Here is a 47358-nt window from a genome sequence, read left to right as displayed (position 1 = left end):
ATGTTGTTTTACTTTGTTCCTGAACGTTTGTAGGTTGCTTATTGTTTACTAATTGTTGTTCCTCTGCAAACGATACCAATGGTGAAGATAATACCGTTAATCCTGCCGTGAATGCTACTACTTTTTTATTAAATTTAATGTTCATTTTTAATTTGGTATACCTCACTATTTTAATAGATATACCTTCCTCCTTGTACTTCTTTTAGTGTGAATATTAGTTTAAATAATGGTAGCCTGCCCTCTCAAAATAACAGGTTGATTTTACATTTCATATGTCAAACCGGCATCTATAAGTCCTACATGAAATGTTAGTACTTTAGAATTATAACACAGCACTTTTGCAATACTTCCAAGACTCTTGCAAGCAATCTCCTAATCTTGGATATACTGATAGTATGACTCTAAAAAAACTTTTAATATATAGCAACTTTCTCCACTTATCTTATGAGCCTCTACAACAGAATCTTTTGTTACAATAATATCTAAAAACCCAGAATGTTCATTGGTCTTCATAAAAATAGTGATAAAAGCTAAATGAGATTTCCCTAATTTCATCTCATCTAATAAAATTGTATAGGCCCTTATAATTCCCTCTTCCTCCTGTTTTCTAATCCTATTCCCTACAGCTTGCCCAGTTATATGTATTTTTTTACCAATATCTCTCCACTGTACCCTCGAATTTTCTTTTAATAAATTCAGCATCTTAATATCTATATAATCAATCATACATAAAAAAGAGCGGTAGATATTCATTCAATACATAAAAAAAGACTATTCATTCTGTATTGATATACAAAAGAATAGCCCCCATAGTTATCGAACTACATATGCTTTGTCATTAGACCTAGTTTTTAGGATGCATTAAGCCTAGAATACTTTGATCTTGAATGTTCCACCATGATAATAATTTTTACCTACTTTTAATAGGGCAGTATACGTTCCTGGAGTATACGTAGGATTAATTTTTGTAGTAAATGTCCCTATACCTCTAGTAGAATTTGTATCCTTGATTTCATCAATAATTTGTAAATTATTGTTGTCATCGATACGATAAATTCTAAGAATACCATAATCAATATGGCTATTTCTTATTGTCACACTAAACGTTTGTCCATTTCTTAAATCACTTACTGCTAACTCTGGCATATATATTGCATTATGATGGATGTATCCATAATCCGGAAAACCCCAATCTGTTGCTGCTGCTACTTGATTCGTAGGTTTAATCATTTCTACTGTAGTCAACCCTCCAAATGCTAAAGCTCCTGTAAGTACTAATGTGCTAAATTTTTTCATTGTTCATTACCTCCTATATATTTCTTTTATTCCTGTATAATACAAATCTATCTTGTAATATATATATCAGGAGTTTGATAAGTATATTTTCCATTATTCAAAATATTAAAACTAATAAACTTTTCCTTTAAAGGGGAAATTTATACTATTTTTTTATTTAACTCGACCATATCCTGCAATATATTTACTCCAATAAGAACTATTTAAGCTAGCTTCACCAACCCCGGAATTACTAGCATTATAAAACTTGTTATCACCAATATACATACCAACGTGAGTAATGCCTGATTTGCCTGGAACCGTTCCTTTAAAGAAAACTAAATCTCCTTTTTGAAGAGCCTTTCTATCGACACGGGTAGTTTTATTATATTGATCTTGTGCTGTACGTGGTAATTTAATTCCTTGTGTTCCATATCCCCATTGCATTAATCCCGAACAATCAAATCCAGTTTTAGGACTATTTCCGCCATATTTATATGGTTTACCTTCATATTTTTTCATCTCTGCATAAACTTTGCTAAATTGGCTCGCAGTTATTGATTTTGTGGTGGAAACTGATATAGATTGTATTGTGTTTTCATTTTGAGAAACACTATCAAGTTCATCTGCAGAAACAAAACTACTCCCCGATCCTAGCATGACACCTAACGTTAATGTCCCAATTAAAATTTTCTTCATAAATTTCTCCTCCTGTAATCTTTTGTAAGGTTTTATCCTTCTCACCTAATAGATTAATCCAGATATAAAGAGGAATAAATACACAGAATTAGACATTATTCTACATTTTTTTAATATTTTGTATTTTTATTAACGTTTTATTTTACTATCTTTGTTTAAATTCAATAAATTTAGGGATTAGATTAATGATTTATGCAACACAAGCATAAAAATGCATTATTAAAACATTCAGATATTAATTGAGAAATAAATATAACTATTTAATGTATAGGTAATTATTAATTTCTTTTACAAAATATGAGGTGGTTCAAGTCGGAGGAAGGCACCTTAGGGTGTCTTTTTTATTATGGATTTTTTTAGAAATAATTTGAAATATTATACAGTTTATTATGTTATTATGTTTGTAGGATTTCTGGTTTTAAAAATTACAAGAATTAATAGGGGGAAACAATAATGAAGTTAGGAAAATTAGCATTAATTGGGGCGTTAACTTTTAGCGGTTTTACTGCAATAGAAATGAGTAAACCTACCTCACAAGCAGCTGCAGCTTACTCAGATCCACTTAATGATGATTGGGGATTTAAAACCATTGTAGATTTACAAAATCTAGAGGAAAGTACATATCAACCAGATTGGAAAATTGGGAATTTAATAACTGGTGATACATTTTACTTAACACAGCACTTTGGTAGAGAACATTTTGGTGCACAAATGAAAATTTTTAAAATCCACACAAATGGTACCCTAGAACGATTCCAAACAATAGAACCAGAATTTATTCCTGGAACAGAAATTTGGCAAACCCCTATCACAGATAGCTATACAAGCGGTACTTATGTCGCTGCAATTAAATATCGTGGTGAATTCACGTATTCAAATCAATTTACAATCAATTAGGGATATAACGTGATCATTTATTTTTTACGAAACCCACCCTTTTGCTTCCGACGGCGACGCGGAGTGGGTTTTTTGTTATCTTTTTCTAAAATTTGTTTCCTAAAAACATACACAGACACTTCACGTACAATGGCTTTCACAAATTCTTTTAGAAGCTCAAACAAAAACTCCATAGGTATATCATCCCCTTTCCTTCCAAATGGAAAGAAGGGATAACCAATCACCCTCACAATAAACAGTTAATCCTATTTTATTATACTAGTACAATCTCACCAATATAAAAAAGACCACCATTACTGGCAGTCCTTTTTTGGTAGTTTTAGAAATTAAATTATAACATAATAATATACAAATTAAAAATATACCTTTACAAAAGATACTATAAGTTTTTTATAATTCTTGATTTCTCAATTTTCATTGCATAATGAATTTTTCTATGGGTATTAACAACTAACATTAAAATTATCAATTCACTAGATTATTAGAAAAAACTGGTTATCTATATAATTATTTAGTAAAATATAGATATAATTTAAGAGGGTAAAGTTAATATAGTTCAACTAAGTAATGCTAAGAAAATGTTTTATTGCATAAAAAAAAAGCTCCATTGCTGGAGCACTCAAAATAAAATAAATAAACGAATTAAAACAAGAAACAGACAATTTAACTATATACTTTAAATATAAATAAATCCATATATATGCAATAATGCATATAAAAAATTCTATTTATTGATTCTATAATAGACTTACTCGATAATTGTTATATTTTTTTATGTTTTTTAAGCAATACAATACCTTCTTAACACCAAGTGTACAAGAAAAAGAAGACATCTTAATCGATTTCTTCTTTTCTTATATAATAACACAATAAAAGATTGCATTGTATCAAATAGAAAATAGAGGAATTTTAATAGGTATGTAAAAATACATAATAAATGAACCGAATATTATGATATACTCCTAAAGAGCTGATACAAAACTTCTTTAGATTGGAAAACTAAAGTCTTATCTACCCAATTGTGGGGGCGCCTTATGGCGTCTTTTTTTTATAAGAAACCCCCAAGCATTCATACACTTGAGGGGGTACCGGCAGCATTTCGAAAAAAAACCACGCTAAGAGCATACAAGATTTTATACAGTTTTTCGGCTAATCCAGTAACAAACGAGAACCCTAAAACCCGCGCCACAATAGAAATGTATAAAAAGATATATAGAATGATAGAAAAAGAAAAAGACGGATTTCTTGTGAGAGTAAGGGTCCACCTTTTTCCTTGCTACCGAAAATAGGACGTTATGTTAACCGAGCATGAATACAATATACATATTGCATTTTATCTATATTAGATAAGAGTAACTGTATATAATAAAGATATCATTGTGAATAATATGGGGGATAGAAATGAAAAAATTTATAGTTAGTTACTTAGTATGTCTTATATTTTTTTCTATATTTACATCTAATTTGGAATTTATAAATAACTCTGAAGGTATGAAAGCATCATTTGGTTCCCCCTGGTCGATGACTCTTCTTTACATTATGTATGGGAGCATACCTGTACTTATAGGCTGTTTACTAGGAGAATTTTCTTATAGAAAAATAAAAATAAGTTATAAATTAAGTATTGGGATTCCCCTGTTTATATTATTAGGTGTTTCCTATACATATTTAATATACATTGGATTATCTGGAGCATATGTATCTTATTCTATAATGGATTTTATTAAATTTAGTCTTCCTATTACTTTGTCCTCCTTAGTTTTCTATTTTATAAGACGAATAAACTGATGTTGATCAACTTCTGATAACGAAAATTATGTAAATAAGCTGTCTATATGGACAGCTTATTTTATTTTTTGCTTAGCGTAGTTTTTTTCAAAAATGCTGGCGATACCCCATTGCTATCAAGTTGTTCTCCAAAACGATAAAAATAAACTTTGGTGCTATACAAACACAAAATTTCCATTTAGGGGGGGTACTTTAAAATCTTAGCTTAATAGGCATGGGGCGGTACCTCTACTACATCAGTGTTTTAACTCATTATCACCAACCAATGGTTTATTATTTTTTTAGCAATCCTAAACTTAGCAAAAGTATAATTTTGCTAAGTTTTCTTATATCATGCCACCTTTAGATTTCTTGTAATATTTTCATTGGCATTATGCAACTGATTATGATAAAAGACTTATAGAAGAACATAAAAAATGGAGTCCCTAATCGGACTCCATTTTTACCTACCCTACTCTTTTGTATCAAAGATTAGTTATGAAGGATATTTTATTATTTATCTACAAGTTCCATTCTTTTTTTTAGAAATATTTTACGTGCCTCTTCATCTAGAAGGTCTTTGAATGAATCGTGGTAACTATAATATTTCATCCTTTCCTCCTCACTAAAAACTTCTAATATGGAGGTTTTACTACTGAGATTTCCCTTTGCTTTTTCAAGTGCTTTAATCTCTAAATCTAAAATCTTAACATACTCTTTATGTACTCCCTTAAATTCGGAAGGGGCATTGAGTTTTTTTGTTCAGTACAACTTTGTATTAAACCTACACAAATGAAAATACACCTATAATTATGGTTTGGTGATAACCTTGCCGGCCAATCCCGCTAGTATAATTGCTTCGGTTATCTTTGTTCCATTTGTTGCATCCACTCCATAAAAAGCGTTTAATGCATCAACAAACCAATCGGCGTTCTCTAAAACTGTATATCCATTACTTTTTAGTGAAGTAAGAATAGTAGTAACAGTACTATATTTTTGAGAATCACCCATTTCCAACCAATCATTACCGTCTTTTGTAGAAGAATTTGCTTTAGTTGTACTAGAGTTAATACTATTATCTTTTCTATCGATAACCAAAATCCCCTTAGAATTGAATTCAAATCTATCTCCAACCACTAGGGTCCGTTCCTCCCCATTCATATTATTGATGTTCGGATCCTCATAAAACATCCTATATTTTTCTTTGCTTGTAGAGAATTCAACATACCAGATATCACAAAGAAAAAGTCTACCACAGCTTAGATCACCATTATTCTCCTTATTAACTTCATGTATTTTATCTATTGAATGTGAAATAAAGGCGAATTGTTCCGCTTCCTTTAATTCTTCAAAAGAATCATTCAAAGTACCTAGAATATTATAGTGTAGATTGGTATCATCAGAATCTACATCCTTCTCATATTTAACATTCGTTAAATATTTTGTAAGTACCTCATCAGATTTGAGTGATTCGATAGATTTCTGTACTTGTTTTTCTAATGATGCTTCTGTCTCCTTTTTTTCCTCCGCCGTTACACCACAAGATGTAAGTAGAATTAAGCTAATAAAAGTTAAAATAAAATAGAATAAATTCCTCAAGTAACATGGCTCCTTTTACATAAATACTTTCAAAAACAGATAAAAAACGTAACCTTCTAAAATATTTACATTATTATAAGCATAGTAAGTTTATAATAAATCGTTTTATCTTTATATTAATTATATATTGATATTAAAGCTTTTGAAAAGCTAATTAGTTATAACTTTGAAATAAAGCTACTTTTTATTCAAAATGATTAAACTTTTTTTGTAATCTGCACCCGCTGTATATTTCGAATGAAGTTTGATTAAAAATACCTCATAAACCCTTAATTTATGATAAATAAAAAGAAACCATTTTGAAAAATTTTTGATCTAAACAGCTTCTTTGTTTATTAATTAGTATAATAATTTTATAAAAAAAGTTTAAATACAATCGAGACATTAGCTGCCATAATCGGAGTTATAATAGCAATTGTACTTGGTGCTTATTTCTTATATCGTATTGCTCTTGGATTTCTTGCGCTATTTACAACTTTCATGGGTATTATTTTAGTGATCTGCTTAATTACATATGCTGCAACTAATTTATTCTAAAATGTAAAAAGACAACCCCTTGGTAAGCAAAGGATTGAGTTTTTTCTAAAAACATAAGTAAAATTAAATCCCGGCTTAAAATAATAGAACTTATAATGTTCTCATACTTCCCAGTGATTCCATTTATCAGCCACAGCCGTTGTTCTTTCTACAATATCATATATAGGTCTTACCTTATCGTCATATAATTGAGTTTTGAATCTTTCACATCTACCTTTTGCTAATTCAGTAAATTCAGTATCAATAGTTAATATATAAGGTGATTCTCCCTCAGTATGAGAAAAAAATTTATTCTCATTTCCATATTTTAAAACTACAGTATTCACATCTGCACTGTCTGTAGGCAGAGGGTTACCAGTTAACATATAGTAACGCTGTGCGAGATCAGGAGAGGAAGCGGTCGGATAACGCATAATTTCACACTCCCCAGGTTCCAATGATTTTGCAGTATTGTTTAAACCCGAATTTAACTCGTTTCCTATTTCATAATATCTTCTTGTTAATTCCTTCAATGTTCCTGTATAGGAATTATCAATGATACTTAGAGAACGCAAGCTAATTAAGTGGAAGTTTGAAGCCAAGAAAAATCCCCCAGCGGCTTTTTGACCTAAATCAGATAATCTCATAGCAAGTCTTGAAGACTCAATTTGTACATTTTCAATAACAGTTTTGTCTTGTGTTTGTCCATAAACATACAATTGATTTGAAATATGCGAACAGTCAGAAAGGTATTGTCTTAAAAGGTTATCTTCTACGATTTCATTCACACGTTGACACACTTCTTCTATAGCATTTTTAAACATCAATTCCATATTGCTTTGTTGAGGATTGAATTGATTACTTATTAATCCTGTTATTACATCTCCAGCAACAGGAAGAGCATAGTCAATTGCCATTTGAACTATTAACTCTTTCCAGTCAGTATTTTCATCTTGTGGAGGCATCTAATCAGTCCTTTCACTTAGAATACTCTTCAAATAGTATCTAGTTACTATTTGAAGAGTATTCACAAGAGAATATTATTAAATAGCAAGAAAAAAAGAAATTATTATAAAAGGAGAATCCCTGACAAAAGGGATTCTCCTTCACTTATTTCTTCACTTCAGTCCACTTATAGTTGAATTCTCCACCGAAATCATTTGTCACTATACCTTTTACTGAAGAACGTTGCAAGTATGACCTTCCCTGTTGATAGAAAGGTGCTACCGCTCCATCTTCTAATAAGATTTTCTCAGCTTGTTTCATTGCTTCCCAACGTGCTGCTTCATCACCAGCTAAGTTCGTTTTCACTTGATGAATTAGTTCATCATATTGTTTGTTTGAATACTTATCAAAGTTATATGTACTATCGGTCGTGAACAAATCTAAAAATGTAATTGGATCAGGAATATCAGGACCCCATACATCAACCCCTAATTCGTAATCACTATTTAGAAGTAATTGTATTTGTTGTTTACGTGGTTGCGGCTTCACATTGACTGTTAACCCCTCTAAATTCTTTTCTAACTCACCTTTTAAATACTCTGCATTTTTCTTAGCAAACACATTATCACTTGTAAGCAGTTCTAATGTTACTTGCTCTTTCCCAAGTTCTTGCTTTGCATTCTTCCAGTATTCTTTCGCTGCCTTCACATCATCTTTTACTAATGTTCCATTTTCCTTACGGAAGTCTTTTCCGTCTGAACTTTTAGCGAAATCGGCTGGTATAAAACCGTCTGCAGGAAGAGAACCATTATTTAAAAATGTATCTACAAAGGCTTTCTTATTCATTGCCTGACTGATTGCCAAGCGAGCATTTTTATTTTTTAACACTTCATTCTTTTGATTCATACGTAAGAATTGCACTGTAACTTCAGAACGTTCCTTGAAGTCAGGATTCTTTCTATATTTATCTACAAACTCACCTGTTAGTCCTACACGGTCAAGCTGACCTGATTCATATAGATTTATTTCTGTTGATTTATCTTTCACGATATCGAAGTTAATCTCATCTAATTTCACTGTTTTGGCATCCCAATAGTTCGGATTCTTTTTCAGCTGAAATCCTTGTTCATGCTTCCAATTATCTAATGTGAATGCTCCGTTATAAACCAATTGATCTGCTTCTAAACCATATTTCTGCCCTTTGGCTTCGAAATATTTCTCGTTAATCGGTAAGAACGTTGCAAACGTTGTCAAATCTATAAAGTAAGGAACAGGCTGTTCTAATTGTATTTCTAATGTTTTATCATCTATTGCTTTTATCCCTAACTGATCTACAGACAATTCTTTACTATTAATTTTCTTTGCATTCTTTATATCAAAGAATAAAAAAGCATATTCCGCAGCTGTATCAGGATTAACGGCTCTTTTCCAAGAAAATACGAAGTCTTCAGCTGTTACAGGTGTACCATTTGACCATTTTGTATCTCTTAGATGAAATGTGTATGTTTTTTTATCTTCACTCACATCATACGATTTCGCTACAGCTGGGATTAACTTGTTCCCTTCTCCCAATGTATATAAACCCTCAAACACGTTTTTCATCACGTTCATGGATTCACCGTCAGTTGCCTTTGTGACATCCATCGTTGGAATTTCCGCTATATACGGTAAATGAATGGATTGTGTTTTCGATTCTTTATTATTTGCCTTTGCTGTATCTTCTTTCTTTTCACTACTACACGCTGTTAGTAAAAAGCTAGCTCCTAAAACAGCAGCTACAATAGGCATTACTTTTTTTAACATGTTTCTTTTCTTCCTCTCTACGTACGGTCATAGCATTAGATTATCTAGTTGTATATCGCCTAGAAAAAGAAGCAATCTTTGCCCCCTAAGTAATAAACCTCGTAAATCTGTCGCCAGTTTAAAACGTAGCACCCAAAGATAGGCATGTCAATTGTACAAATTATAAATTTTAATATAAAAATACTAAATTATAAAGATATTCACTATACATTGTTGTGTAATGATTTTTTTAAGCACTCTTCTGAAAAAATGGCTCTTTATTTTTGCTTTTAACGCTATTTACCACTTCTATTAATACAATTAATTGCACCAAAAAGAGCAAAAATCAAAAAACCGACTTAATAGACCCCTTAAATAAACTTCTTATAATATTCTTTTAAATTGTTTTTTTGATCCTCTTTTTAAGTCTTTTATTCCATTTATCTACCTTTTACGGTATGTGAAATTATATAAATTAAGAGCAAAAGTAGCAATTTCCTTAAACAAAAATAAACACCTCTTCTTACCTTTCTTACTTCATCTTGTTTTTTTATATGTTTAATTTGAAAAATGTCATTATCCGTAATATCAAGCACCCTCATTTCTTCTTTAAAAGAGCGCCAGGGTCAACCTTAATGGATTTAGTGCCTTTATCTCTTAACCTGTATTCTCTTATATAATATGATTTCTGTTCCTTATGTTCTTTCATTGTGAAGCCTCCATTGTGATAATAGGAAGGAGAGGAAAGCACTTTAAATAAGTGCTTTCCTTTTTTGACATGTACCTTAACATATCAGGTCAGAACGATAAGTAATCAAGTCATTCAACAATCTGTTTATATAAGTTTCTTTTATGAATAAATAATATGATTGTATTCTTACAAAATAATTCAAAAAGAGAAGGTGAGTACTCACCTTCTCTTTTTTGAAACTTATTCTAAATACCTTTATATCCTATAAGTTTCTTTTTATAAACCCTATTTTGTTTAAAACCTTTATATCCTTATAAGTTTCTTGCTATAAACTCTATTTTATTAAATACCTTTATATCCTATAAGTTTCTTTTTATAAACCCTATTTTGTTTAACATCTTTATATCCTTATAAGTTTCTTGCTATAAACTCTATTTTATTAAATACCTTTATACCCTATAAGTTTCTCTCTATAAACCCTATTTTATTTAACATCTTTATACCCTATAAGTTTCTCTCTATAAACCCTATTTTATCTAGAAAATATTCACTATACCATTGCATATAGAGGTGATGATAATGTTGCGGCATTCTCATCCTCAACAAGCATTATTTTCATCCCTAATGCTCTTATAACCTTTTCAAGAGTATCTAATCTAGGTATAGCTCCTTCGATAGACTCCATCCTAGCAATAGCTGACTGTTTAAGACCAGATCTTTTCGCAAGTTCTGTTTGAGTAAGCCCTAATTCTATGCGCCTGTTCACTAATTGTGAAATAAGATTAATTTGCTCCATTTCGCTTTTATCTAAGGCTGTTATACTCTTTTCATATTCTTCCCAATTCATTTCGTTTCCCTCCTTCTAAATAAAATTATCTGCTAATCTAAGGGTGTATAAAATTCTCTACCTAATCTTTTAATTATGAGGGGATAAAATCCCCTCACCTTGGAAACTGTGGTCCCTATGTATCAATTTTCTCTTTGAGTTCCATTTGCAAGCCAATCATTTTTTTCATCCATCGCTTTTTCGATTTCTCTTTTAGGCGTTTTTTTCGTCTTCTTCCTAAAAGAATGTAACAATACAATTCGATTGTTTTCCCACATAAAAAAGAAAATGCGATGATTCCCAGGGCGAAGTTCCCATATTCCATCCCCTATAAATTTCGTGAATGGTTCACCTGAGCGTGTTCCGCTCCCTCGGAGTACATTAAAATAATGTACTGTCTGTTTGAGAAGCTGACTAGATTGCTTGTCTTTTGCGGCTTGCTGTTGCAAATCATCGAGAAATTGTTTAATAGGGCGCTCACCACGAGCATCCTTATAAAAGATTAAGTCGTAGTTCATATTATGCACCTCATATAGATTTTTATAACATATTCGTTATAAAAATATTATAACATATTCGTTATAAATTTCCACTAAAAAAATTTTATATATAAAAATCCTATATATCCCGTATAAAGATAACCTAGTGTAAATCCTGGCGCACTGACTAGAATAACACCACTACCCATTACAGTTCGTTAATCGCTTTTCAACCGATATAAAATAGATTTATCCAATTCACCACTATACAACGATAAAATTCTCGAAATGTTTTTCCACTCTTTTAAATTCTGATGGCGTAGGTCGATAGAATATACATAAAAATTTATATTCACCTCTTCATAAAGGAACACAAGTTCGTGTATAATAAGAACATACGTTCTTTTATGGAGAGGAGGAATCACAGTGTATGACTATTCAATCCTATCGAATAGGATCATCTTATGTGTTGATTTACGCAGTTTTTACGCTTCAGTAAGTTGCATTAAAATGGGACTTGATCCAATGCATACAAAGTTGGCTGTAGTCGGCGATGTAAATAGAAATGGTTCAATCGTTCTTGCTGCCACACCACCCTTAAAAGCCCTGGGCGTAAAGAAGATGGCAAGGCTCTATGAGATTCCTCGAAGAAAAGATATTCTTGTTGTGAATCCGATTATGGGAACATATATAAAATGCTCCAACTACATAACAAAACTAGCTTTACAGTACGTTCCTTATGAGGATTTTCACCAATATTCCTGCGATGAATTTCTGTTGGACGTTACTGATAGCATTCATTTATTTGCTAACGACCCATACGAATTCGCTTTGAAATTTAAACGTGAAATATATGAACATACACGCATTGAATGTACGATCGGAATTGGTCCGAACCCTTTAATGAGTAAGGTTGCTTTAGATATTGAAGCAAAAAAGAACCAAGAAGGGATTGCTCATTGGAAGTATGAAGATATCCCAACAAAATTATGGAGCATACGACCACTCAATAAGTTTTGGGGCATTTCATACAAAACAGAAGAAAAGTTGAATCGAAAAGGAATACACTCAATTGAAGATTTAGCCAAATACCCTCTTACATACTTAAAACAAAGTTTCGGCAAGATTGGGGAAGAATTGCACTTACATAGCAATGGTATTGACTTCAGCCGTATTTCGGAGAAATATGTTCCTGCTACAACTTCAATAGGAAAAAGCCAAATTTTAATGCGTGACTATACGATAGAAGAATTTCCGATTGTGCTACTGGAACATATTGAAGAAGTTTGTTATCGCCTTAGAAGAGAAAACAAACTTGCTCAGACCGTTCATTTTTCTGTTGGTTATAGCAAGAGTTATAACGGTAGTATTAGAAAAACACATACTTTAAGCCGTCCGACTAACTTAACAATGGATATTTATAAAATTTGTACATACTTTCTGCATCAACAATATACTGGCGAACCCATCCGCAGCATAAACATATCCTTAACAAATTTGCTTCAAGAAGGAGAGGAACAAATTTCTCTTTTCGATAATGTCATGCAACGGGAACAAGAAGTAAAGCTTACAAAAGTAATGGATGAAATACGCACAAGGTTTGGGAAGAACAGCATTTTACGGGGGATTTCCTACACGCATAGCGCTACAACTAGATACAGAAACACACTAATAGGGGGACACAAATCATGAACAACGCTAATATGCCAAAAGGGCGCGGAATGGTAAAATGGGCACCGTTCGCCGCATTGACTTCTCAATTTGACGGGATACGTGAAATCATTAAAGAGCAAAACAAAGTAACACGTCCAATTTTAACAACTGAAGAAAAGGAACGAATCGAAAACACGATAGTATGTTCCTTGTTATCTGAAGAAGAAATACTAATTACATATTACGAAGACGGACATTTACTCTCAGGTTATATGACTGTTGTTGATATTGACCCACCGACTAGTGCTGTTATATGTACAGATGCCTTTTATAATACGATGAAACTGCAATTTTCTAATATAATAGATGTAAAATAGAATCATTAAAAGGAGTGTAAAAAATGCAAGCGGAACAGACAAGAAAGAATGCAGCAGGGGCAATTATCCATAATGATATTAATAACCATCCACATTTAAATATACCTATGATTATTAATGAACAGGATGGACAGATTTACGAAGTTTTTAATGTTGGTTTTCATTCTAATGATGCAATAGCAATGGTAACAACGGACGGTTTTTCTACAACTAGGGTACATATACCAATTGTAACAGTAAAAAATGGTGATGGTAGTTTTCAAGCATATCGCTTACCCTTAGAACTCGAATATTGGGTATTTTCTTGTTTGCAAGCTGCTTCAGTAGGGAAAAATCCATTTCCATGTAAAGTTTCTTTTGGAATTGTTGGCACAAAATATTATGTAGAATTCAAATGAAAAAGGAGCAAATTATCTTCTTATAAAGTACTGATAAAGTGGTTTGCTTTTCACTTAATCTATAAGAACCTTGCTATATTTCTGTAGTAAGAATCTTATAGTTTAAGTTCAGTCCTTTAATACATCTTCACTCAATAAAACATTTCATTTCTTATTAAACTCAAGCATCTTAAAAGATAAAAAAATCTAAATTACCATACAGAATAAACCCTAATAAATAAGAATACTAGTTAACTTAACATTTTTGAATTAAAATTAGGGGGATAAAAATGACGGTAGTATTAGATTTTTTTAAGAATTATGGACCTATCATTACTTTTCTTATAGGTATAACAGGGCTTGGGTTAGGTTTGTTTTACTTTTTAAAGAATAAAAAACAAAAAAAGTTAGAGTACGTTATTTCTAATAAAACTCCATTATTTAATCAATTACATAGCAAAATGAAAATATTCTTTAATGATCAACAAATCAAAGAAGATACAGAATACCATGAAAGAGTATTAAATATTATACAAGAAAGATTTTAAGCGTTCACTATCTGGATGTTTTTTTCTGGGCATATAATAAATATATAATAAGCGTGAAGGCAAACAAGAGGGAGGGAATGAAGACGTACTCTACTGTTATATTTTGTTCAACAAATTCATAATATTAATTTAATGAAACCCAGTAATAGTATACATATGTACTGATATCACTGGGTTTTTGAGTTTAACATTTTGTATCTCTTGTAAAATTTGTTTAATGGATTATTAAATTGAAAATGCAACAAAACTTTTAATCTGTATTTTGGGATAGAAACCTTTTATACTAGATTTTTATTACCTATATTGAATTATTCTTTTTTTTATATTATTATATCTTTCTTCCATTTTGTCGCGATTTCGTTCAAATATTCTCCCTTGTAGCTCTGGATTATTGAATATTTTTAAAAATCTATCCTCTACACTTCGGATTTTTTCAATATCTGATAATAAAGCTATATGACAGTCCATAGTTATTAATAAAGCATCTAAATATAATATAGATGCAGTAGTATCACCACTAACATAGTACATACTATAATTGTCAAGTAACCCTAAAGCCGCTGCGGGATCTTTTTTATGAATAACTTTTGCTTTATATAACTTGTAACGCCCTTGGTTTTTAGAGCTAATATCCAATGGATATCTTTTTAAAATTGTATCGCACTCTGCAATTATGCGATCGAGCTTCTTAGAAGATTTTACATTTTTGTTTAAAGATTTAATGAACATAAGAAATCTTTCGTTAATTAATTCAGGGATACCTTTAGTCCATTCTTCAACAAGTTCATACTCTTGAAGGTTATTTAATAATTTGCACAGATTTTTCCTATCACGTAAGGGTATTTCTTTTTTCTGCACAATAGGAACGCAATTTTCTAATTGTTTAAAATATTTAACTAAATCACTTTGAAATAACTTATTTGCTCTTTTTTGAACAATGTCATTATACGTTATTTGCAAGGCATTAATACAAATTGAAACTATCTTCTCTTGATCTTTTTTAAAATAGGGATTAGATAACTCACTTTTGTTCTTTTCCATCAAATTGAATTTTTTTATAAGCTCTTTATGATCCAAAGAACTATACAGTCTTATTAACTTTGATAAACTAGGCAAACAAAAATATGATTTAGTTAAATACATATTTTTATTTGTCTTTCTAAATTTAGACATATATAGTTCTGACAAAAGCGTATTTATAGTTACTTCATCTTCAAATTGCATTTCATTAATAAAATTTATTAAATCATCAATCATTGGTTTCCATTCTAAATCTTTAACTTGATATACATTGAATATATTTTCCGAATTATTACGATCCAGGAAAATCATTAAGAGTTCGTTTACAAGAAACTTATCTGATGACGGTAATGGCTGTAAAAAACCAATATTAGAAAAAATTTGCGAACGAAGATTTTCTTCACCTAAAGTTTTTAACCCTATTTCTTCCTTTAAATAGGTTAAAAATTCTTCACTTATTTCACCTAGATTAGATTCCGAACATATATAGCACAAAATAGCCAAGAACTTCTGTGAATATATGTTCATACCATCAATAGTATTTTCAAAACAAAAATTAATAAATTCATCATGCTGATTATGTAATACTTTTGATTCCTCCGTATACTGTGAATCAAATTCTATTCTAATATCCGAGATCTTCTTTTCAGTAGATTTCAAAAAATTCCCTAATGCAATAATAAGTCCTGGGTTTCCGCCAGTATAAGTTTGAATCCATTGCCAATCTAATTCGTTAATATTTTTTTTGTTAAAAATTTCTTCTCCTAAATTACTCTTGATAAGCGCTTTAGTATCATCAAGATTAAACTGATGTAATGGTGTTTTTGCTTCTCTGTCTCCTAAACCAAAACGGCTTGTAATAATTAATCTTGATTTTGAAGAAAAGGACATGATAAACCTTTCAGCTATTTGAGTAAATTCATCAAGGTTACTTTTAACAATTTCTGTTTCTAAATTATCTAAAATTAAAAGAGAGTTTTTCTTGAAAAAATTATCCCAAACCTTATTTTGTATCTCTTCAAAATCTAATGAACTAATATCAATCTTCATAAAAGTAGCTAAACGATGAATCAAATCTTCATGATTATTAATGGATTTTTCAAATCTAGTGATTTTTCCATTTTCAAAGGCACTATCCTTAAAACTCATAAAGTATATATTTTCAAAAGGTTGATTTGGATCATGTAAAAAATCCTCAACTAGTTGCAGTATTAAAGCCGTTTTTCCTAATCCACCCTGACCTGTAATCGATCGTGGGATAATAGCACCAAGGTCGTATTTAAGCTTTCTCAGTTCATCTTGCCTACCAACTAGTTTGTCAAAGTTTTTTCCAATAGGATAAACCATATGTAAAATAGGAATTCTATACTCCTCTATTTCATCATTAATAAATTTATTCCAATGATTTCTATAATCGGATTCATTCAAAGCATCTATTATTGCTTCACAATTAGATTGGATTTTTTCCAATTCTTCGTTTGATATAGATCTTGAATGCATAATATCATTACGATGCTTTATTAAAAATGATGGATTAACCGTATTAACCCTATTTGATTTATTATGTTTAAATTTTTTACTTTTGATAATATCCAACAATTCACCTAGATGAGTAAAGTTTAAAACCTCTCTAAATGATAAGCTTTCCTGAATAGAACTCCCTAACGCAGCGCTTTCTAACTCACTGTAAAACTTTTCGTCCATAAGTTCTTTACTACTATATTCGTTACAAAAATCTCTGAGTAAATTTTCTAAGTAGAAGATCATTTTATAACCGTTTATATTTATAATCATATAATTCCTTCTTTCCGTAAATATCGATATTATAATTTAAAATTTTCAATACGTTATTTTTGTTTGAAAAAATATAGATAGCACTGTAAGGATGAGCCATTATAGGCTTCATCATATACACTATCTTATCATACTTGTTCATTATCCTTAACCTATTTCAATTCATATCAAGAAATGATTATAGTCAAATTAAAAATCGATTCATAAAAGTCCATGAGGTTGTTAAAAGGTTCTTGGGCTTTTACACTTCAAAAGGTACACCTTTTGGGAATATCATAAAACTCTTAAAACAACTACTTCAAAAGGTCAAAAAACAACTTTTGAAGCATCCCAAAAAGCACATACACCTTTTGGCGTATTTTTGATATAATTTAAGTTAACTAGATTGAATAATACTAAGATTCTTACTTTGAAAGAGGTTGTTGTTTTTGAACACAAAAAAATTCGGATACGTTCGTGTTTCTAGTAAAGATCAAAACGAAGAACGACAAATTGTGAATTTGAGAAATATTGGAATTGACGAACGAGATATCTTTATTGATAAACAAAGTGGAAAAACCATGGATAGAGAAAATTATCAATATATGAAAAAATACGCCCGTACAGGCGATACAATTGTTTTTGATTCTCTGACAAGGTTAGGAAGAACTATGATTGATATTTTAGAGGAGTTTAGATATTACGAAGAACATAAAATAAATTTACAATTCCTAAAAGAACCTTTTATAAATGTAACCTACAATGGGGATGCCACAAATGATGTGATTCAAAGTGCTATTCAAAAAGCAACCGCAACCATACTATCGGCATTCGCTGAAAAAGAAAGAGTTGACACTAAAAAGCGGCAAGCTGAAGGAATTGCTGTAGCTCAGGCACAAGGAAAGCATTTAGGAAGACCTCGAACTCAAATTACCCAGGAGTTTATTGATGCTTATAACGAATGGAAAGAGGGAAGGATCACAGCGACAGCTGCCATGAAAAAGAGTAATATTACTAGTAGTTCTACATTCTACAGAGTAGTTAAAAGATATGAAGTTAAAGAATGAATTTTTAGCATTAATTATAGTTGGCTTCATTCTATTAATAAACATTTTAAAATGCTATTAAATATTAAAAGTAGAGGAGACTGTTATCTATGGAAGAAATCCAGGACACAATACAAGGCTTCTCTTCTTATTTATTAAGTAAGGGAAGAAAGCCCTCAACAATTAGGCGCTATATATATGATGTAGAAAGTTTCATTCAATGGCTGCACCCATCAAAAAAAATTACTAAAAATAATATTTTTGAATCACTTCATAAAAAGGATTTTGAAGTCTTTTTCAAATATTTAAAGGAAGAACGGCATTACTCCGATAAAACTATACACCGCATATATATTGTCTTAAATAGGTTGTACGAATACTTAGATTTACCAAGCCCAATTGAAGGGGTTATTCAGATAGATCCACCTGATCGGGCATTGCGTAAGGAGGATTTCGTTTCTTTCCAGGAAGGGAAACGCTTAAAAGAAGTCATTTCTTCACTTGATGACCTTACAGAAAAACAACGATCGACACGCCCAATGATCTTAGAGCGGAATATTTCTATTGTTACATTACTCCTGGATTATGGACTATCTTTAAAAGAGCTTGTTTCTTTACGAATGGCACACGTTCATTTCGAAAATAACTCCTTATCGATTTCTGAAGACTCAATAGTAAATAGAACCATTCATTTAAACGAAGAAGATAAACTACACTTATACAATTACTATAAAACTATCCCTGAACCTGTACGCCCTAAATATCACAGCAGTGATCCACTATTTATTGCTTTTGATTTTACACGTGGGACATATCATTGGAGTTATGATAATGATGCGCCAAAGTTTCTAACTGAAATATCAATACAAAAAAATGATTCGTTTAGAAGTAAAACGTGCTAATCTCCGAAAGGGGATTTCTGCCCAACATTTTCGAAACACCTTTATTTTAAGGAGAATTCAAGGGAATACTACATCCGAACAAGTCATGCAGCACATGGGCTTTAAATCTAACTTATCCTTAAAAAGATATTACGATTACTATAAACGATCCATAGAAAATACAGACTCACACCCATCACTTAATATATAATTTTTACACACCTACGGTATTTTAATAAATTAAATGAAAACAGAGGATTAGCAATGAGAAAAAATGAGGAATCATATTATGTTCACCAATACACTTTACTGGATAGAACTACTAAATCTATCAAAATTGAATCCTGGCGCTCACTAAAAGAAGAAATGCGAGTCCTGGGTATAAAAGACAGTGACATCTTTCAAATTCAAATGATAGAGATAGATCCAAACAAAAAGTAACATGCAGTTTTAGAAAACATAAGTTTATAATTGCAATTACTAAAGTTAGGGGTATAAAAGATGGCAAGCGAAAATAAAATAAAATTTACTGAAAAAGAAATACAAAATTATATTTGGAAACAAGGTAAATTGTCTCATTTAATAATCGGTGATACTCCCAAAATTGATGTTGAACTTACAGCAGAAATAGAACCTGATAAAATTTTTCAAAAAATAGTTTTTGAAAGGTTAGATGAAACGCTTAGTTATACGAAGAGTATGGATTTAATAGGAGTCGAAGTTCCCTTACAAAAGACGAATGACTCAACCATCAGAGCAGATTTTTTAGGAGTACACAGTGAACGTGTAGGAATAAGTATAATCGAATTAAAGAAATCTCAGCAGACTGAAAGACAAGCATTCACAGAACTTTTAGCATATAGTAACCATTTGGTTTCTCTTTTTCCAACTATGAGTAAGGAAGACGTTGTCTTTATTTTGATTTCACCAATGAAAGAAAGAATAGTAAGAGAAGCTTTTCTGCATGCACTCTTATTTGATAACAAACGTGTAATTGCATTCGTTCCAACTTTTGAAGATGAAACTCAAATTGATAGTTTAAAGTTACGTCTTTGGATACCTGAAGAAGATGATATCAGCAATTTTAAAAATCACTATTTTTCTAAAAATAATTTTGAAGTATTCAAATTGACATGGAGCGATATTCCATATTCTCAAAACCCTCAGAAAAATCCAAGTGACAAGGAAAAGTTGTTTATGAATTCTATATCAAGTTTCGTTGCACAGACAATGGAAGAAAAAAATATTCATGGTTTTTGTTTCACTTCACAATGTTGGCCAGAAGATGAGATGGATCTTCCAAATTCCTTAATAATTGTTGGGATGAATCCATATGAAATTGCTTTTAAAAATCTATTCGTTAATGATGTTTGTAATGGAGAACTTAGTAATGAAGATCTTAGTTCCCTAAGTTATAGTTCTACTTTAGCAAAGTTAGATGATATTATTACAGGTTTAAAATTGGAAAAAGACGATCCAGATGATCCAGACGTTCCAGATTATCTGGAATGGTTGTATTATCAATGGAAAGAAAATCTTGTGAAAATTGGATTTGACTCTTTGAACTTATTATTCAAGAATACTAATGGGGGGATTTTTTCATGTAGCTGGAACTCCTTTAGTTGGGATGAATACATTTCTCTAGATGAGCATAATTCTAGTTTTAAATACAACGTGTTTCCAACTGGTGCTCTAAAAAGTTTGAATAGTTATCTCCTTAGCTTGGACTATGATTTCATAGAAAAGAATAATTTAGAAAAACACCCTATCCATGACGACATTTTTCACTACTTAATTGAATCCTATTATAGTCATTATGTTTTCAATGTTTTTTTAGAAAGGATGCTAGGCTTTGATAAAGTTGTAGAATAAAGGAATACTCTACAAAATAGATTCTTTATCGAGCTTTACTTTAAATCAACATAACATACCGTTCTAAGAATTAACTTTTATACCACATAAAAAAGCAACAACATGTTCAGTGACAATAAAGTTGTTTAATTTTAGTCTAAGAAATGTAATAACCACCTACTAAAATTAACTTGTAGGTGGTTTTAAAGTTATTTAAAACTAAATTTAATTGTTGTAGCCTGTAATTTATAAAAATAATAAAATTGGTTAATTCTTCTTCAACTAATGCCCCTTATTGAAAAAAGTAGCTTGCTCCATTTACTAAATTTTCATCCTATTTTACATGGCTTAATCTGCCTCAACATCTTTTTCACCTAAATTTTGAACAAATCTTAATAGATAACCATCAGGGTCCATAATTAAAAATTCTTTTTGTCCCTTTAATTTAGTATCAGCTCTATACCAATTCTCTTGAATATCAAATTTAATTGGATACTCGTTCTTTTTCAAACTATCATATAGTGGATCAATATCATTTATGATAATTTGAAAATTAATTCCTCTTCCGTAGGGATAAGATAACTCCCCAGTACTCCAATGACCATTTACTTCTTCAATCATAATCTGGCAGCCATTTAAAGACAGTAAAGCAAACTTATCCTCTGGTCTTTGATATTCAATCTTAAACAGGAGAATTTCCGAATAGAAATTTAAACTTTGCTCTATATCTGAAACTGATAGCTCTGGTATTAATGCATTGAGTTTGTGCAAAAATGCTTCCCCCTTTGTTTAAGTTATTGATTATTATAACACTTACTATAAATTCTTCTTCCATTAAACTACTTCGTTAGTCCTAAAAGAAGTAAACAACTTAATTATTTTTTAAAGGACTTTATTATAAATTAAACAACTTTATTATCTCTACACATATTGGACAGAAACGTCGCAACTTTTTTCAAAGCATTGTGATTTTATTTCAAATGTACACCACCAATAAAATTTATCAATTTATAGTAGAATAGTAAAGAACACCCATATAGATAAAATTCAATCATGTATTTTGGGCCTGTCATTGTTTGAAAAGAGAATAACTGCGATAATTAGTATTGGATTAAGTAGAATCTTAATGAGAAACACAAAAGAGGGATGTAAATTCAGTGATTTTGTAATATGCGAAAGTGAGGGAAATAAACTGGGAAAAATTCAAAGTTTCAATTATAAAATGCATAAAATGAAAAAAGCTTGGAAAAAAAAATATTATGAAATTGAAGGAAAGATGAAGTATCCACTAATCTATTTTTTTAATAGCTTTATTAAATTAATAGAAGTAGGAATTGTTTTCTTTATATCTTTAGCATTATTACAGCAATTGAAAATTTTAAATTTGGAATGGATGGGAAATATTTTAGATCGATTACCTAAGATAAATCAAGAGTTAAATCGACAATTTTTATTTTCACAAATCAGTGTTACATTTATGATTTTGTCTTTATTTTCATTAATAATAAATCTAAAAAAAGAAAAAATTCTCGGAACATCCATTTACCAAATTGTATTTGCTAGATCTATCTTAGGGAATATTAAATTCATAAGTCTCTCTGTCTTCTTCTTCCTATTCATAAACATTACACTATATATTAATGACAGTTCTTCTCATGCAATTTTATATGTATTTTTAATTACTTTATCTTTGTTAACTTTATTAATTATAAAAATCATTTTTTATTCTAATAGTCAAAGATTAAGCGCCAATAAGATTATTAGCATATATAATCGAGAAAATACAAAGTTAGTACGTAAACCTAGAATAGTGTGGAAATCTGGGGTGCGTTTTTCAGAATACCTATATAATTTAAATGAAGACACCTTAGAAAAAATTCTTCGTGGAGATGTAGAATATAAAAGGAATCTTTATGTATATGAGAAAATAACCCACTTATCACTTGTAAAGTATAAAAATAAGGTTCAAGAAAATCATACTGAAACTATATATGAATCAGATATTATCCTGATGTGGGCCAGTGCCATTGAAGAATTAATAAAAAAAGAATTATATACAGATTCAATTAATCAATATAATAAAATGATAGGTTTGTTTAATTATTACGAAGTGTATTTATCTTCATTCCAGATCAACCAACTTTTAAGACAAATATTCATTAGTATTTCTGCTGCGGAAAGTAAAGTAGTTTTTGAACAAAATAAAGATATATTAAAACATTCCATAAAGCTTACAATGAATTATGGGTATTATAAATCTAATAACGATTTTTCTTACACCCGCTTAGGAAAACTAAAAAATTCGTTATATTTACAACCTTTATATGGGAACTTTATGGTTGATTATTATAATTTAATTGATAAAAACACAAAATTTAATGACTTAGAAAAATCAGAAAGAGTTTATCAGTATTTTGAGGCTCTTAGAATGATGTCATTTGATATACGGGATTATTTTACAATGGATATAAAATTTTATGAAGTAGGTCGGGAAATTAAAAAATATAATGAAGAAGATATAGCTTTGGTAGGGATACCTCTTAGTAATTTATTGCTATTAGTAATGCAGGAAGATAAGAAAGAAAGAACATTGTACTTCTTAAATCACTATAATGATAATTCAATTTACTTTGCCTGTTTAATTGTTGCTTCTAAGTTGGCTACCTTATATTTGCATATAAAAGATACTGATAACAGTAATAGAAAAATTGTTGAAGGTTATCTATTACTTGTATTATCAAAATTAGTCGAATTAGATGCCGAAAAAATAAAATATTATTGTTACGTTATAAAACTTACAATGATAGATCATAGGATATATGGAGAAATTTACTTTACGTTTGAAGAAATGAAGCTTTTAAATGTTATTAAGCAAACCGTTATGATTATAAAGAATAGAGTTGACATTAAGAAGACATCTTTTTCTGATTGGAGATTAAGTGAACTAGTAAATCTTTTTTCTACTAGCTACAATAGTGACCTTCTAAAAAAAGAACAAATAAAAGCTAATCAAGAAGTTAATAATAAATTTGGCGTGTTGAGACATCTATTGTAAAATATGCATGTCTATTCTTCGCAATGTAATTTTTATGGTAATAGAATATTTGCTAAGTTACCTTAGCTTAATCCTTAGTCAACTAATATTAAACAACTCTCAATATAACCCCATCCTAGATTTAGGATGGGGTTACTTTATAAAAATAATAAAGCTATTCCATTCTTTTCGGTTTTCTACATTCACTTCTTATCATAGCGCTATACTAAGATGGAGGCTTGGAATAAAGTCTGATTCAATTAACTTAATAAACCTTGATAAGAGAGCAAATAAAAAAGTGTGTTTTGAAAAAATATTCAATTTCTTAACGACTTTATTATTCGTAAACAAATACAATCTGAAAAACAACACAGTATAGCGCTATGTTGTCACTTTAACAAAGACAATTGCGCTATAATATTTACTGAACATATGAATAGGGTAACGACTACCTGCTGTTGGCAAATAGAAATTTATCTAATAAAAAGATCACCTGTTTCCAAGACAAGTGATCTTTTTATATATATTTCTAATTATCTAGTTTTTTGACTATTTTATTAACCTTTGTTTAAAATTAAACTTTTATTTAATAGTTTCGACTTCAGCTTCTTCTTTTTCTAAATCTTCTAGTAAGAAATCTAGTTCTATTATTGTAGATAGAGCATTGAATAATCTCAAAGCGTCTACTTGTTTCCAATTACATGGATAATCTCTTCCATGCAATACCCAATCTCGATTTATAATCGGCAAGCGAGCTGGTCTTTTATCGAAATTCCCACTTTTAAATACACAATTTAAATACTCTGCAACAGAAATGTAGCATATTATGTATGTCCTATCGGTTTCGACTTCTTTCTTTACCTTTTTATATTGATCTCTTAGAGGTGGTTTTCTTTTTTGATTTGGATTTAAATATTTTTGATATCTTGGTGAAATGAGAATATGGGAGATGTTTTCAATAATAATAAATAGATTAGGAATAACAATTAAATAATTACCATTTTCATAACTCTCAAAGCATTGTGTGAGGAGCACTCCCCACTCTTTAGTCAATTCATGTTCAAGAATTTGTGTTTTTATAAATTGAAATTCTTCTTCTTTTGAGTAAAACGATAAGAAAGTTGAGTCTAATTCATCTTGGCCTTCGATTTCTGATATTCCAATAGTTTCTCCTGGAGTCATGTTCATTGGGAGAGTCCATCCTCTTCTCCCTAAACTTTCAGCGGATTTCTTTTCCTTTCGCTCAAACTCTTCCCAATCTATATCAATTACAGGTCGTAAGGATACGTTAATTGATTCTATCAAATGCGTGCGTAGTTCTGCAATTTTCTGGAATGCTTCCTGCATTTGTTTATTTGCATTAACCCCTTGCGGAAAAAACTTATGTTTGTTCTTGATTAGAAAATCAGTATTAACTTGATGTTTCCTCTCTTCCATTTCTGCATTTTCTCCCCTTTGTATAAAATATAGTTTTTATTTAATAATCATCTCTCCTGTAACGAGGTTTGAGTACACATTGCAGGGCGCCTTCAATTGCAATTCTTCTATGATAGCCTACACATTCAGTCCAGTATATTCGAACATCGCCTTGAATTGATTTAAAGAAAATATTTCTAGGCCTTATGTTTTCCTCATAAAGCTTTTTGACATGTTCACGCAATCTATCACGTATCCAACCTTCACCAACATATAAAACTTCTTCGGTAATAGGGTTAACAAATATATATAATCCTCGTTTATCCTTAGGAACTAATTTATCAATCTTCTTTCTAAGAGGTAGATCATTGGTGTGCTTTTCTTTTTCATTATATTTATAATTCATTTCAAAATTGAACCAGTATGGATTTGATTCAAGTGGTAATAGCGAATTGTTTACTAGAACATCTTTAAGACTATTATCAAATTTATCATTGTCTAACATATAAACTACTCCTTTAAATAAAACGAGTTTCCTTTATTATATATAATCACATCCAATGTATAAAATTAATTATTTATCCATTCTCTTTTGATTGTAGATAACATATCATTTAGTATTCTATTCATTTCTTCTACTACAATTTTACTATTAGGCATTAATATATTAAAACCTATTACTTTTTTCTTTTTGGTATGTTCCCAACCACCTACAATAGCTTCAACCTGGTAATGTTCCTGTATTTCGTATATTAATGAATATAATAAATTTTGTTCGTTAGATAAGAAATAACGGTCATTTACCATCAAGTATTTATCTTTAGAATGTTTATCTCTAGATTGAGAAGAACTTTTATAAGATATATCAAATAGTTCTTCTCGGCTAGATTCAATACTCATATAGGATCTAGCTTCAACACTATTCATTTTTTTATAAATGTCTCCATTAATATAGTAACGGTAATTTATATTCTTTATTGCTTCCTCGACCTCAGAGATTGCTTGTTGTTTGTATTGAAACAATATTTTATCTGTTAAATCTTCTCTAGCTATATCAATCAATTCATCTTTAAAGATATTATAACTAATATCAGCTGCAGACGATGAAATTTTTGAAGATATATAATCAACATACTTAGAAATAGAAGCATCAGATACCCCGAATATGAATTCACTGTTCTTTCTGGTTGGAATTACTTCTATAAAAGGTATATCTTCTTCATCAAAGTATTGGACTTTCACATCTTCGTTTGCATGTGTTACATAAACCTCTATTACAAAAGGTTGAGAATTGTCATATTCGTCTTTTACTACAACGTCAGCTATAGAATCCCCTACCCATTGCTCAACTATAGCAAACCTCTTTTTATAAAACTTCAACATTTCTAATAATGATATTTCGTAAGAATCTATATTAATGGCCCTTAAAAATTCTTTGTATTTCTTTTTAAAATAACTCAAATCAATTTTAAGCTTTATGTCTTCTTCTTTATTTATCTTATTAACAAGAAAATGCTTCGCTTCGAAATGCAAGAGGGTTTCACGAGATATAGTACAATCGCTTCCAGGTTTATGACTAAAGTGATGTTCTCTTTTATTCCCTTTTTTAAAAATTACGTCTTCATGACAGTGTGGACACCTATATTTAATATTTTTATATAGTCTATCTTCAATATGTACGATATTCGTTTCACACAAGGCGAAGTTAAGTTTTACACTCACCCAGACGCACTCCCTTTCTATAAAATTAAATTTATATATTATTATATCACTATAAATAATACCATATACTTCTTTTTCTAACTTTCTATACTCTTGCATATCCCTATACAAAAAGGGGCTCAAAGGACTAAAATACAAGTTATGGAAGCTATTATTTCAATCGTTAGAACCTATCATTTTTAGTTACATATGAGATTTTTATAAAAAACTTTAATCAAAAAGGAATGAAACGGTATAACTTTATTCAAAACGATACATCTTTTTTATAAACAGTTAAGCTTAGTTATAAACGATAAACCTTTATTTCAAATCCACAATGGTACCACTAAATCTATTAAAATTGAATCTTGGCGCTCACTAAAAGATGAAATGAATGTCCTGGGCATAAAAGACAGTGACATCTTTCAAATTCAAATGCTAAAAATAGATTCAAAAAAAGAGTAACATAGCGCTATGCCATGATACTCTCTTTTTTATAAGTGAATTCCTTATCTAAGGCTATAATAACAAGGTTTTTGAGGCGTTCATCATAGCATTGTAATATTTCTTATGGAACTATAGCCCAGCCTAAAATTGGGTATACGGAAATAGAATCATAACATAGCAATATTTCTTTTGGAACTATAGCCGCACAATTATTTTTAGTTCAAAAAAACAAATCATAGCATTGCAATATTTCTTATGGAACTATAGCGGATTCCCTATATTAAAACCGCCTGATTCCATCATAGCATAGCAATATTCTCAACGGAATGATAGCATTAATATTAACAAGTTAAGAAATGGTTTTCTTAATTAGTTCATATCACTATTATTCCCATTTGCTTCATTTTTATAATTATACGTGTATCTAGGTATAAAGTTTATTTTTTGAGTTAATAATGCAACTATAAGGATCATATCATAGCGATGTTTCTTAAGTTACTATAGTAAGGGCAATGACCCGTGGCGTTTGGGGATCGCCTTATCCTGTCTGGATATTCTCCCCATGTGAAAAGCACCTAAGCATAACGCTATGGTGCTTTTATCTTGTAAAACGTGAAGGAGGTTGTGTAATTGCGATATGTATTAGGATTGGATATTGGAATCGCATCTTGTGGTTGGGCTGTAATCAATCAAGAAAAAGAGAGAATTGAAGATTTAGGGGTTCGTATTTTTGATAAAGCTGAAAATCCGAAAGACGGAAAATCCTTGGCTACTCCTAGACGTGACGCACGCTCTACTAGGAGGACCCTACGCCGTAAAAAACATAGAATGCAACGGATAAAGGGACTGTTAGTAAAACATGGCTTACTATCCAAAACCGAACTCGACCATCTATATGAAAGTGCTATTGAAGTTGATGTTTGGGACTTACGTTTAGACGCTCTAGAGCGCAAGTTACATCCAAAAGAGTTTACCAGAGTTCTTATTCACCTTGCTAAAAGAAGAGGATTTAGATCTAATAGAAAAGAAACCACTCTCTCAGAAAACGGACAAATCTTAGAGAGCATTTCAGAGAACCAACAGATCATGGAGCAACAAAATTATAGAACTGTTGGAGAAATGATTCTAAAAGATAAAAAGTTTGAAAACCATAAAAGGAACAAAGACGGTACTTATATCGGGACTGTTACTCGTCAACAACTTCAAGATGAAATACAAATGATATTCAATGCACAACGTTTGTTTAAAAATGATTTTGCAACAGAGGAATTTGAAAGTAGCTACTTAGAAATTTGGGCATCTCAACGTCCCTATGCTTCTAAAGATCAAATTGAAAAAATGATTGGTTACTGTACCTTAGAACCAAAAGAAAAAAGAGTCCCTAAAGCTTCATGGTCATTTCAATATTTTGTAGCGCTACAAACCATAAACAACCTACGACTGATTAATAAAGACAGGATAGAAGAACTCTCTTTTGAAGAAAAGAAACAAATTATGAATCTAGCACTTGAAAAACATATTGTTAAATACATTGATATCCGAAAATTATTATCCATTTCTAATGAACTTCATTTTAACAATCTATTATATTCAGCTGATACAGTAGATACAACGGTGGAAAATAAAAAATGTATAGAACTCAAAGAATATCACTCTATTAATAAGGTATATAAACAAATTTATGGAAAGAACGCCTTAAATTTATTACCTATAGATTACGATACAATTGCATACGGACTAACTATCTTCAAAGATGATAAAGATATCCTAGAATACTTACAAAATAAATATATAAATACAAAAGGAAAAACTATAAGTAATTTGGCAAAAAAGACATACGATGACACGTTTATTCAAGCATTATTGACTTTGAACTTCACAAAAATGGGACATTTATCATTTAAAGCCTTAAAAAATATCATTCCTTTTTTAGAAGAGGGAATGTCATATGATAAAGCTTGTAATAAGGCAGGATATAACTTTAAGGGAACATCATTTACAAAAAAAACAAAGTACTTGCCTGTTATTCCACAGAATACAAATCCTGTTGTACATCGTGCTCTTTCACAAACAAGAAAGGTCATAAATGCAATTATAAATAAATATGGTTCTCCAGTTTCAATTCATATTGAAACTGCAAGAGAGTTATCTAAAACATTCCAGGAAAGAAAAGAAATAGATAGCATGTACCAGGATAACTCCAAAAAGAATGAACACGCCATTAATAAGCTAAAAGAATTAGGTAACATTAATCCCTCAGGAATAAATATTGTCAAATTTAAGCTTTGGAAGGAACAAGACGGTAGATGTATGTATTCCGGAGAATATATTGAACCACATCGATTATTTGAAGGGGGATATACCGAAGTAGATCACATACTACCCTATAGTCGTAGTTTAGATGACAGCTATAACAATAAAGTATTAACGCTAGGAACAGAAAATCAGCGTAAAGGAAACAAAACTCCTTATGAATACATGAGGAATAATTCAATTTGGGATGAATTTGAAACAAGAGTACAGTCAAATAAAAAAATCAACAAAAAGAAACAACAAAAATTACTTTTACAAAACTTTTCACATGCGAGAGAACAAGAATTTATTGAACGCAATCTCAATGATACCCGTTATGCCACAATATATCTATCATCCCTTATTCAACAACACCTCATATTCTCTGAAAGCTATCGTGAGAAAAAAGTTCATACAGTTAGTGGAATTATAACATCTCATTTGCGTAGTAGATGGGGATTTAACAAAGATCGGAAAGAGGGGCATATCCATCATGCTTTAGATGCGGTAATCGTTGCTGTCACATCCGATCACATGATTCAAAGAGTAACAAAATATTATAAGTTAAAAGAGTTAAATAGAAACCGTCAAGCCAAACGGATGCAGTTTCCTGAACCTTGGGAAGGATTTCATTTAGAGTTAGAAGCAAGGATTTCTCCAAATACCCAGCAATACTTAAAGGGAATTCGTTTGAAAAATTACGCCGATGTCAATCTATCTGAAATCAAACCTATCTTTGTTTCAAGAATGCCTAAGCGCTCTATTACTGGTGAATTACATCAAGAAACAATCCGGAAATTCCTTGGTTATAACGAAAAGGGGAAAGTGCTAACCGCGACAAAAACAAAATTAGAAGATATTCCTTTTGATGCTAATGGTGATTTTCCCATGTTTGGAAAAGAAACTGATTTATATACGTATAATGCCATAAAAGAACGTTATTTAAGTCATAAAAAAGATAAACGCAAATCATTCCAAGAACCTTTATACAAACCCACAAAATCAGGAGGAATTGGACCACTTATAAAATCTATTAAAATAATGGATACAAGAACCATTGTTAATCCTGTTAATCAAGGTAAAGGTGTCGTGTATAATAGTAAAATTGCTCGTACTGATGTATTCAAAAAGGGTGAGAAGTACTATTTAATTCCCATTTACACAATTGATCTTATGAAAAATATCTTACCTCAAAAAGCAATTACAGCAGGAAAAGGATATGAGGATTGGACAACTATTGATCCTAGCTTTACTTTTTTGTTTAGTCTTTTTCCCAATGATCTAATCCAAATTGTCCCCTCAAAAAACAAAACAATTAAAGCTAGAACAACTGTATCGAAAAAAGAGGTATTACTCCCCTCACTCACAGGATATTTTAAAGGTGTTCATAGTGGAACTGCTGGGATTACTGTTGAAACGCATGATGGCAGTATTATAGCAAATGTAGGCTCCAAGCAGTTACTATCATTTGAGAAATACCAGGTAGATGTACTTGGACATTACACAAAAATTAAGAAGGAAAAACGTATTGGAATGGCAATATAGAATGGTAACAAAAAACGCAGCTTGCTAATATAGAATTTTGAATAGGGAAACATATGCAAACAAAGAAGATATTATCTCTGCTTAACTTACTTTATTTTAAAAAGAAAAAAATCGCATTCTAAACAAATGAAACCTCTCCTTTTTCAAATTAAAAAACCTTGTCTAATCCTCTAGTGACAAGGTTTTTCAGCATCTACCAGAAAATAACGATGTTTCTTATGGAACTATAGCGGTGGTGATTATGGCCAAAGGTAAGGTACAACCATAGCATAGCGATTTTTCTCATGGAACTTTAGCTTGGAAAACTCCATACTGGCAAAAACATTACCATAGCATGGCGATGTTTCTTACGGAACTATAGCCTCGGTGTATATCGAAGGACAAAGGAATAGACCATACCATAGCGATGTTTCTTATGGAACTATAGCAACACGTTTTGAAACACAATCTTGATCATATCATAGCAATTTTTTTTATGGAGCTACAGCTGGCTTTTGTGGTCTGTGGTCTCTTTTTCGCCATAGCATAGCGATGTTTCTTATGGAACTATAGCCTCTTAACGAATCCAGTAGCAGCAGAACATACCATAGCATAGCTATATTTCTCATGGAACTATAGCCCAATCCATCATGCATGGGTGGTAGTTGAACCATAGCATAGCGATGTTTCTTATGGAACTACAGCTCCAATTTCGCGTGAATGCACTTTTTGGTGACCATATCATAGCTATATTTCTTATGGAACTACAGCTCGCCGCCCATAAACAAGCTTATTTTTCTATCATCTTATATTAATTTTTCTTATGAAACAGTATCCTATTGTCCTTACTTCATGAAGATTCAAATGTCATAACCGTATCTCCAGGTAAAATTACATCTTATCCCATCAAGACACACCATTCTCATTATATATTGCAATGGTTTATATATATTTTTAACAAAAATATATATCCCAAACCTAAAAAACTAAATATAACTTATAAATTGACTTATCAAATAGCCTCCAGCAAGGAAATTGTACACTTACTCTTACTTTAAAATCAGTAAGTTTGAGCTATAGCATCGACACAATATTTATATTTTTTTAATCGAAAAGTTAATCTAGCCCCACAAGCTCCACATAAATTTCGTTCTTCATATCCCACTTCATATTTATCTACACCACCTTTCTTTAATGTGAACATGTGTAAATGTGTACATTTACACATGTTCACATTTACTTATATCTTAAATCCATTATAAAAGGATAAAATCAAATATAACCACAAAATTTACACATGTGAACTTTTACACAAGTCCACAAAGTTGATGTTAAATAAAAAGACTTCACTAATATGAAGTCTTTTTATTTAGTAATTATGTGAAATATAGGCAACAATATAACCCTATTTAATTAAGAACTTTGCTCTTTAACTTTATCGCCTTTCTTATTCGAGCCTAAATCAAGATCTGCTGATATATTTTGTATGAAGTCTCTATATAATTTCCTTCTTTGATCTGAGGTAAACTCCCCTTCTCTAATTATCGCCTTTAGAGTATTCATTTTAATAATTACGTCTTTGTTTAGTTTTTCCCTTTTAAAAAGTATGTCTATTCTCACTAGAATAATGCCTAAACAAAAAGCTGATAATGTATTAAAATTTCGAATTGCATTCTTAACATTGCCTGTTGTTAATTCAGCTATAGCATCTTTTGCACCCATAAAAACAAACCCCAGCACAATACCATAAGCAGTCCTTTCGGGTTGTTTTAACAACATAATATCTATAGCCTTATATAAATATCCTGTTATTTTATCAAGATCAATGTTCATTTAATAAGTGCACCTTCTTCACATAATTTGAGAAATCTATAATAGTATTTGATATTACTTCTTCGTTGAAAATCTTATTCCCATTAATTTTATCATTATTTTGAATAATAAATTCTATTAGTTCTCTTGCTTCATAATCATTTGTTCCAAACAAACCATTCTTTATTCGGTAATTGAGTAAAAATTGATAGCTGCAAGTTAATATTGCAAATATTAAAGGGATTACATTTATATATGATGGAACGACAAAATAGAATGACATAACTAGTAACATGATACTTCCTAATCCTATAATAATATAAGTTTTATATATTTTTTTTAACTTACTCTCTAAAAATAATGCCGAAATTATAAGACTATTTTCATTTCCTTTCTCTTCCTTTTGCTTTTGCTTTTTACGAGACTTGGATGATTTACTAGATAGAATAGCCATTGTCACAGATAATATATGATTAGTAGCCATTTTATTAATCATTCTAATAACTTTTGGTTTTCTTTGCTTTACTTCCCTCTGATCTGCAATTTCTTTCATGGAGATTAGAAATTGCTCCTTACTTGTCATGTATCTAACAAATAACTTCTCATCTTTTATGTAGCTAAGAAATTCCGTCTCTTTTTTCCTTTTATTAGCTTTCACATAAATAAAGCTTGTTAAAATTGATGTAATCCCAAGTAATACCGATAATATAGCACCTGAAGATTCTATAAACTTTATAAATTCTGTAAAAAAACTCATTTATTCTCGTGCTCCTCCCTTTTTAAATAAATTACCATATTTTATTCAAATGAATTATACCATTCATTATGATTTTTAGTAATTATTAGTAAAGGGGGATATTATAAACAAATTATTTCACTTCAAAATTACTGTAGCAAAAAAAACAAAAAAATTATATAAAACATGAGCTAACATTGGTACTTTCAAATCTTTTGTCTTTTCATAACTCCATGCATATAAACAACCATTTACAAAGTAAGGGAAGAAGAACCAATCAAAATGCACAGCTGCAAAGATACCATTAGCTATAATAATCGCTGTTGTGCGATTAATCCGCTCAACTAGTGTTCCTATTCCTAACGGTAGGATCTTTCTAAAAATCCATTCCTCAATTACAGGCGCTATTAATAAAGGGACAATCAGATAGAAGATATTCAACTCTACTTTTGCATTCACCTGTTCTGCATTGCCTGTATCAATTCCAAAATAGCCTTTTATATAGGAAAAAAAGAGACTGGACACAATAGCAAGTCCAGTCGTCATAAATACCCATTTCCCCTTTTCTACTACTCTTTTTACATTCAACTTTCTTCTCCCCTTACTATGATTCTTGTTTATTTTTTAGCTAATTCAAATGTGATCTTTCCGCTAGAATCAAGCTTCAAATACGCATCAAATTCTTTCCCTGATTTTCCTTTCATCCCTTTAATCAATCCTGTTTTCTTACCTACTAGTAATTTCTTAACGTTTGTTTCGCTAATTTTTTTGTTAAAAATTCGCTTGGAAGCGAGAACTTGCAACCTTCCTTATAGCCTGTACACCCGTAAAATGTTTTGCGATTCGCTATGTCTTTGCCACATTTCGGGCATTTACCTACGTAATCTTTTGTCTTCATTTCTTGCACTTTGCTATCTATCTGAAGCTCACCAATCGACTTCGTAGCATTTACAATCAGCTGCTTAGTGAATTCTCCTGTCTTCGCAACAAACACCTCTTTAGAGCCTTGTTTCTTCCCGATTTTACGCAAATACCCTTCCCATTGCGCTGTCATTTCGGGCTTCGCTAATAATGTTCCGCCCACGGCTTCGCAAAGAATTTCACCTTTCGGTGTAACAGTCACCTTATTCTTTTTCACTTCTATATATTCTTGTTTTTTGAGCGTTTCAATAATACCAGCTCGTGTTGCTTCAGTACCAAGTCCCTCTACTTCTTTTAGGATACTTTTACTTTCTTCATCTTCTACTGAAGCACCGCACGTTTTCATTAATGTAATGAGTTGTCCCTCTGTATAGGGCTTTGGTGGTGTTGTGATACCTTCTTTCGTTTGTATCTTCCCTTGTACAAGTTCGCCTTTTTGCACAACAGGAAGGAGGGATTCCCTGTCTTCGCTTTCTTCTTCGCTAGGCTGATCCGCTTTGTATAGCTCTTTCCATCCTAATGCTTTTTCCGCTTTTCCTTTTGTCGTAAACTCCAATCCATTCATATCTGTTGTAATAATCGTTTCCTCATATTCGTAAGGCGCATGGAACATACCCAATACACTCTTTAATACTTCCATGTACAAGTTGCGCTGCTTGTCTGATAATTGATCTACCTTTTGTTTCGAAGGAACATTTTTAGTCGCTATAACGGCATAGTGCTCCTGTACTTTTTGATTATCAACGTAGCGTTTATTCGGCTCTAATGATTTTGGTTGGAAGGATACTCCTATAACAGATTGATATCCCTCTACGTTTCGTACCAAATAAGCGAATTCATTTTCTGTAATGTAATCACAGTCTGTTCGTGGATAGGTCACAAGTTTTGCTTCGTATAGCTCTTGAACAATTTTCAACGTATCAGCAGGTGAATACTTGTACTTTTTATTTGCTAAAGCCTGTAAGGAGGACAGCGAAAACAACTTTGGTGCTTCTTGTTTCTTCGGCTTTACTTCCACGGATTTAACCGCTCCTTGCTGATTCCCTCCTTCAGACAGCTGATGTTTCTTCAGTAGCAATGCCACTTCATTTTTTGTTTGGAATCGCTCTTTGTATCTTCCCTTATATGTTCCATTCATGCCTTTAAATTGCCCTTCTAATTCAAAGAAAGGGGATGGCTTAAAGTTTTTAATGTCCTGCTGCCGTTGATTAATAAGACATAAAACAGGAGTCTGAACACGCCCTACACTGTAAACACCTTGTACGCCTTTTTGACGTAATAAAAGCGTATATAATCGGCTTGCATTCATACCAATTGCCCAGTCACTAATTTGACGAGCCTGTGCTTCAGCAAACATACTCTCAAACTCCGCACCTTCCTTCAGGTTCTGAAATCCCTTTTTAATTTCATCCACTTCTAAGCTGTTGATCCAAAGGCGTTTCATTTTTTTAGAAGAACAGCCTGCTTCTTGAATGATTAAACGTGCGATTGCTTCACCCTCTCTATCAATATCCGTTGCGATTGTAATACAATCCGCTTCTTTCATTAGTTTCTTTACAATGTTGAACTGCTTTCTTTTATCTGCTGATACTTTATATCCGTAGCGCTCCGGTAAGATTGGCAATTGTGACATATCCCATTTTTCCCACTCTGCTTTATAATCTTGTGGTGCTTTCAGTTCAACTAAATGCCCGTATCCCCATGTGATATTCGCTCCATTCGGCATTAAGGAACAAGGCGTAATAGAAAAGTATCCATCCTTCTTCTCTGCTTTCGGGAATGCTTCTGTATATGCTTTCGCTTGTGATGGTTTCTCCGCAATAATTAATGTAGTCATGTGTATTACTTCCTCTCAAATATTTTTTAGTAAAAAACAAAAAGAGCAACATATCGCTATGTCGCTCTTCAAACAAACTCTATTCAACAAACAAAAAAGCAGGAAGAATAATCCTCCTGCTTTTACAATTCATTATGAATGCCTACTACGGTAAGGCTACACCAATTTTTTCGCGCCTACTAAAGTAAGGCTACTCTAATTTAATCATCGTTCTTTTATTTTATATCATTACGAAGGTGAACGAGTAAGAACTCCGCTGAATATGTCCCTATTTCTTTTCATTTATATCATTACGGAGGTGAAACAGAAAAAGAACTCCACTGAATTGCTATATACTCATTATATATTATTTTTATTTAATTATCATCATTTTTTTATCTTTCCATCCCTCGTTGTTGCAAGTACGCAGCCCTTCTTCCTTGCTCTCTTTGCTCTTGTTGTTTAGCTACACGTTTACACTCATCGTTCCAGTCCCATTTTTTCTCTTCAGACGGCGCTTGCGGATACTCAGGTTTAAACGCAACTATGCTTCCATCATTCTTTTCATATCTAAAATGTATCAATCGTTCCGCAAAGGCTTTACCTGCTTTGTCATTGTCAACGCATAATGAAAGACTGTCAGGAACATCACCAATCCGCTCTTGACTCTTCATATAGTAATTAAATACTACTTGTGGTTTCAGTCCTTCCATACTAACCAAATGCGTATCTTTAAGGTCATGTTTATGTAGCGATGCATAACTCAACAAATCAATTGATGATTCGAAGAACTTAAGATTTCGTGGTTCACCATTTAATACATTAAAGCCATAGTTAGCCGTAGAGTTTTTTTGTATACTTTTCCACGCCCCACGTTTGTATTTATCCGATTTTACAACTCCTTGCTCTGATCCACCCATTACCGCTCCCGTTTCACGGTCTTTCCAAAGGAACAATACATTGTTGTACTTATCTTGCTTAATGAGCCCTTTTTTATGCAATGCATCTACAACTTGCGGATCAATCTTTCTTTCCTCAGTCAGATATTCTCTTGCTCTATCGAATTGAGGTACTTCTTTTTCCGCAAAATGTTCACAATCATAAGGCTCACTCACAAATGTAACCTCTGAAGCTTTTTCATAGTCCTGTTCTCCGTCCAGTAATCGCTGCATCGCCCCAGGGAACGAAGCATCTTCTACCTCCTGTACAAACTTAATAATATTCCCGTTAACCCCTCTACTGTTCCAGTAGAACTGATTTTTCTTCCTATCAATGATTAAGCTATCGTGTTCCGCTAAACGGTAATAACGTTCACTATCAGACTTTACGGGGATATCGTTTTGCATACAATAATCTACAATATCAAGGGATGCTGCCTTTTCAATTTCCTCTTTTGTATATCTTTTGGTATTCTTCGTTTGTTGTTCCATGAAAATTCCTCCATTAAAAAAAGACCATGCTTTTTCACATGATCTTTTTCGATTTATTCATATTTGTATTTGATTGACCTTAACTAAATAACGCTTTAAAGGATTCTAAAATCCCTGAAGCTCCAAATTGAAAACTTGCCATTCCATATGAATACAGTTCATAAATAACTACGATTGTACTAATCATTAGAATCATTTTTTCCGCTATACCGTTATAGCTGTAGTAAAAAACATGGAATCCGCTTTGAAAGTTTCTATTGGATAATGGCAGCAGCCACTTAATCCCTTTTTTAGAGAAACTGTCTTCCACTAGATGTAGAAAGTAACCTGCAAGGATGCACATCCCATTCGTAAAGGACAATGGGGTCATTCCCACGGCAAATAAAATAGGAATCAACACAAGCACCAATCCAAATAGTGAGTGTGTAATTCCTCTATGACCAAATACCGTATTCATTAAATCTGATACTCCACGAGTTCTTCTGCCAATCCATGAATGTTGTTCATCTATATCAGGCAACAAAGCCCCAAAACCAACCGCTATCACATTCCCAACCGTAAGGTTGCCCGTTGATGCCAAGACAGGCAGAGCAACCGCTAGGCTTGTTGTAAGATGCGTTTTATACTTCATTTCTTACACCCCTTTCGTTTATTAGTAACCACGACCAAGCATGTGTTTCATCATATAATGTCTTCTTGCCTGTTCTCTTGTTTGCAAAACTTGCTGTTGTTCTTCCTCATGAACTGTATCTTTCCCAACATATCGCTTCCCAACTTCAGGGATAGTTCTTGATTCTTTTACCTCCATAGCGCCATGCTCTTTCATTACCGACCCCACCGTTTTAACGGATTCCGTTTGAAAAACTTCTTCTGTTTCGGTTTTGCGGTCATTTACAATCTCTTCTTTGTGTAACTTCGCATGAGCTAATTCATGGATTGCAACTGACAACTCTTTCGTCTCAGTGTTCCTTGTATTCATTACAATTTGAGCAAAAGATGAATCTGCTACTTCAACATATGCGCCATGTATAGTTCCTAATTCTTTAATCAATGCACCTTGTCCCATATCTTTAATTTTAATATTTTCTTTTTCAGCTAATGCCTGAATACCTAACTTTAACAGCTTTTTGTTTTCCTCTGTCACTTCAAAATCAAACTGGCGATTCGGGAATATTTTTGGCAAGTCTTCAGGACTTGCATTTGTTTGCGAAATATCAAAGGCTGTTGCTTTCAAGTAATAATTTGTTTGCTTCTCCACTTTCAACTCACCATTTTTCACTTGTTGCTTTTGTTCCCCTGTTAATTTAGTTAGTGGAATTGCTAATTTTGTTTTTGGATCTCTCACAAATTCCTTTATATAAGGATGAAAAACTTTCATTGCTTTTTCACCCTTATTTACATGGAATCCTGCATCTTTAAATGTTTTAAAATTGGCACATGCATACGCATTTTCAAATTGCGATCTAATTAACTGCATGTTTCTAGGAGAATAGTTACTAAACTGTGCCATGAAATTTGCTAACTCTAACATATCCTCTGGCGATCTATAATACTTCGTAATATCCGTAAGAACCTTGTCCATTATTTCTTTTGTTTCTTCTTTAATTTGCTCTTTTGTCTTGGGTGTATATTTCTTTTTCGTGTAAGTCATTCGCAAATTACCCCTCGTTCTTCATCATATTTTACAAATGGTAAACTATCGTTTTCCGCTGCTCCATCCATAAAATCGGCATAGGCTGCCGCTTCTTCTTTAGAAACTTTTACAATAACTTGTTTATTAAATAAATACTTACTTAGATGAACCTCATTCTTTACTTGATCCACATGTTCAATCATATAAAAATTGTTTTGAGACATATTACACACTACCTTTCTATTATTACAGCGCTAATTTGAAGTATATTTTTTCGTAAGTTTGTTTTCCTTTGCCCCAAGTTATATTCCAATCCTCTAACGAACCTGAATACACTTCTTTAAATTTTAGAATCGGATTATCCATTGAACCCACTATCACAATTCCAAATCCTTTATCATATGTAGGTTCACCCTCATGTTTTTTCCACAGTTCAAATTCACTAATTCCATATTTTTTAGCAAAATCAATAACCGCTTCCAGTATCCAGTTTTCATTTTCTTCTTCAGTTATATTCTTCTCAAAATCCACCTCAAAACACTCACCATAATCATCATCTCTGATTAAAAAATGATTTTCTCCTTTCTTTATATTCTCTTCAATCACACTTCTATTTTCTTCGTTACGGCTAAATCTCGTACTTGAAACGATGGAATAATACACTTTTTTCTCCACTTTAAATCCTCCTTTTAAATTAATAATCCATTTCTTGTTGTCGTGCAATTCGTTCCTGTACACGCTCATACTCTTGTTCTGCGCGCCATTTTGTTAAATCATCATTCAACGCTGCTTCAATATTTCGAACATCTTTTTTTCGAATTAATGGCGGTTTGTATGGAGAATAAGTAGTGTATTCTCTTCTTTTTTCTGACCGCCCCCTTTCATATTTCTTTTTAATCTGTTCATTTTTTTGCTGAAATTGATACAGCGGATTATCTTCATAAGGGTTCTTTTTCTTTAATTCTTTTAGTAAGGAATTACCCATACGCTTCTGCATATCTTTCATTTGATTCTTTGCGTAATCCTTATCTTCCCTTTCCGACTCTCCATATAAACCCTTTTGAAAACTTGATTCTTTTTCTACAGCTTCTTGGTATTCCTTAAAAATCGGATTGTCTTTCATTAACAATCCTGTCAGTTCATCAATTTTATTTCTTGTTTCATTCGGCATTCTTTTGCTGCCATATGTCCAATCTTTCTTGTTACTAGGTAACCCGTTGTATATCTCTTGTAATAAAGTAACTTCCCTATTTGGTTGCTTATCTTTTGATTGTAAATACTCCTTTTTGACTTCTTGTACTAAGTCATTTCTTAGATTCGAGATTCGACTCAACTCACTTGTACGATCTACGAGGGAATTCGCAAAAGTGGTTTTCATATGATCTAATGTACTTTGTTTTCGTTTCCCTTTTGGCTCATAAAAAACTTCACCATCCACTTTCACTTCAACCAATTTTCTTCTATTTTCTTTTTCTACCGTTCCGTAATGAATGTGAATGTGTTCTGTATTCCGATGAATAGATGCAAACCAAAAGCCGTTATTCTCTTCAATTTTTTCATCCTTGAATAACTGTTCCATCATTTTATGACTTGCATTTCGAATCCGATTTTCATCTAACACGTCCGTTACAGGATCATATAGTTTCTGTTCGATTAGAAAGTCCGTATCAAATGAGATAACATCTTGATAATAAACCGAACCTTTATTTTGTGCTTTTCCCACCAACTCTTTTATTTCATTTAAATCATTGGAGGTAATGACATTTTTATTTTTCGAAAAGACACCTGACAAAATTTCTTCTGCTTTTATCTTCTCCTGCATTTGTTCAGGAGACAAATCTTCTATATGTTTATTAAGCAATGACACCTCTTCTTCTTCCGTTTTAGTCATTTTCTTTTTGCTTTCTAGCGCATATTTTCTTCCCATATAGCTAACATACTTTTCAAAATCAGTCGTAGTATTAAAACTGTTTGGAGAAGTTAAAAGCACTTTTGCTTCAGCTTCTTTTTCAGATACACTCACTTTCTTTTGATTAGAATGAGGACTTCCCCTCTCCATATCAAAAGAGTCAATTGCGTTTTGCAATCGACTCAGTTCGGTTAATTCTGTATTTGTTAAGGTATGTCCATCTTTCAAAAGTGCTTTTTGTCTCATGCAATAATCTACATACGTTGTAAAACTCTTTTGATTTGGAATGGTATATTGAGATGTTAATATGATACTTGGTGATTTCCCCATACATCATTCTCCTTCAAGTTATTCTAATTCTTTCCGTCTATGTTCGGGGATTTGTTCCCACTCAATTTCCTCATACATGGTCTGTCCTAATCTAGAAATTGCCTTATGTGGTTTACCTTTTTTCATGACAATTTGTACATCATCCGTAATCATCGGTAATGTTTTCTTTGCAAAAGACGGTGTTTTAACTTCTCTCTGTATGTGTTCCTGCTCTTGGAACGTTTCCTCATTGTTTACTTCAATTGATTCACGTTTAACAGTTCGAGAGAACTTACCTTCCGACTTCTTTGTAACAGCAGATGCAATTTCACTTTTAACTTCTTTCTGCAATTCTTCTAAACTTAAATCGCTCCCTGATCGTGAGATAAGTTCCATGTTTAACTTAATTAATACATCCATTTGTTGTTTCATTGTATTAACAGATTGCGTTAAACCTTTCACTTCTTTTTTCAAAAGTGATACATCATCATGACCTTTTCCTACTCTCATTTTTTCATCTAATAGTACAATAGCGTGTCGCAACACATCTGCTTCCTTTGGATACTCTGGGTACTGCTTAAGAAAGTCTTGTACGATATCAACATGTATTTGATTCCCTCTAAATTGAAATAACTTTACATAAGCCATTTATAACACCTCTACTCTTCTTTTAACTTTATCATTGCAGCCACAAGTTCATTTGTAACATCTATATACTCTTGCAGCTTATCACTCTGTCTATCTAATGTTATAGAAACATTTGTAACTGCTTCATCAAATTTATCTTCTTTATTCCTGCTATATTCTTGGTCAAAATGTTGTTCGAACATCATATTAATGTACTCCCAACGATAGTAAGCTCTCCCTAACTTCTTCCCAATTTCCTTACACCTTTTATCAATTTCAGCTACATAACGTGGATTAGCCTTCCGAACATGAATTTCCATATACCCACCTACTTTATTTTTCTTTATCAACTAACTATGCATAATTGCTAGACATACAGATCGTTTATATCCCCCTCTAGCTTGGTATAAACTTAACTAAAGGCAATGATGAAAAAAAGAGCATAAGGAAACCTGATATCACTTTGTAAACAAAGTGGTTAAATAGGCTGTGCCTATTAGGTTTCTACTTCATTCAAATTGATATCACTATTCCTCTCTGAGTGGTCACTCAGTGGTCATATTTTAAGGATAGTGGTCATTCCGTGGCACTCGGTGGTCACTCAGTGGTCACTCAAAAACACTATTTTTTATATTGTTTTTTTCTTTTCGCTCAACAATTGAATTTTCTTTTCTTTCATTTTGATGTCTTCTTTTAACATATCAATTTCCTTTTGATGATTGTTAATAGTAGACTCATTTGAATTGATTGTGTTTTTTGTTTTCACTTTTTCGCCCTCTGTTTGGTACTCCATTTCTTTTGTTAACTTTTCATTTTTGATTTTTAATTGCTTCATAGCTGAAGCTTTATCATCAATTTTCTTCTCCATTTCTTTCATTTCTTTTCTCAATCCCTGTTGCGAAAATGCAAGATACTCTTTTTCATAGAAATCTTTCGATTCCTTTTTCAATTCTTTATTAATCAATTTTTCATTTTCTAAAACGTACGTTTTCAAGCTCCGTTCCTTTAGATCATCCACGTCCGTTTGCAATTCAGGATGAATATATTCAGGCTTCACAACCGAAGATACAACACCAAATTCTTCAGGAACATTTTCACTAATGACCACAATGTAGTTATCACTTGCCCGATAAACCTTCGTTTTTACGTGATTATCTTTTTGTTTAATGTATTTATTCTCTACTTTGTATTTCATATTACTTAGAATTTGAGAGTCATTATCTGCCCTTAACTCATAATCAATTCGTAACGTTTGATTGACTGGATTGTATTCTTTTTTTGCAACTGAAATCTTTACCGTGGAGGACAAACTCTGATACTCACCTATTTTCATTTCTTCAAATTTATATGTCGCTCCACTAAAAACAGGAGAAATACAAAGTACAAAAAACACTGTAAAAAAGCTTCCTAAAGTATATAAATACGCCTTCCTTTTTGTATTTGCAGGTTTTCTACCTTCCTTATTCATTCCAAAATTAAAATTCATTTTGTTGTTTCTCCTTTCACATTTACTACGCTCACTTGAGCGTGAATGTTTTCAAGTTTATAATTTGTATACTTTTCTTTCCCATTAACACTAGACTGATATTCACGTACAATGAGCCATTCCACTTTTTCCCCAAAGTTATAATCAAACCATGTTATTGGAATTTCAATAAACTTATCTTTCCGAATCCCCTTCTTTTTTCGTAGACTTAAAATTAAATACCTACCTTCTTTTATATAATCATGATTGGGTTTTAGCTCACTCAAAAGCATGATGTTACTCCTTCCTGTTAGATTTATTTGTTAAACGAAAAGCCCCATACTAGTTAGTAAGGGGCTTTTCCATTACATCATTTTCTATTCATCGCTTCGCTGGATACGGATTATACTCTACAACTTTGATTTCTTCTCCTTGCTTTTCTAGCGTTATCTTTACAACACTGTTGATCGTTGTTTTTTTATTTTCTAGTCCCTCAATTGTGTACTCCACATCAAGTAAAACCGTACATTTCTTAGAAATATCACCTTCTGAATTAATGTATATCGCAGCCTTATTTACATGTGATTTGAAGTTTGGATCGCCTAAATCGTCTGTATTAGGTGCTACTACATCTACTACCTTTTTGTCCGTTATTTTTAACAAGTTGTTTCGTCTTTCACCTTTATTTTGTACCGAGTAATCTAAATAAGCATGTACGAATTGATTTGCAACTTCTCTATATTTGTTTTGTAAATCTACTGTTGGATTACTTTCTTTTTTATTTTCGTCCGCTGCACCCTCATTTACCTTTTTACTTTCCTGCTCCAACTTCACTTGTAAATCCCCAATTTGTTTCTCTTTTTCTGCTACAGCCACACGATATTTTTTATCTTTCTTATCGAACTCTTTCGTTGTGTTATATGCCCATATTCCGTTAAACGCCAGTGATAAAATCAACGCTCCACTTAAAATCTTTGATAGATTATTCATTTATTTTGCACCCATTTCTTTTTTATTTTGGAACAACTCTTCTAATTCCTGCATAGTACTTTTGCCATCCTGCCGATGTAAATTGGTGATAACCTATCCCTGCATTTTCAGAATCATACATTGTATTTGCATCAACATATATCCCTACATGACTTACATGATCGGGTCCACCGTATGTCCCTTTAAAGAAAACTAAATCGCCCGGTTGTGCATCTTTTGGATCAACTTCTACAGTTGCATAGTATTGTTCTGATGCTGAACCATTTAAATTGACTCCTGCTGCTCTAAATGCCCAAGATGTTAATCCACTACAATCAAACCCCTGTGCAGGAGTTTTACCGCCCCAAACATACGGGTTTCCGTTATATTTCAAAGCTTCCTCCATTATTTTTTTAAAAGTTTCTGATCCATTTACTGGTGCAGTCCCGTTATTAAAACTTAAATATTGTTTCACCATTTCTGCATAATAAAAGTTACCGCCATTGATATAGCGATAACCACCATTGTAAGCAATTGCTACAGGTTGACTGTATCCAATTGTTGTTCCATTCCTATTACCACCAGCAGGTGCAACAACTGTTAAAGAATAATAATCAGCCGTTTGTAAAGAATGCGTTTTACTATTTGCTGCTAACCAATGCACATAATTACGACCAAAGTTGTATGTTTGTACAATGGCTAACAAATCATTAATCCCTAGCATTTTCGCATCATCAAATGCGCCTTTTAAATGCATCACACCATAATAAATAGAATCTTTTGGGTTAGAAATTGTATTCATTGCCCAACCTTGTGACTCTGAAGACTGCATAATATCAGGTAGTTTTTCTGAAATACCATTGCTCTCTACCATAATAATTGCTAGCACATATGGAACTAACTCTGGTACACCTTGCGCTGCACATTCCTGTTCCACCATTGATTGCCACCTCATGACCTCAGGTGGTAAATTCTGTACTGAAGCATTCCCACTTATGCCACCATTCGGTGTACCTGTAGAGCTTTCTCCACCCAAAATCGCCATACTGACAATTAAAAGAATCGTAATGGCTGCCGCAATTATTATTCCTGTAGAACCACCTAACAAGCGAACGAGCCATTTTATTCTTTTTACTTTCTTATACTTTTCTATTGCTGTTTCTTGTGTAGCTGCCATTTTACTGACCACCTTTAAAGCGCTCTAATTGCTTCTCGTCAGGATCAAACATCACGTTATATGTCTCAGTAGAACTCACTTGTACAATTGCTTCTCCACGTTTTAACTCAGGCAAGATACGAAACTCTGATTCTGTTAAACTCTCACCTAAAACGCTTTTTAAAGTCTCTAATACGGAGTTATCCATGTTCAAGAATATTTTGTATTGAGTTAATTCAAAGATGGCTTTCATCGTAGACACATCCACTGTACTTCCCGGTGGTGGTAACATTTCTTGCGGTGATTGTGTTGCAAAAAATATACCTGCAAAGAATTTTCGCATCTCACGTTTGAACTCTAGCACATAACGATTGGCAAATTCATTTTGCGAATTGATAATGTTATGACACTCATCAAGGAAAACCATAAAGTACTTAACGTCTTCTATTGATAAGTTTTTCTCTTCTCGTAAGTACTTCATTTGACGACCATTTTTAAGCGCATGACTCCAAATCAAAGTTAATGCGGTAAACAACTGACAGTTAAAAACTGATTTATCATATTTTGAAATCCCATCAATATCAAAGAAAACAATCTGTTCATTTTCAAAGTTTTTAAGTGTTGTATGACCGTTAAACATGTCACCGTACACCGTAATCATGTCCTCCACCTGCAATTTGATTGCTTCTAAATCACGGTGACGTTGTGGTGTTGCCCCTGCTTCCAGTTTTAAATTACTAAGATATTTATAGAAATCTTCTAGGACTGGATAGTGATTAGGAGGAAATCCCGTTACTTTGTACGGACGTTCACTTCCCTTTTGAGGTACAAGCCCCCACTCAATATAGAAAGCATACAAATGTTTACGAAACTCTTGAATCACCGTATCATCAAACTCTGTATTTAAGAATCGAATCATATTTGTGACTTTAGAAATATGTTGAATGAACGAACCCTTTTCATCTACTGCACCTGTATTTGTGATTTTTGTTGCAAATACTTCCAAAGGATTAATCATTCCTGTTTCTACTTCTTCTGAATCTTGAACCCCGCTTAAATCAATTATTTTACCGCCTTGCTGCTGTACAACTGTGTAATAATCTCTTGCTTTATCAAACCCACGAATGAAGCAATCCTTCGCAACCAAGCCCTCTTCGAG

39 protein-coding genes and 3 pseudogenes (1 of these 42 cut by a window edge) are annotated in these 47358 nt (G+C 32.0%); 11 read left to right on the top strand and 31 right to left on the bottom strand.

Annotation, left to right across the window (positions count from 1 at the left end):
- Window positions 1–372: 372 nt before the first annotated feature.
- The 3 genes from OXT04_RS24565 to OXT04_RS24555 all read right to left on the bottom strand — a co-directional run bounded on the left by OXT04_RS24565 (window position 373) and on the right by OXT04_RS24555 (window position 1974).
- Window positions 373–726: an Lrp/AsnC family transcriptional regulator gene (locus OXT04_RS24565; protein ID WP_098564646.1), complete on the bottom strand. Its 354-nt coding sequence runs from the start codon at window positions 724–726 to the stop codon at window positions 373–375.
- Between the two features lie 141 nt (window positions 727–867).
- Complete coding sequence (locus tag OXT04_RS24560) at window positions 868–1296, bottom strand: DUF5065 family protein (protein ID WP_000714723.1); 429 nt, start codon at window positions 1294–1296, stop codon at window positions 868–870.
- Between the two features lie 153 nt (window positions 1297–1449).
- On the bottom strand, window positions 1450–1974 hold the full coding sequence (locus OXT04_RS24555; RefSeq protein ID WP_000721879.1) for a C40 family peptidase: 525 nt from the start codon (window positions 1972–1974) through the stop codon (window positions 1450–1452).
- Between the two features lie 453 nt (window positions 1975–2427).
- On the opposite strand from OXT04_RS24555, the gene OXT04_RS24550 reads away from it, so the two are divergent.
- A complete protein-coding gene (locus tag OXT04_RS24550; protein WP_000765887.1) occupies window positions 2428–2871 on the top strand; it encodes a DUF5065 family protein in 444 nt (147 codons plus the stop codon).
- Window positions 2872–2888: 17 nt separating this feature from the next.
- Here the strand turns inward: OXT04_RS24550 and OXT04_RS24545 are convergent, their stop codons facing one another.
- Window positions 2889–3044 (bottom strand): hypothetical protein, encoded by a 156-nt coding sequence (locus OXT04_RS24545; protein ID WP_000394765.1) that lies wholly within the window; start codon window positions 3042–3044, stop codon window positions 2889–2891.
- Between the two features lie 1228 nt (window positions 3045–4272).
- Between OXT04_RS24545 and OXT04_RS24540 the strand changes: the two genes are divergently transcribed.
- Window positions 4273–4659 carry a hypothetical protein gene (locus OXT04_RS24540; RefSeq protein WP_000713582.1) on the top strand — a complete coding sequence of 129 codons (387 nt, stop codon included), beginning with the start codon at window positions 4273–4275 and terminating at the stop codon, window positions 4657–4659.
- 789 nt (window positions 4660–5448) lie between these two features.
- Here the strand turns inward: OXT04_RS24540 and OXT04_RS24535 are convergent.
- The 5 genes from OXT04_RS24535 to OXT04_RS24515 form a co-directional block, all read right to left on the bottom strand.
- The gene (locus tag OXT04_RS24535) at window positions 5449–6237 is read right to left on the bottom strand and encodes a hypothetical protein (protein ID WP_001245069.1); all 789 of its coding nucleotides are present in this window, start codon (window positions 6235–6237) and stop codon (window positions 5449–5451) included.
- A gap of 638 nt (window positions 6238–6875) precedes the next feature.
- Window positions 6876–7718 carry a hypothetical protein gene (locus tag OXT04_RS24530; protein ID WP_098256307.1) on the bottom strand — a complete coding sequence of 281 codons (843 nt, stop codon included), beginning with the start codon at window positions 7716–7718 and terminating at the stop codon, window positions 6876–6878.
- A gap of 145 nt (window positions 7719–7863) precedes the next feature.
- Entirely contained in the window at window positions 7864–9501 is a 1638-nt protein-coding gene (locus tag OXT04_RS24525; protein WP_098301525.1) for a peptide ABC transporter substrate-binding protein, read from the bottom strand.
- A 1220-nt stretch (window positions 9502–10721) separates the two neighbouring features.
- Window positions 10722–11018 (bottom strand): helix-turn-helix domain-containing protein, encoded by a 297-nt coding sequence (locus tag OXT04_RS24520; protein WP_098518366.1) that lies wholly within the window; start codon window positions 11016–11018, stop codon window positions 10722–10724.
- 122 nt (window positions 11019–11140) lie between these two features.
- On the bottom strand, window positions 11141–11515 hold the full coding sequence (locus OXT04_RS24515; protein ID WP_267418200.1) for a type II toxin-antitoxin system RelE/ParE family toxin: 375 nt from the start codon (window positions 11513–11515) through the stop codon (window positions 11141–11143).
- Window positions 11516–11902: 387 nt separating this feature from the next.
- Here OXT04_RS24515 and OXT04_RS24510 point away from each other — a divergent pair, with 387 nt between their 5' ends.
- The 4 genes from OXT04_RS24510 to OXT04_RS24495 all read left to right on the top strand — a co-directional run bounded on the left by OXT04_RS24510 (window position 11903) and on the right by OXT04_RS24495 (window position 14431).
- Window positions 11903–13168 carry a Y-family DNA polymerase gene (locus tag OXT04_RS24510; protein ID WP_267418198.1) on the top strand — a complete coding sequence of 422 codons (1266 nt, stop codon included), beginning with the start codon at window positions 11903–11905 and terminating at the stop codon, window positions 13166–13168.
- Window positions 13165–13506 (top strand): YolD-like family protein, encoded by a 342-nt coding sequence (locus tag OXT04_RS24505; RefSeq protein WP_267418196.1) that lies wholly within the window; start codon window positions 13165–13167, stop codon window positions 13504–13506. The genes OXT04_RS24510 and OXT04_RS24505 overlap by 4 nt, the downstream gene beginning before the upstream one ends.
- A gap of 23 nt (window positions 13507–13529) precedes the next feature.
- Window positions 13530–13904, top strand: coding sequence for a hypothetical protein (locus OXT04_RS24500; protein WP_267418194.1), 375 nt, complete (start codon window positions 13530–13532; stop codon window positions 13902–13904).
- Window positions 13905–14173: 269 nt separating this feature from the next.
- The gene (locus tag OXT04_RS24495) at window positions 14174–14431 is read left to right on the top strand and encodes a hypothetical protein (protein WP_267418192.1); all 258 of its coding nucleotides are present in this window, start codon (window positions 14174–14176) and stop codon (window positions 14429–14431) included.
- A 294-nt stretch (window positions 14432–14725) separates the two neighbouring features.
- Here the strand turns inward: OXT04_RS24495 and OXT04_RS24490 are convergent, their stop codons facing one another.
- Window positions 14726–17245: an NACHT domain-containing protein gene (locus OXT04_RS24490; protein ID WP_267418190.1), complete on the bottom strand. Its 2520-nt coding sequence runs from the start codon at window positions 17243–17245 to the stop codon at window positions 14726–14728.
- Between the two features lie 428 nt (window positions 17246–17673).
- Here OXT04_RS24490 and OXT04_RS24485 point away from each other — a divergent pair, with 428 nt between their 5' ends.
- The 3 genes and pseudogenes from OXT04_RS24485 to OXT04_RS24475 all read left to right on the top strand — a co-directional run bounded on the left by OXT04_RS24485 (window position 17674) and on the right by OXT04_RS24475 (window position 21023).
- Complete coding sequence (locus tag OXT04_RS24485) at window positions 17674–18291, top strand: recombinase family protein (protein WP_098292548.1); 618 nt, start codon at window positions 17674–17676, stop codon at window positions 18289–18291.
- An 89-nt stretch (window positions 18292–18380) separates the two neighbouring features.
- Window positions 18381–19362, top strand: a pseudogene (locus OXT04_RS24480) (tyrosine-type recombinase/integrase).
- Window positions 19363–19652: 290 nt separating this feature from the next.
- The gene (locus OXT04_RS24475; RefSeq protein ID WP_098292544.1) at window positions 19653–21023 is read left to right on the top strand and encodes a hypothetical protein; all 1371 of its coding nucleotides are present in this window, start codon (window positions 19653–19655) and stop codon (window positions 21021–21023) included.
- A gap of 327 nt (window positions 21024–21350) precedes the next feature.
- On the opposite strand, the gene OXT04_RS24470 is transcribed toward OXT04_RS24475, so the two are convergent.
- Window positions 21351–21773, bottom strand: coding sequence for a bleomycin resistance protein (locus OXT04_RS24470; RefSeq protein ID WP_098854763.1), 423 nt, complete (start codon window positions 21771–21773; stop codon window positions 21351–21353).
- A 355-nt stretch (window positions 21774–22128) separates the two neighbouring features.
- Here OXT04_RS24470 and OXT04_RS24465 point away from each other — a divergent pair, with 355 nt between their 5' ends.
- Window positions 22129–24057 carry a hypothetical protein gene (locus OXT04_RS24465; RefSeq protein WP_267418189.1) on the top strand — a complete coding sequence of 643 codons (1929 nt, stop codon included), beginning with the start codon at window positions 22129–22131 and terminating at the stop codon, window positions 24055–24057.
- Between the two features lie 561 nt (window positions 24058–24618).
- On the opposite strand, the gene OXT04_RS24460 is transcribed toward OXT04_RS24465, so the two are convergent.
- From OXT04_RS24460 to OXT04_RS24450, 3 genes are all read right to left on the bottom strand, one after another.
- Window positions 24619–25473, bottom strand: a complete 855-nt coding sequence (locus OXT04_RS24460) for a hypothetical protein (protein WP_267418188.1) — start codon at window positions 25471–25473, stop codon at window positions 24619–24621.
- Between the two features lie 40 nt (window positions 25474–25513).
- Complete coding sequence (locus OXT04_RS24455) at window positions 25514–25957, bottom strand: hypothetical protein (RefSeq protein ID WP_000886439.1); 444 nt, start codon at window positions 25955–25957, stop codon at window positions 25514–25516.
- A 65-nt stretch (window positions 25958–26022) separates the two neighbouring features.
- Window positions 26023–27174 (bottom strand): competence protein CoiA family protein, encoded by a 1152-nt coding sequence (locus OXT04_RS24450; RefSeq protein WP_267418187.1) that lies wholly within the window; start codon window positions 27172–27174, stop codon window positions 26023–26025.
- A 1056-nt stretch (window positions 27175–28230) separates the two neighbouring features.
- Here OXT04_RS24450 and cas9 point away from each other — a divergent pair.
- The gene (gene cas9 / locus OXT04_RS24445) at window positions 28231–31437 is read left to right on the top strand and encodes a type II CRISPR RNA-guided endonuclease Cas9 (protein WP_267418186.1); all 3207 of its coding nucleotides are present in this window, start codon (window positions 28231–28233) and stop codon (window positions 31435–31437) included.
- Between the two features lie 1392 nt (window positions 31438–32829).
- Here the strand turns inward: cas9 and OXT04_RS24440 are convergent.
- The 17 genes and pseudogenes from OXT04_RS24440 to OXT04_RS24360 form a co-directional block, all read right to left on the bottom strand.
- Window positions 32830–33249 carry a hypothetical protein gene (locus OXT04_RS24440; protein WP_267418185.1) on the bottom strand — a complete coding sequence of 140 codons (420 nt, stop codon included), beginning with the start codon at window positions 33247–33249 and terminating at the stop codon, window positions 32830–32832.
- Window positions 33239–33985, bottom strand: a complete 747-nt coding sequence (locus OXT04_RS24435; RefSeq protein WP_267418184.1) for a hypothetical protein — start codon at window positions 33983–33985, stop codon at window positions 33239–33241. The genes OXT04_RS24440 and OXT04_RS24435 overlap by 11 nt, the downstream gene beginning before the upstream one ends.
- A gap of 117 nt (window positions 33986–34102) precedes the next feature.
- Window positions 34103–34552: a CPBP family intramembrane glutamic endopeptidase gene (locus OXT04_RS24430; RefSeq protein WP_098648303.1), complete on the bottom strand. Its 450-nt coding sequence runs from the start codon at window positions 34550–34552 to the stop codon at window positions 34103–34105.
- Between the two features lie 29 nt (window positions 34553–34581).
- Window positions 34582–36722, bottom strand: a pseudogene (locus OXT04_RS24425) (type IA DNA topoisomerase).
- 374 nt (window positions 36723–37096) lie between these two features.
- Entirely contained in the window at window positions 37097–38131 is a 1035-nt protein-coding gene (locus tag OXT04_RS24420; RefSeq protein WP_267418183.1) for a DUF3991 and TOPRIM domain-containing protein, read from the bottom strand.
- 79 nt (window positions 38132–38210) lie between these two features.
- A complete protein-coding gene (locus OXT04_RS24415; RefSeq protein WP_267418182.1) occupies window positions 38211–38762 on the bottom strand; it encodes a metal-dependent hydrolase in 552 nt (183 codons plus the stop codon).
- A gap of 224 nt (window positions 38763–38986) precedes the next feature.
- Window positions 38987–39782: pseudogene (locus tag OXT04_RS24410) on the bottom strand (ArdC family protein); the annotation flags it as partial.
- Window positions 39779–39988: a DUF5511 family protein gene (locus OXT04_RS24405; protein ID WP_267418180.1), complete on the bottom strand. Its 210-nt coding sequence runs from the start codon at window positions 39986–39988 to the stop codon at window positions 39779–39781. The pseudogene OXT04_RS24410 and the gene OXT04_RS24405, both read right to left, overlap by 4 nt.
- Window positions 39989–40010: 22 nt before the next feature.
- Window positions 40011–40439 carry a DUF5514 family protein gene (locus OXT04_RS24400; protein WP_016085091.1) on the bottom strand — a complete coding sequence of 143 codons (429 nt, stop codon included), beginning with the start codon at window positions 40437–40439 and terminating at the stop codon, window positions 40011–40013.
- A gap of 19 nt (window positions 40440–40458) precedes the next feature.
- Window positions 40459–42003 carry a MobP2 family relaxase gene (mobP2, locus tag OXT04_RS24395; protein WP_016085092.1) on the bottom strand — a complete coding sequence of 515 codons (1545 nt, stop codon included), beginning with the start codon at window positions 42001–42003 and terminating at the stop codon, window positions 40459–40461.
- 18 nt (window positions 42004–42021) lie between these two features.
- Window positions 42022–42630, bottom strand: coding sequence for a hypothetical protein (locus tag OXT04_RS24390; RefSeq protein ID WP_016085093.1), 609 nt, complete (start codon window positions 42628–42630; stop codon window positions 42022–42024).
- A gap of 11 nt (window positions 42631–42641) precedes the next feature.
- Window positions 42642–42929: a hypothetical protein gene (locus OXT04_RS24385; RefSeq protein WP_000402459.1), complete on the bottom strand. Its 288-nt coding sequence runs from the start codon at window positions 42927–42929 to the stop codon at window positions 42642–42644.
- Between the two features lie 308 nt (window positions 42930–43237).
- Window positions 43238–44095 carry a hypothetical protein gene (locus OXT04_RS24380; RefSeq protein ID WP_267418179.1) on the bottom strand — a complete coding sequence of 286 codons (858 nt, stop codon included), beginning with the start codon at window positions 44093–44095 and terminating at the stop codon, window positions 43238–43240.
- Window positions 44092–44367: a DUF5513 family protein gene (locus tag OXT04_RS24375; RefSeq protein WP_000926955.1), complete on the bottom strand. Its 276-nt coding sequence runs from the start codon at window positions 44365–44367 to the stop codon at window positions 44092–44094. The genes OXT04_RS24380 and OXT04_RS24375 overlap by 4 nt, the downstream gene beginning before the upstream one ends.
- A gap of 88 nt (window positions 44368–44455) precedes the next feature.
- On the bottom strand, window positions 44456–45064 hold the full coding sequence (locus tag OXT04_RS24370) for a hypothetical protein (RefSeq protein WP_098488416.1): 609 nt from the start codon (window positions 45062–45064) through the stop codon (window positions 44456–44458).
- 22 nt (window positions 45065–45086) lie between these two features.
- Window positions 45087–46220 carry a bifunctional lytic transglycosylase/C40 family peptidase gene (locus OXT04_RS24365; RefSeq protein WP_267418178.1) on the bottom strand — a complete coding sequence of 378 codons (1134 nt, stop codon included), beginning with the start codon at window positions 46218–46220 and terminating at the stop codon, window positions 45087–45089.
- A gap of 1 nt (window position 46221) precedes the next feature.
- A protein-coding gene (locus tag OXT04_RS24360; RefSeq protein ID WP_267418177.1) for a VirB4 family type IV secretion system protein crosses the window boundary here: on the bottom strand, window positions 46222–47358 show its 3' portion. It continues 798 nt past the right edge of the window; only the last 1137 of its 1935 coding nucleotides appear in the window; its start codon lies off the right edge, out of view; the stop codon is at window positions 46222–46224.

Origin of the sequence: Bacillus sp. GC_Bacil_1 (assembly GCF_026540675.1) — a bacterium.
Lineage (GTDB): Bacteria > Bacillota > Bacilli > Bacillales > Bacillaceae_G > Bacillus_A > Bacillus_A cereus.
This window is presented reverse-complemented; position numbering and strand designations above follow the sequence as displayed.

What these genes read in the sequence shown, in the direction of transcription:
- OXT04_RS24455 (WP_000886439.1), bottom strand. Translation starts at nt 25,957, where the DNA reads ATGTTAGACAATGATAAATTTGATAATAGTCTTAAAGATGTTCTAGTA.
- OXT04_RS24540 (WP_000713582.1), top strand. Translation starts at nt 4,273, where the DNA reads ATGAAAAAATTTATAGTTAGTTACTTAGTATGTCTTATATTTTTTTCT.
- OXT04_RS24420 (WP_267418183.1), bottom strand. Translation starts at nt 38,131, where the DNA reads ATGGAACAACAAACGAAGAATACCAAAAGATATACAAAAGAGGAAATT.
- OXT04_RS24520 (WP_098518366.1), bottom strand. Translation starts at nt 11,018, where the DNA reads ATGAATTGGGAAGAATATGAAAAGAGTATAACAGCCTTAGATAAAAGC.
- OXT04_RS24385 (WP_000402459.1), bottom strand. Translation starts at nt 42,929, where the DNA reads ATGGAAATTCATGTTCGGAAGGCTAATCCACGTTATGTAGCTGAAATT.
- OXT04_RS24390 (WP_016085093.1), bottom strand. Translation starts at nt 42,630, where the DNA reads ATGGCTTATGTAAAGTTATTTCAATTTAGAGGGAATCAAATACATGTT.
- OXT04_RS24505 (WP_267418196.1), top strand. Translation starts at nt 13,165, where the DNA reads ATGAACAACGCTAATATGCCAAAAGGGCGCGGAATGGTAAAATGGGCA.
- OXT04_RS24565 (WP_098564646.1), bottom strand. Translation starts at nt 726, where the DNA reads ATGATTGATTATATAGATATTAAGATGCTGAATTTATTAAAAGAAAAT.
- OXT04_RS24500 (WP_267418194.1), top strand. Translation starts at nt 13,530, where the DNA reads ATGCAAGCGGAACAGACAAGAAAGAATGCAGCAGGGGCAATTATCCAT.
- OXT04_RS24495 (WP_267418192.1), top strand. Translation starts at nt 14,174, where the DNA reads ATGACGGTAGTATTAGATTTTTTTAAGAATTATGGACCTATCATTACT.
- OXT04_RS24380 (WP_267418179.1), bottom strand. Translation starts at nt 44,095, where the DNA reads ATGAATTTTAATTTTGGAATGAATAAGGAAGGTAGAAAACCTGCAAAT.
- OXT04_RS24405 (WP_267418180.1), bottom strand. Translation starts at nt 39,988, where the DNA reads ATGTCTCAAAACAATTTTTATATGATTGAACATGTGGATCAAGTAAAG.
- OXT04_RS24365 (WP_267418178.1), bottom strand. Translation starts at nt 46,220, where the DNA reads ATGGCAGCTACACAAGAAACAGCAATAGAAAAGTATAAGAAAGTAAAA.
- OXT04_RS24545 (WP_000394765.1), bottom strand. Translation starts at nt 3,044, where the DNA reads ATGGAGTTTTTGTTTGAGCTTCTAAAAGAATTTGTGAAAGCCATTGTA.
- OXT04_RS24435 (WP_267418184.1), bottom strand. Translation starts at nt 33,985, where the DNA reads ATGAGTTTTTTTACAGAATTTATAAAGTTTATAGAATCTTCAGGTGCT.
- OXT04_RS24560 (WP_000714723.1), bottom strand. Translation starts at nt 1,296, where the DNA reads ATGAAAAAATTTAGCACATTAGTACTTACAGGAGCTTTAGCATTTGGA.
- mobP2 (WP_016085092.1), bottom strand. Translation starts at nt 42,003, where the DNA reads ATGGGGAAATCACCAAGTATCATATTAACATCTCAATATACCATTCCA.
- OXT04_RS24525 (WP_098301525.1), bottom strand. Translation starts at nt 9,501, where the DNA reads ATGTTAAAAAAAGTAATGCCTATTGTAGCTGCTGTTTTAGGAGCTAGC.
- OXT04_RS24370 (WP_098488416.1), bottom strand. Translation starts at nt 45,064, where the DNA reads ATGAATAATCTATCAAAGATTTTAAGTGGAGCGTTGATTTTATCACTG.
- OXT04_RS24530 (WP_098256307.1), bottom strand. Translation starts at nt 7,718, where the DNA reads ATGCCTCCACAAGATGAAAATACTGACTGGAAAGAGTTAATAGTTCAA.
- OXT04_RS24415 (WP_267418182.1), bottom strand. Translation starts at nt 38,762, where the DNA reads ATGAAGTATAAAACGCATCTTACAACAAGCCTAGCGGTTGCTCTGCCT.
- OXT04_RS24515 (WP_267418200.1), bottom strand. Translation starts at nt 11,515, where the DNA reads ATGAACTACGACTTAATCTTTTATAAGGATGCTCGTGGTGAGCGCCCT.
- OXT04_RS24375 (WP_000926955.1), bottom strand. Translation starts at nt 44,367, where the DNA reads ATGCTTTTGAGTGAGCTAAAACCCAATCATGATTATATAAAAGAAGGT.
- OXT04_RS24555 (WP_000721879.1), bottom strand. Translation starts at nt 1,974, where the DNA reads ATGAAGAAAATTTTAATTGGGACATTAACGTTAGGTGTCATGCTAGGA.
- OXT04_RS24460 (WP_267418188.1), bottom strand. Translation starts at nt 25,473, where the DNA reads ATGGAAGAGAGGAAACATCAAGTTAATACTGATTTTCTAATCAAGAAC.
- OXT04_RS24475 (WP_098292544.1), top strand. Translation starts at nt 19,653, where the DNA reads ATGGCAAGCGAAAATAAAATAAAATTTACTGAAAAAGAAATACAAAAT.
- OXT04_RS24490 (WP_267418190.1), bottom strand. Translation starts at nt 17,245, where the DNA reads ATGATTATAAATATAAACGGTTATAAAATGATCTTCTACTTAGAAAAT.
- OXT04_RS24550 (WP_000765887.1), top strand. Translation starts at nt 2,428, where the DNA reads ATGAAGTTAGGAAAATTAGCATTAATTGGGGCGTTAACTTTTAGCGGT.
- OXT04_RS24440 (WP_267418185.1), bottom strand. Translation starts at nt 33,249, where the DNA reads ATGAACATTGATCTTGATAAAATAACAGGATATTTATATAAGGCTATA.
- OXT04_RS24465 (WP_267418189.1), top strand. Translation starts at nt 22,129, where the DNA reads ATGAGAAACACAAAAGAGGGATGTAAATTCAGTGATTTTGTAATATGC.